This is a genomic window from Peribacillus butanolivorans (assembly GCF_001273755.1).
Lineage (GTDB): Bacteria > Bacillota > Bacilli > Bacillales > DSM-1321 > Peribacillus > Peribacillus butanolivorans.
Genome location: NZ_LGYA01000001.1, coordinates 555,406 through 613,076 on the forward strand (window position 1 = coordinate 555,406; position 57,671 = coordinate 613,076).

Here is a 57,671-nt window from a genome sequence, read left to right on the forward strand (position 1 = left end):
CCTCAATTTTACGAACCAAATGGTTCGCTGGCACCAGTTGATCCAAAGTAATCATTTCAAGTTGATCTCGCTGAATAGAATTATGTTTCGAAAGCATCGTCATCACCTCAAGTTTTAATACTCCTATATTAAAACAAAAAAGACTGTAGGCAAAAGTGTTTATTTCTAATTGTTAAAACAAAGTTGATTGGAACGGAAGGTGCGAGACTCCTGCGGGAAAAGCGTGTCCAAGGGAGACCCCACAGGCGCAAAGGCGCCGAGGAGGCTCCCTGACCGCCCGCGGAAAGCGAGTGCCTGGAGTGGAAATCAACGTTCGAATTTTTACAACCCCTCAAAAAAAACTGTAGACAAACTCGGTTTTCATCGAGTTTGTCTACAGTCTGAAATCATCAAACCTTTAGTTTGATGATTTTTTTACTTGTTCTGAAGTATTAGAAGCATTTAATAAAACTACCCCTCCAATTATTAATACTAAGCCACCTAATGTAATGATGCTAAATGGTTCTCGCCATAACAGTACACCAATTAACGCTGTTATAGCTGTGCCTATTCCTGACCAAATAGCATAAGCTAAACTTAACGGAATTGTTTTAAGACATAATGATAAGCAATAAAATGCTAATCCAAAACCAAGAATAACTCCAATTGAAGGGAATAAATTTGTGAATCCTTCCGACAATTTAAGCATTGTCGTGCCGAATATTTCGCTGATAATTGATATTCCTAAAGCGATATAACCTTTCATACTATTACCTCCGAATCTCTAAAGGTTAATGAGCACCACCACTTGAGAGTTTCAAAACAACAACTCCACCAATGATTAGGACTAAACCAAGAAATTTTTTCAGATTAAAACGTTCTTTATAAACGATAACACCCACTAATGCGGTTAAAGCTGTGCCTATACCTGACCATATAGCATAAGCCGTACCCAGTGGAATTGTATTAAGAGATAAAGACAAGCAATAAAAGGCTATTCCCATTCCAATTATTACTCCAATGGAAGGGAACAACTTTTTAAATCCGTTTGATACTTTTAACATTGAACTACCAAATACTTCACTAATGATGGCTATTCCCAAAATTACATATGGATTCAAGGTGAACTCCTCCTATTTTGTCATATTTATTAATTGCTGGATTACTTCCTTATTCATTTTGTCATCCTTCTTCTTTCCTTTCGATGAATTAGGCTAGTTCAAGTTTGTTTAACTGCTGTTCAGCAAATTCGCGATATAATGAGTGCGTATTATATAGTTCTTTATGTGTTCCGCTGCCTGTTATTTTCCCTTTTTCTAGGAAGATGATTTGATCTGAATTAATGACAGTCGATAGGCGGTGAGCAATAACTATTGTTGTTCTACCTTGCATTAAATCATTTAACGCCTGTTGAACAACATTTTCCGATTTGCTGTCTAGGCTTGAGGTAGCTTCATCAAGCATTAATATTTTTGGGTTTCTTAAAAATGCACGAGCGATCGCAATTCTTTGTCTTTGACCGCCTGATAATTTCATACCTCGTTCACCAACCTCAGTATCATATCCGTTTGGAAGTTCAGAAATAAACTGATCGGCATACGCCATTTTAGCTACTTGATTTAATTCTTCATCTGTTATATCCCGATCTATTCCATAACAAATATTATCTCTAATTGTACCTGATACAATAGGACTTTCTTGCGAAACATAACCAATCTGGCTTCTCCATGAAAGGAGTGTGAAATCAGTTATGGATTTCCCACCTATGGAAATAGAGCCTTGCTGTGGTTTATAGAAACGCTCAAATAATGAGAAAAGAGTCGTTTTTCCGCTGCCACTTGGACCGACAATTGCAGTAACTTTACCTGCTTCAACAGTAAAGCTTATATCTTTAAGTACCTGTTCTCCATTATTATAACTATAGTTTAGATGATCCACGGTGATTGATTGATTTATATTTTGAACTTGCTGCTTCGCGTCTTCTTCCTCTTCTGAATCCAAAATGGAAATTATACGCTCTGTTGCACCCGTAGCTTTTTGGAATTGTGTAAAGAAACCTGCTAATTGAGCCATTGGCATGATAATTTGGAAAAGGTACATAATGAATGCAACTAAAGCTCCAGCTGTCAGAGCTCCTGAAGAAACACGCATTCCCCCATAACCTAAAATTAGGACAAGTAATGCCATCATGACTAAACTCATTAGTGGGCCAATCAAAGCTTGTATTTTTGCTTCTTTTAATCCGAATTGAAATAATTTGGTAATCCCTTTCTTTCCATTTTGATATTCAAATGTTTCTGCATTGGATGCTTTAACTAGACGGATTTCGGTTAGCACCTGTTGGAGAATTGAGGTGAAACTTGCTGTCTCATCCTGCATCCCCTTTGATATTTGATGCATTTTTTTGCCAAGCGGCATTAATATTAAAACAGAGAGTGGGATTGCAATGAGCATCAACAATGTCATTTTCCAATCCAGTACAAATAACACAATCATGGATCCTACAATGGAAATGATTCCTGTAACGAAATTAGATAGGTGTTCCGAAATTAATCCTTTCACTACAGTTGTATCATTTGTCATTCGACTAACTGTTTCTCCTGATTGATGTTCATCAAAATAATTCACGGGTAATACAAGTAATTTTCTCCATAGTTGATCTCGAATACCCGCTACTACAGATTGCCCGATCCGATTTAATAAATAGATGGAAAATCCACTAGCCAATGCTTGAACAATAATTGCAAGAACGAGAAGTGTGATCCGTTCAGTGCTTAGTGAGCTAATTGAAAAATCATTAATAAGATTCTTTGTGAATAACGGGACTAATAATCCTACACCTGTTGTACTTAAGCTTAATACTAAAGCAATCCCTATCATTAGTTTAGAAGGCTTCGTTTGTTGAACTAATCGAATAAACTGGCGCCATCCTTTTTGCTTTTTTACTTCTGACATATTTATTTACATCCTTTCTTAATCCTTTTTACAAGAGGAAGTATACAAAGAAGTTATGAATTGAATATGAACTTCTAAGTTAATTATTCTATTTAGTGTTTTTTTCGAAATAACTGGTAACATGACTTTGTTTGGCTAGTTAACCTACTAATAAGAGCAAACATAGGGATGCTGTAGCTACAAAATCCGTGCATGAATGATTTGTTAAATAAGTGATACTTCATATTAGATGAAGCCGTTGAACAAATCATAAATCAACTTTAATGTTTACCAAAGCCTTTTGTATAAAATATACAGGTGTTTGCCTAATCCAGATGACCTTTATATGAATGAAATAGATAGGACATAATAGATATCATAGGATTTAGATATTTTAGTAAGGGTTACATATAAAATAGTATGGAATAATCAAGCAGGCATAATTTTTGACCAAGGATCTTTAACAGTGATACGCTTACTTTTAGATATTACGTATTCAAAACCAAGGAGGAACGTAAAATGACACAATCCAAACAACAAAAAATCACCCTGGCAAACCGACCAAAAGGAATGCCTTCGAAAGAAGATTTTAACTTTGTGGAGAGTGATGTTCCCACACCAAAAGAAGATCAAATATTAGTACGGACGCTTTATTTATCTGTCGATCCATACATGCGTGGAAGAATGCAAGATACTAAATCATATATAGCTCCATTTGAATTGAATAAGGTCATCACTGGAGGCGTTGTAGCCGAAGTGGTAGAATCCAATTCGAATTCATTCAAACAAGGTGATGTTGTTGTTGGGAATATCGACTGGGCAGAGTATACGGTGGTCAATGAAAAAGAAATCCGAGTGATTGATCCTAAAGTTGCCCCTGTCACAACCCATTTAGGGATTCTCGGGATGACTGGTTTAACAGCTTACTTTGGTTTGCTCGATATCGGAAAACCTCAAGAAGGTGAAACGGTCGTGGTTTCTGGAGCAGCTGGGGCTGTTGGTTCAGTAGTTGGACAAATTGCTAAAATTAAAGGTGCTAAGGTAGTAGGCATTGCTGGCTCAGATGAAAAACTTGAGTATTTAACAAAAGAGCTTGGCTTCGATGGAGCTGTTAATTATAAAAAAGATAGCTTTGCGACAGATTTAAAAAACGCTGTTCCTAACGGAGTCGATGTTTATTTCGATAATGTTGGCGGTGAGGTAACGGATGCTGTTTTCACACTTTTAAATACAAATGCTCGTATTCCATTATGCGGAGCGATTTCCTCTTATAATGCAGAAGGAAAAGATTTAGGGCCGCGTCTGCAATCGGCGATGATCAAAACGAGTGCACTTATGAAAGGTTTCACAGTTGGTAATTATGCCGAAAGATTCCAAGAAGGTGCGACAGATTTAGGGGAATGGCTACAGCAAGGAAAATTGAAGTATGAAGAAACCATTATTGAAGGGTTTGAAAATACCCCTGATGCATTTCTAGGATTATTTAAAGGAACGAATCTGGGTAAACAACTTGTAAAAGTTGCAGAACCTAAATACGCTACGCTCTAAGCATGGGAACCTAGTAGAGGGTAACATTGCTGTGACATAGTCTTTAAAACAGTATTGAAAAAAGAGTATATAATAAGCGGCCTTTTTTCGATATTCAATCGGGGGAAGGCCGTTTCCCTTTTCCTAGATACGAGAAAGATTAACGTATATTCCTCTTCCTTAAGGTATCTTTTGTTGTTAATGAAGGATATTAAAAGAAGCTCTAGATTAAGCCATCAAGATAACGGTTGAATAGCGTCAAAAGAGAAGATAGGGAGCGAATTATTTATTGAAAGGAAAAGTGAAATGGGCAAAAATAAACAAAGAGTATCTTCAAAGTCTCCGAAATTAGAAGCGATACATACGACATTTAAACAGGCTTTTGAAATAAAAAAGAATCCATTTCCGTGGATAAAGGCATTGAGTGCAGGAATTGCTGCTGCATTACCTGTATTCATAGGATTATTATTTGGGAATTTTGAGTACGGTTTACTGGCGGGAATTGGCGGATTCTCTTATTTATACGTGTTTAACCAACCGTATGAGCAAAGAGCTAAAAAGATTTTCTTAGTAATGTGGGGCCTTTCTTTATCTGTTGTCTTAGGAACCCTTTTGGCCCCATATCAGCTAGGGACAGCTATAGTGATGGGGATTATTGGAGCATGTGTGTTTTTCATTTTTGGTGCTTTAAATATCACTGGTCCTTCGGCAATATTTTTCGTTTTGAGTTTTGCGCTTGCTACAGGTATGCCTGTTGATCAATCACTTGCGCCGTTACGTGGAGGGCTTGTTTTATTAGGTGGGGCATTATCTTGGATAATCTGTATGTTAGGCTGGTTTTACAATCCCCATGGACCTGAAACTAATGCAGTGGAAAAAGTGTATAGAGAGTTGGCGGTATTCTTTGATTCAATAGGGACGGAGAAGTTTAATACAGCAAGACACAGAACGGTACTAGCAATGAAGCAAGCAGAAAATACGCTTTTAGCCGGGTATTCAGCCAAGAGAAGTACAGATATATTTAAGCGGTTGTTTCTTTTAAATGAACATGCGAACACGATATTCTTGAGAGTTCTTGAAATTTCTTTGAACAATAAGATCGTACTTCCTCCTGAATTAGGGAAATCCATTCAGGCACTAGCTGACTCTATTGGATCTAAAACGCAAAATAAATCAAAGATTCTTCAGCCAGAGCAGGTTGATAAAGAAGTAGAAGATTTATTCATAAAAATCTATAATGCAGATGCCATCATGAATGAACCGGTTCAAAAAATTCATCAAGAAGTCTTAATCTCAAAGCCTTCTCTAAAAACCATATTTCTGGGGGCATTTGATAAAAACTCCATAGTCTTTCTCACTTCTATACGATATGGGACAATCCTTACTATCGCCGCTATCATCGCCTATTCAGCCGGTTTTAATCGCTCGTATTGGGTGCCCTTATCCTGTGCTGCAGTAATGTCCGGTGCTACCATTATCGCCACATTTCATCGTGCTGTTCAAAGGACTTTCGGGACAATCATTGGGCTCCTATTAGCAAGTTTGATTCTTGCATCTGTTCATAACGAGTTTATTATTGTGCTAATCATCTTGTGTTTGACTTTCATTACAGAGCTTTTTATCGTTCGGAATTATGGGTTAGCTGCGATGTTCTTTACACCTTCAGCTTTAATCATGGCAGAATATTCAACTCAAAGTTACGACTTCAGTTTCTTTGCAACAGTAAGGATAACTGATATCGTTGTAGGGAGTATTATAGGCCTTGCTGGGTCATTGTTAGTCGGAAGTCGATCAGCGTCCAGTCTTCTGAGTCATTTTATCGCGAAAACGATTCGAAGTCAGGGCCAATTTTTATTAATGGCGTTCTCTGAAAATAATAGGACCCTTACATTTGATGAGAGCAGTGAACGAAGCAAAATGCAAACCAATATGGTCAATCTATTAACAGTATACAATACATCTCTAGGTGAGATATTCAAAAACAAGGCCAGATTAGAGTCTCTATGGCCCGTAATATTCTCAATAGAACAATTGGGGTATTATCTAAATGCCAGCTTGAAATACTCTGAACGTCCAGTTCTTTCAGAGAAGGATCTCGCTCAATTGCTTTATGTTTTTGAAACCATGGCAATAGCTGCAGATAAAGATCAATCTTCAACAAATAAAACCGTACCAGAAATTGAAGGGTTTTCAAAAATTCGTCACGAGATTTTGGACCTCCAAGAAGCCCTTCAGTTTAGGGGAGAAGTTTCAAGCTAACCTTAGAGCTTTGTTTTAAGGGAGTTCTTATTATTGGCTCCCTCAATTCAACTGAATGAATGTACTAGCTGAAAATAGAGGGTTTATTGAAAAAGTCTGTAAAAATGCCAATTTTCAGTATAAAATGTAAATACATACAGAAAGGTGATGGATCATGTCAAACGTTGCTAAATTTCGAGATTTTTTAACGCGCGAGAAAATCTATATGAATGAGGTGAAAGAAGATGACACCACCTTTTTTAGAGCAGAGCAAAAGTTAAAGGATGGCTGGAAGGTTCTTTTAGTTTTTGCTTTCAACCAAAATGAAAATGTGGCGGATTTATTTTGCTTTAATGTTGCCGAGTTGAAGAATCCTGATAAAAGGCGGGATGTACATACACTGTTAAATGAATATAATGCTAATTTTAGATATTCAAAGTTGTATGAAGAAAAAGGGACTATTTCAATTCGTTATTCTTATTCCCTTGAGGGAGAATTTTTACCAGATCTAGCTTTCAGGAAGTTAATCATGTTACTTGAAACAGCGGAGCAGGTATACCCGTCGTTAATGGAAGTCATCTGGTCTTAACAGTGGAGATGTAGGGAAAGTTCTCTGTTATTAGAGAACTTTTTAACATCTTTAATAGAGTGATGAATATACTATTATTACATTCATTAAATTTTTATTTTTTTTTAAAAAATAACTATTGCATTTATTTAATATAAACTATATAATTAATTTTGTTGATAGCGATTCGACAAATTTCTACAAGAATACGCGGGTGTAGTTTAGTGGTAAAACCTCAGCCTTCCAAGCTGATGGGTTCGATTCCCTTCACCCGCTCCAATACATACTCATAACGCAGGGTTTCGTTACCTGGAGAACGAAGCTTTGCGTTTAAATATTTTATAATGAGAATTCTACTGTTTACAGTAGGGTTTTTTTATTGTCTAGATTTGTATGTACCTATGATTTAAGGAAGTAGTATGAGATGAGGCTGATCATGGGTGACTAAGAAACTAGTTGATATGATGTCAGGAAGCGTATCAAGTGAATCCAAAACTGGGGAATGTGTTTGTAATAGAAGAAAAAACATTCACAGGTTGATATCCTATCCTATAAAAGACCCCTTCCGATTTTGGAGGGGGTTTAGTTCTGCTCGATTGTTATTATACTTCTAAAATGGAATAAGTTCCTTCTCCACCGTGGATTTCGAGGAACATTTTCATTAAGGACTCTGTTAGCTGATGGGCTTCTTTGATTGGAGTCTTTGGTTGTAAATAGATGATTTGGATTGCCTTTTTCGTTTCTTCCGTGACCTTTGTTCGTTCTGAATCAACGTAGGGGCTTCCAAATGCTCCATCACGATCGGCAGAAGTAATCATGTTTTCCATTGAATTCAAGCGGCCATTCAAGCCGTTATACTCGTCTGTACTCTCGCCAATTTTAATCGAGATATCTCCTGTTAATTTATCCGCATCATATATGCCAATAGGCACTTCATATAAAAGGGAGAAGAAGTTATTCAGGTCGATAGCGGAATGAATAGATGTTAAGTAATTTTGTTTTTTAACACGACGGTATAGAGCTTCCACGGAAGGACGGTAGCGTGACGGATTCGTTCCGGTCGTTTTGAAAATCTTTCGCCACTCTTTGATACCCGGGAAATCGGTTAATTCTTTTTCATCTAGATCGAAGAAAAGAGCTTCTTGAAATAACTGCAGTCTTCCTTTGACCATTTGCGGGGAGGGGCCAACTTCGATGTTTTCATATGTAATGATCCCAACTTTGAAATCAGGGATTTTACTGCTAAGATTAGCGGAAATGTTAATTTCCAAGCGTTACACCTCCAAAAATGATTGCAATTAGTTTATCATAGATAGCAATGGTTTGAAATGAATACAAGCTTCGATGGGAATAATGAATGAACGAAGGTGATAAATATGGATATGAATTCACTTAAGCAAGAAGTGATTATATATAGTAAAGAGATTGGCATTGATAAAATTGGGTTTACATCAGCCTCTAATTTCACGGAATTGAAAAGTCGACTGATCCGTCAGCAGGAACTAGATTATCAGTCAGGATTTGAAGAACCGGATATTGAAAAAAGGGTCAGGCCGGAATTGATTTTTGATAAACCGCAATCCATTATTTCGATTGCACTGGCCTATCCTTCTAAATTGAAGAATGCACCGCAAAGCACAAAAAGTGAGCGACGTGGGATTTTTTGCCGGGCCTCTTGGGGAACGGATTATCATACGGTTCTTCGTAATAAATTGCAGTTACTTGAGGATTTTATTAAAGATAAAGTGCCAGGAGCAATGGCAAAGTCTATGGTGGATACTGGTGAATTATCGGATCGTGCTGTTGCTGAGCGTGCAGGAATAGGCTGGAGTGCTAAAAATAGTATGATTATTACTCCTGAATTTGGTTCTTATGTATATTTAGGTGACATGATTACAAACTTGCCATTTATACCGGATCAACCGATGGAAGATCAATGCGGGACTTGCAATAAATGTGTGGATGTTTGTCCAACAGGTGCACTTGTGCAGGGTGGCCAGCTGAATTCTAAGCGCTGTATTGCTTTTTTAACGCAGACAAAAGGATTTCTCCCTGATGAATTCAGGACGAAAATAGGCAATCGTTTGTACGGATGTGATACGTGCCAGACTGTTTGTCCGAAAAACAAAGGAATGGATTTTCACTTTCATGAAGAGATGGAGCCTGACCCTGAGGTTGCGAAGCCTTTGTTGAAGCCTCTGCTTACGATCTCAAATCGGGATTTCAAAGAAACATACGGCTATGTATCTGGTTCGTGGCGAGGCAAAAAGCCAATCCAGCGAAATGCCATTTTAGCATTAGCCCACTTTAAAGATGAAACGTCACTACCCGAATTGATTCAGATCATGAAGGAAGATCCGCGTCCTGTATTACGGGGAACCGCGGCCTGGGCGATTGGGAAAATTGGACGGAAACAAGTAGTTTCTATTTTAGAGGAAGCTTTAATGAACGAAACCGATGAAGAGGTTCGTGCAGAAATTGAAAAAGGACTGCAGTTTACCTTGGAGCATCAATAATATTAAATATATCAGATATAGCCACCTCGTAAGAAATTTAACGGGGTGGCTTTTTTTATTTTTTGTAAAAATGTGAGGATGAGGGTTTAGTAGGTAGGTAAAAAAGAGTCCTCGATATGCCTGGACTAACTTTCTGTTTGCCGGCTAATTTTTTATATAGGGCGAGAGAGGTTCAAAACCTTTCAACCGGAATACAGGGGGAGTAGATTTTGTATTCTGCTATGATGATGGGCTAATAATACCTTTTATTTTTCAGATATTTTATTTAATCAAGTGGATACCTTGGCTCGTGATGTTCGAAGCGTTTCTGCTGGTTTCTTTTGTTAGTAAGAGTTTATTTCGAGGAAATGAACAAAAACAGGCCATTAATATATTCTTCTTTAATGAAGTTGTGTTTTTGTCCATGCCCTCATACATACACATTAGCATAGATGGTATGAAGGGGGGCATAATTTTGAGGGAACAATTGAAACAGCTTTTGCAAGAAAGAGTGGAGTGTTATACTTCCGATACTCAAGAACGTGATGAAAGAAAATTGTATCTGAAAAAGGAGTTAATGCGGAACCGCTCTACGGAAATTGTACGGGTAAATGCTGCAGGAAAGGTTCATTCAAAGAGAAAGGAAGAAAAGGATACGGTATTGACCTATAAAGTACATCTACAATATTTATTGAAGCAGGAAGATTCTTTTTATATAGAAGAGGAAATGGAAGAAAGGGAGGCGAGGTTTAGAGATGGATATTTAATAGATGAACGTGACCTTGTACCAAGCTTTGAACCAGAAGAGGTTCCTCCAAAATGGGAAGAAGGTTCGGAGCGGCTTTCTTATAAGTATGACAGGATGAAGGCTGTTCAGTATGCCGAGCGGTGGTGGAATGAATTTAATCCTGCTTACCACAAGTTCACTGATGATTGCACGAATTTCATTTCACAATGTTTGCATACAGGAGGAATCCCAATGTGGGGGGCGCCAAACAAAAATAAGGGCTGGTGGATAAGAGGGAAAAGCTGGAGCTATACCTGGACGACTGCACACTCCTTATATAATCTGCTCGCTAGCGGAAAGGGAATCCAGACAAAACGTTTAGAAACAGCTGAGGAGATGGATATAGGCGATATCATGTGTATTGACTTCGAAGGAAACGGACGCTTTGATCATAACTTGATTGTAACGGCGAAGGATCAGAACGGGATGCCGCTTGTGAATGCCCATACGATGAACAGTCGCCATCGATACTGGACGTACGAGGATTCGAGCAGATATACACCGAATATCGTTTATAAATTTTTCTCGATTTTGGATGGAGTGTGATTGGTTTTTAGTCTGTTTGTTTAATGCTATAATTAGATGAAGTTTAAACTAGAGGTGAAATGAAGTGGCAATACATGTAGTTTTATATCAACCACAGATTCCAGCAAATACAGGTAATATCGCAAGAACGTGTGCAGGAACAGACACGTCCCTGCACCTTATTCGTCCGCTCGGTTTTTCAACAGATGACAAACAGCTTAAGAGGGCCGGTCTCGATTATTGGGAGAATGTTAAAATCCATTATTATGATTCATTGGAAGAGTTTTATGAGAAGAATGCCGGCGGTGAATTTTATTACTTAACGAAATTTGGAGAGCAGCCGCATACAACCTTCGATTATAGTGATCAGGACAGTGAGATTTATTTCATGTTCGGTCGTGAAACGACGGGCCTTCCGAAAGACCTGATTCATGAAAATTTAGACCGTTGTCTGCGAATCCCGATGACGGATAAAGTTCGTTCTCTAAACCTGTCCAATACAGCAGCGATCTTAATTTATGAGGCCTTAAGGCAGCAAAATTATCGTGATTTGGATTTGAAAACAAAAGGTTGATGGATTAATGCTTTTGTTACCATACTATCAGTGGGGGATATAGCCCCCCTGGTGGATGTTTTACCTACATACTTTTTTAGGGGTGGAAGCTTTGAATAATATTATTGAGAAGATTTTAGATCACCGTTCCATTCGTTCTTTCGAGGACAAGCTATTGTCGGAAGAGCAAATTCAAACGATTGTTGAATGTGCTCAGGCTGCATCAACTTCAAGTTATATTCAAGCATATTCAATCATTGGGGTAACCGATCCAGAAAAGAAAGCCAAGCTAGCGGAACTTGCCGGACCACAATCTTATGTAGAGAACAATGGGCACCTATTCGTTTTCTGCGCTGATTTATATCGACATGATCGGATAGCTGAGATGGAAGATACAGACCTTTCCGAATCGATTGAAAGTACGGAAAAATTCATGGTTGCTTGCATTGACGCAGCTCTTGCAGCTCAAAATGCGGTATTGGCTGCAGAATCAATGGATCTTGGCATTTGCTATATCGGTGGAATCCGTAACAATCTTCCGGAAGTGTCAGAGATTTTGAATATTCCACATCGTGTTATTCCATTATTCGCCCTTGTAGTCGGCTATCCTAAAAATCGTTCCGATAAAAAGCCGCGTCTGCCACAATCTAATATATACCATGAAAATGGCTATCAGGCGGATAAGCAGGAGTTTATCGGTCAACTGAAAGAGTATAATGAAACGATTTCTAGTTATTATGAAAGCCGTACAAAAGGCAAACGAAAAGATACCTGGACACAGCAAATGGCTGGTATGCTTGGAAAGAAAAGCCGGATGTATATGAAAGATTATGTGGAAAAGCAAGGATTTAAAAAACATTAAATGATAAAAAAACTTTGTAGGGATATCTGAATTTTTATCCATAAATGGATTATTCTTAAAAGTATGCAATCCATAATTAACCTTAAGATGACCTCGGGTATTATCCCCGAGGTCATCTTATTCTTATTTCTAATTGGAATAATCAGGTATCCCTTTCTAGTAATTGGTTTTTTAGAATTGTTCCCCAAACATTTGACATGAATTATTCCTTAAATATCCATTGACAATATATTTATATAGAATTATAGTAATTAAGCAATAGATAATGATAATCATTTTCATTTGAGTTTTTACTTACCTATTTTTCAGTAAATGGAGGTTTAATAATGGTTCGCCTATATACAGAGAATTTAAATATTGGCTATGGTGAACGTTTAATTGTAAAAGATCTCAGTGTGGAAATTCCAGATAAAAAAATTACAACAATTATCGGATCAAATGGTTGTGGGAAATCTACACTGTTGAAAGCAATCACTCGCATTATTCCCAATCAATCTGGGTCAGTCGTTTTAGATGGAGTAAATATCTCAAAAGAAAGCACAAAGATACTCGCTAGAAAGATGGCGATTCTTCCGCAAACGCCAGAAAGTGCAAGTGGATTAACAGTCGGCGAACTCGTATCTTATGGTCGCTTTCCTTATCAAAAAGGCTTCGGACGCTTGACCAAAAAAGATTATGAAGTGATCGACTGGGCACTTGAAGTAACAGGAACAAAAGACTTTAAGTTCCGGCCTGTAGATGCACTATCAGGAGGTCAACGCCAGCGCGTTTGGATAGCAATGGCCCTTGCACAAGAAACAGAAATCATCTTCCTTGATGAGCCGACCACCTATTTGGACATGGCACATCAACTAGAGGTTTTGGAGCTTTTACAGAAGCTGAATGTAGAACAGGGACGTACGATTGTCATGGTCCTTCATGATTTAAACCAAGCTGCCCGCTTTGCGGACTATATCATCGCCTTAAAAGACGGGGAAGTAGTGAAAGCAGGAGATTGTGAAGAAGTCATCACTCATGATGTACTTAAGGAAGTATTCCATATTGATGCGGTAATCGGACGAGATCAACGAACAAACAAACCAATGTGCAGCACATACAATTTATTAAAAGGAGAAATGACAACAAATGAAAAAGATAATGATCCCGTTTATACTGCTGTTAGTGCTAATTATTAGTGCTTGTGGTAACGAGTCGACAGAAAAAGAAAAAAGCTCCACTTCGAAAAAAGAGAAATCGGGTACCATCACATACCAATCCGAGAATGGCCCTGTTGAAGTCCCTGCAGATCCAAAGCGTGTTGTAGTACTATCTACTTTCGCAGGTAACGTCATGTCATTGGATGTTAACCTCGTAGGGGTCGATTCCTGGTCAAAAATGAACCCGAATTTTAAAGAATTAAAAGATGTCGAAGAAGTAACTGACGAAAACTTGGAAAAAATCATCGAATTAAATCCGGATTTAATTATTGGATTATCAACGATTAAAAATGTTGATAAATTAAAGGAAATTGCTCCAACCGTAACGTATACATACGGAAAAGTTGATTATTTAACACAGCACATAGAAATTGGTAAACTTTTGAATAAAGAAAAAGAAGCTCAAGCATGGGTGGATGATTTTAAAAAACGTGCAAAAACCACTGGCGAAGATATTAAAGCTAAAATCGGTGAGGATGCTACAGTTTCTGTATTCGAAAAATTTGACAAACAGTTTTATGTATTCGGCGATAACTGGGGCCGTGGAACGGAAATCCTTTATCAAGAAATGAAATTGGCTATGCCTGAAAAAGTAAAAGAAGTGGCATTGAAAGATGGTTACTTTGCTTTATCATTAGAAGTTCTGTCAGACTATGCTGGTGATTATGTGATTTTAAGTAATAATAAAGATGAGGACAATTCATTCCAACAAACAGATACGTATAAAAACATTCCTGCTGTTAAAAACAATCAACTATTTGAAGCTAATGCGAAAGAATTCTACTTCAATGATCCAATAACATTAGATTATCAATTAGACTTCTTTTCTAAAAGTTTTCTTGGAAAATAATACAGCGAGGGAGAGGGATTCTTAAATAAAGAATTCCTCTCCTTTTATTCTATAAAAAAGAGATGAGAGAGACAGATGACTAATGAAAATCAACGTTTCATCCCATTTATATTTAAATTGATTATAGGGATTGCTGCATTTATCAGCATGTTTATTATTTCGATGGTATTTGGTGCGGCAGATGCTACCGTTAAAGATGTATGGTTAGCACTGACATCCAATGCTACAGGTGATAAGATTTCCATCATTCGGGAAATCCGGCTCCCTCGTGAAGTTGCTGCAATATTTGTTGGTGCGGCACTTGCTGTTTCTGGTGCCATCATGCAGGGAATGACAAGAAATCCACTTGCTGATCCAGGATTGCTTGGATTAACGGCAGGCGCCAATGCGGCTCTCGCAATTACTCTGGCATTTATCCCTTCAGCTAATAACTTAGGCATTATGAGCGCGTGTTTTATTGGTTCTGCTGTCGGAGCAATTATGGTCTTCGGTATCGGTGCGATGAAAAAGGGAGGATTTTCTCCATTAAGGATTGTTTTAGCTGGTGCTGCAGTTTCTGCATTCCTATTTGCCGTTTCAGAAGGGGTCGGTATTTATTTCAAAGTATCAAAAGATGTATCTATGTGGACGGCAGGGGGAAATATCGGAACATCATGGAGTCAACTTCAAGTAATCGTTCCGTTTATTTTAATAGGTATCCTGATCTCCTTTATCTTTTCTAGACAGCTCACTATACTCAGCTTAAGTGAAGAAGTTGCTGTAGGATTAGGTCAAAAGACAACACAAATAAAAGCGATTCTCTTCGTTGTCATTATTCTCCTTGCTGGGGCTTCCGTTGCGCTTGTAGGAAATATGGTATTCATCGGTTTGATGGTTCCCCATATGGTTCGAGCTATTGTTGGTACGGATTATCGTTTTATTCTACCTATGTCCGCAATTTTGGGGGCCACTTTCATGCTTCTTGCCGATACACTCGGCCGTACAATTAATTCTCCATATGAAACACCTGTGATAGCGGTTGTTGCGATGATAGGTTTACCTTTCTTCCTGCTAATCGTGCGTAAAGGAGGTAAAGCATTTTCATGATCCAGTCAGCTTTAATCAAAAAACAGCGATGGATACTAGGTGCATTATTCGCACTTATTATCATTACAATCATTATTGGGACCAGTTTGGGGTACTCTAATTTATCTTATGACCGACTGATTCCAACGCTTTTCGGGCAAGGGACGTTTAAAGAGGAATTCATTTTATTTTCCGTCCGATTACCAAGAATTATCATTACCCTTTTAGCAGGAATGGCCCTTGCACTATCAGGTGCGATTTTACAAGGAATAACACGTAATGACTTAGCTGATCCAGGTATTATCGGTATTAACTCTGGAGCTGGTGTTGCGATTGCGGTTTTCTTTTTGTTTTTCCCAATTGACACAGGTTCATTTGTTTATATGATTCCACTTGTCGCTTTTATCGGCGCGTTACTGACGGCATGCTTAATATATGTACTCTCATATAAAAGAAGGGTCGGTCTTGAACCTGTAAGGTTAGTGTTAATTGGTGTGGGGTTTTCAATGGCACTTTCCGGTATGACGATTGTACTCATTTCATCAGCCGAAAGATCAAAAGTTGATTTCATCTCGAAATGGTTAGCAGGGAATATTTGGGGTGCGGATTGGCCTTTCATATGGGCAATACTTCCATGGCTGGTTATACTCATTCCATTTACATTATATAAAGCAAATCGATTGAATCTTCTTGGATTAAGCGAACCTGTTGCAATCGGTGTGGGTGTATCGATTGAAAAGGAACGGATTGTCTTACTTATAACAGCTGTTGCCCTAGCCGCTGCTGCCGTTTCAGTTACAGGTGGAATTGCATTTATTGGACTTATGGCCCCACATATAGCAAAATCTTTAGTGGGACCTCGAAATCAATTATTTATTCCGGTTGCCATATTAATTGGTGGATGGCTACTATTGCTTGCCGATACAATCGGTCGTAATATAGTTGAACCCGAGGGTATTCCAGCAGGTATTATGGTCGCGTTGATCGGTGCACCTTATTTCATGTATTTGTTATTAAAAAAATAAGAATGATGTGTACAGACCCATGATTGTTGAAAGAATCCCTTGAAATATTTATTTCAGGGGTTTTTTTGCTTTGTGGAATTTAACAAATTTCCGTAGCAATCTTGTTTTTATTTATGATTATCTATATCTAATAATCTCCTCTGAATTTAAGCGCTTCGCTTCGAAAAAGAATACTTGAATAAACTTTTTTGTATTTACTCGGGTAGGAGTAAGAACTATTGTTGAATCATTTTGCAATTCTTTCATTTTTTGGCGAACGACTGTGAAATCAAAAAATTTAGAAGCATAATTTTCAAACTTTGGATTTGAAAAATCTGTTAAACCTAGCGAAGAAAAATGAATTAACGAATGATTAATCGCCCTACGTATCCGCTGTTCGGTAGCTTTTATTTCCCGATTAATATCAGCCTGTACAGCTGATGGTCCGAGCTTTTTTTTTGTAATTTCTACAAAAATATCTTTAAGAGTAGGGAAATGCTGTTCAAAAGTATAAGTACGTTCATACATGAATAAATATTGAAGCATTTCAATGAAATCTTTAGATCCATTTTCTCCCACAATTCCTAATTCCGATAAAAGAAATTCGCCCACTGCTATTATACTTTTTTCATTTAAAATATTTGATTTATCCACTTTTGGCTGTTCAAAATGCAATACACTATTTAATGAGGATTGGATATTAGTGATCGATCTTTCTAAATAAATACGTTCCATTACTTTTCGAATAACTGTTAATATTTCAATACGATTAATTGGTTTAGTAATATAATAATCGATTCCGAGAGAGTATGCCTCACCAATAAGTTCTTTTGATTCAACTTGCGAAATCATTATGATTTTCCCATTAAATGTATCTTTTATATGACGAAGTGTCTCAATGCCATCGCGGATAGGCATTAATAAATCAATAAATAATATATCAATTTTTTTTAAATTCAAAATGTGTCCTTCTAATAGACTACCATCTTCCGCTTCCTCCACCACTTCTCCTAAATCTTCGTTCTCAATAATTTGGCTTAAGATTGAACGTATCGCGCAATCATCATCTGTTATAAAAAAACGCATGAAATCACCCTTTCTGAATCAACTTATGAATTGGTAACTTTATTGAAAAAACGACGCCGTTAAGCTTATTCTCAAACAGGATATCTCCCCCAAGTTCTTTCACCACTTCTTTTACATATGAGAGTCCAATCCCTGTTGAAGGTGTCCCAAAATGATCATATTTCGAAGTGAATCCAGGTTTAAAAATCACCTCCTGATATTTTTGAGGGATCCCAGGGCCATTATCAGCAACTTTAAATTCTACATGGTCGCAAAATTCACACAAACTTAATCTAACGATTCCCTTATCAATAATTGCTTCCACTGCATTAGCTACTAAATTATTGATAAGAGATAATACGGTATATACATGATAATGTGAATCGTTGTTTCGATCTAATGAGTATTCAAATTGAATATCTTTTTCTAGTGATAAGGCATATTTTTCATTAATTCGGATAATTAATTGGAAAAGTTCAGCAGCATCCATATAATCTTTAAAACTCTCATTAGAAATCAATTTAGAGAGACCAGCAAAAATTCGTTGATTATCTTTTTTAACTTCATGCATTTCGCCTGCGATGCGTAATGCTTTTTGACTTAATTGCTGTGTGAGAACATGAGGTTGTTTTTCCCGCTTTTCCCGTTCATTTAAATCACGATACAAATCATACGATTGCTTTGTAATATTCTCTGCATTTTTTAATGTTTTTTTTAAATGAATCGTTTCCTCATATAAATTGGAAATGAGCATCAGCATGTGTTCATTTTGTTTTCTGATTTGCTTTTCTCTTGATTGTGCTTCATAAAGTTTCATCATATTAAAAAAGCTTAAAACGATAAAACTGTGGCCGAATGCGATTATAATCATCTCATTTAATGCACCTATCGTAATGGTTGTTTCTAATACAAAATATTGAAAGATTAATTCTACAGAGTCGGATAATATTTCGATAATGAGGCCAATAAATCCAATAATCAATGATCGGTTTTGAAAGCGGTTGATTTTCGCTAAATAAAAAAACAAGGAATAGGTGAAATAAAAGAAAAAACTAGGATAATGGGCTTGAAAAGTGGACGTCCAGTGAAAATTATCGTGCATAAAAAAGTCTATTAAAATACGAAATACCACAACCATTGTTCCTGTCAAGATGCCTGATAAAATGGCAGGTGTTTTCTGTAATAATAGTAAAAAGAAGAAAAGTACCGGCGGACCAAAACTTATTCGAAACGTTTCATTTAAAGGATAAAAACTCAATTCACCTGCTAATGGCACTGTGAACAACATCAGAACAAGAATATAGACCTCTTTTTTCATTAATGTACCGAGATTCAAGTCGATCACCTCCCAATTTGTTAGAAAATTAGTATACAGTTTCATCGGTTTCAATACAACGCTTACTTTGGTTCTTAAAAACGAATATAAAACGGATTTGTACCAAGTATGGCAAAAACAATCTTGTTTATCTATTCACAAAAATTGGTACTGGAACCTGTGAGACAATCACGCTTTTTTTTTGAAGATTTTATTTTTTTGATTTTGTAGGTTTTCGTAAGATTATGTAGTTCCCTCTTTAAAATTAAAAATAGGTTCCCTCTAGAGAAATATTGAAAGCGCTTAACAATATTTATAAGCTTAAGTTTTCAACGAATCTATTGTAAGTAGGCTTAATGCGATTCGGTAAAAATGCTTATAAAGAAAATATAATGATACAACAACTAAAGAGGTGGGGAAATATGGTTGAAAAATTAGCGGAAGAGTATAACATTCACGCAAGTAGTCAAAAGAAAGTCTGCTTAGATGAATGGGTTGCAAATTACAGATCCTATGCTACTAAAGGACAAACCGCCAATTATATACCTGCATTGAGAAATACACACTTATCGCAATTAGGTATTTGCATACTAGAGCCAGGTGGAACAATGATAACGTCAGGGGATTGGGAAGTCCCTTTCACGTTGCAAAGTATATCAAAAGTACTTAGTTTTATAGCCGCATGCTTGGGTCGTGGTATTTCTTATGTGTTAGAACGGGTCGATGTGGAACCAACTGGGGATGCTTTTAATTCAATCATTCGTTTAGAAATGCATAAGCCAGGAAAACCGTTTAATCCTATGATAAATGCTGGAGCAATTACTATAGCTTCGCTTCTCCCAGGCGAGTCTTCACAAAAAAAATTAGAATTTCTCTATGAATTAATCGAAAGTTTGTTAGGGAAACGCCCGACAATCAATGAGGAAGTGTTTCAATCTGAGTGGCTAACCTCTCATCGAAATAGAGCTCTAGCTCACTATTTAAAAGAGACGAATTATTTAGAATCGGATGTAGAGGAAGCTTTAGAGGTTTACCTGAAGCAATGTTCCATAGTAGTAACAACAGAAGACATAGCCCTGATTGGACTAATTCTCGCACAAGATGGGTACCACCCTATTCGTCAAGAACAAGTCCTTCCTAAAGAAGTAGCTAAACTGGCCAAAGCGTTAATGCTAACTTGTGGAATGTACAATGCTTCGGGTAAATTTGCGGCTTTTGTTGGGGTGCCAGCTAAAAGTGGAGTATCTGGCGGGATTATGGCACTAGTTCCTCCAAGTGCTAGAAGAGAAATGCCTTTTCAAGATGGATGTGGTATTGGTATATATGGACCAGCTATTGATGAATATGGGAATAGCGTAACAGGTGGTATGTTATTGAAACAAATGGCACAAGAATGGGATCTAAGTATTTTCTAAAAAGCCTAATGGTTAAAGGGGTTCTGGGTGCTAATAATAAAAGGGACATCCTTAAGATTTCCCTATCAATCTACTAAACTTTAACCAGAAGTGATGTACCCAACAATTACTTTAAGATGTAAATTGACGTATCAAATGTTTTTTTTGTCAAACTTATTAATTATTATGCTTGTTTCTTATTTCAAGCGTTTTGTATTAATATGGCTTCTAGTGTGGGGTCAGGTAACATTACAGGAATTTCCATTGTGATTATTTATTGAACGTACACTAGCACAAATCATTAATCCAGTTACTTTAAAAAGTTAATATTAAGGAATGAATTTTGGAAAGCATGGTGATAAACATATGAATAATTTGCAGAGAAAGATGGGAACATTTTCGTTAACGATGGTAGGACTCGGGTCAATTATTGGCTCAGGTTGGTTATTCGGGGCATGGAGAGCGGCACAAATCGCTGGACCAGCTGCCATTATCTCGTGGATTATCGGGATGGTTGTTATTTTGTTTATCGCACTTTCTTACAGTGAATTAGGGGCTATGTTTCCTGAAGCTGGGGGAATGGTAAAATATACGCAGTACTCTCATGGTTCGTTTATAGGGTTTCTTGCAGCTTGGGCAAACTGGATTGCAATCGTTTCTGTAATTCCTGTTGAAGCGATTGCTTCTGTTCAATATATGAGCTCATGGCCTTGGAAATGGGCGGAGTGGACACATGGTTTAGTAGTAAATGGAAGTCTTACTGGGGGAGGCTTAGTAATTGCCTCTGTATTACTGATCGTCTACTTTTTATTAAATTACTGGACCGTTAGTTTGTTTTCAAAAGCTAACTCATTTATTACTGTTTTTAAAGTTATTATACCAGGACTTACGATTGGGGCACTTTTATTTGCTGGTTTTCATGGATCCAATTTTACGTCAGCGGGCAGTATAGCACCTAATGGTTGGGCAAGTGTACTTACTGCTGTAGCAACTTCTGGTATTATCTTCGCATTTAACGGTTTTCAAAGTCCGATTAATATGGCTGGTGAGGCAAAGAATCCTGGACGTTCGATCCCAATTGCAGTAATCGGTTCAATTTTAATTGCAACAGTTATCTACGTTTTATTACAGATTGCATTTATCGGAGCCGTTGATCCGTCTATGATTGTGAACGGGTGGCAACATTTGAATTTCAATTCACCGTTTGCTGACCTAGCAATTGTTTTAGGCCTAAACTGGTTAGTTATTTTACTATACGCCGATGCTTTTATTTCTCCTTCTGGGACAGGGATAACATATACGGCGACAACGTCACGAATGCTTTACGGAATGGAAAAGAATAAATATTTACCAAGCGTATTTGGGAAACTACATCCTCTCTATGGCATTCCGCGTCAAGCTATGATTTTAAATCTAGGTGTATCTTTCTTATTTTTATTCATGTTTAGAGGCTGGGGAGTACTAGCAGAGGTTATTTCGGTTGCGACTTTAGTCTCTTATATTACAGGTCCAGTAACTGTTATGACATTAAGACGCACAGGTAAGAACTTGTACAGACCATTACGTCTAAAAGGATTAAGTATTATTGCACCACTTGGCTTTGTTTTTGCTTCTTTAGTTCTATATTGGGCAAGGTGGCCACTGACAGGACAAGTATTATTTATCATTATGATGGGTCTTCCCGTTTATTTCTATTATCAAGCAAAAATAAAATGGAGGGGGTTCCGTCAAAACTTTTCAGCAGGGCTGTGGATGGTTGTTTACTTACTATGTATGATGACCATTTCATACTTAGGAAGTGAAAAGTTTGGTGGACTAAACGTAATTCCATTTGGTTGGGATATGGTTTTAATTACATGTTTATCTCTTGTGTTTTATAGTTGGGCAATAAAGAGTGGATTCCAAACAGAATATTTGGAACAAGGACAGAAAGTAAACGATGACTTGAGATCAATAGAGGAGAACAACATGGCATCTCAATCGGAAAAAAAGAACGCTGTATAAAATATGAAAAACACTTCCTTGGTTGGCATACTCCAATATGTATGGAATCAATGGAGGTGTTTTTTATTATTTAATAAAAAAAGAAAAAAACGGCTTGCGAGGTGATCCAGCTTATTATTTGAAAAAAGGCTTAAAGAAGCGGTGGATTATTTGCAGTCTCGTGTTTAACGCTGTACAGTCAAATACAATTATTCTTGCCAGAGCCAATTCGTTAATGATACCAACTGTATAAAAATGGATAATTTAAATTAACGAAGCTCGCTAAAAAATTAAATCGCTTTTTCAGTTTTGTTTTTTTTGCCAAATAGTATGTGTAGTCACTGCCATTCTCATATATATAGTAGAACTTCGAAAGTGCTTTTATTTGCTTGTATTGATGAGGGGGCGCAAAAAAGGGGACGGCGAATTTAATTTGCTGTCCCCTTTTTTGGGAATTATAAGAAAGGATTTTTTATTCCTTTTATTTCACACCTGGTTTATCGTCATACCCAGCAGTGAAGATAGCGGCTAGAAATGCAATAGCAACTGCAATGATAATAACTGTGCCCATGTTGTGACCTCCCTTTACCCATATTGTCCCACTTAAGTATAGGCTTAGTATACCCTAATTTTTAGCAGGAGTGCACGCAATTTTTCTTGTCGGGTGATTTGTCATTAATTGTTCAAGTTTAAAGCCTTTCTTAAACAGAGAAAGTCTAGGGGTATCCGAGACAATTGCACAACCTCTTTTTAAAGTCTGACATGTTTGTCAGACTTGGCGCATAGATTTAAGTATTCTCTGAAAGTGACAGGGGGAGGTTCCTGAAATGGATATTTTAAAGAAAATCGAAAAATTTAGAGAAGATGAACAGAAGCTGAAGTGGGAAGGTACCTTCGCAGAGTACTTAGACATCTTGAAAGAAACACCATTGGTTGCACAATCTGCTCATTCACGTGTATACAACATGATTAAAGATGCAGGGATAGAGGAAGTAAATGGATCAAAGAAATACAATTTTTTCAGCGGCCAGTTGTTTGGTCTAGAGGATTCACTGGAAAGACTTATCGAGGAATATTTTCATCCGGCGGCTAAGCGATTGGATGTACGTAAACGGATCTTGCTTTTGATGGGTCCAGTCTCAGGTGGTAAGTCTACGCTTGTTTCTTTACTGAAGCGGGGACTTGAAAATTATTCGTTAAAAGATACTGGAGCAATTTATGCAATAAAGGGATGCCCGATGCATGAAGATCCACTGCATCTCATCCCACAGTACTTACGGCAAGATTTTTTTGAGGAATATGGCATTCGAATTGAAGGTAACCTATCGCCGCTGAATGTTATGAGGTTAGAACAGGAGTATGGAAGCAGGATTGAAGATGTGATGGTCGAGCGTATTTTCCTTTCAGAGGATAAGCGTGTTGGTATTGGAACATTCAGTCCATCTGATCCTAAGTCACAGGATATTGCTGATTTGACAGGCAGTATCGATTTTTCAACAATTGCCGAATATGGGTCCGAATCGGATCCTCGTGCCTACCGTTTTGATGGTGAGCTGAACAAAGCCAACCGTGGGATGATGGAGTTCCAGGAGATGCTGAAATGTGATGAGAAGTTTTTATGGCATTTGCTTTCATTGACTCAGGAAGGGAATTTTAAAGCTGGACGGTTTGCATTGATCAGTGCCGATGAACTTATCGTGGCTCATACGAATGAAACGGAGTATAAAGCTTTTATTTCCAACAAGAAAAATGAAGCACTGCATTCCCGAATCATTGTCATGCCGATTCCATATAATCTGAGGGTGACTGAGGAAGAAAAGATTTATGAAAAAATGATCCATGAAAGTGATGTTTCTGATGTTCATATTGCACCGCATACATTAAGGGTTGCGGCAATTTTCAGTATCATGACGCGTCTAAAGGACCCGAAAAAAGGCGATATCGATTTAGTGAAAAAGATGAGGTTATATGATGGAGAAAATGTGGAAGGCTTTAATTCTGCAGACATCAATGAATTGAAAAAAGAATATCAGGATGAAGGCATGAGTGGAATTGATCCGCGTTATGTGATTAACCGAATTTCGTCAACGATTATTAGAAAGGAAAATCCATCGATTAACGCACTGGATGTACTGATGTCGTTAAAAGCCGGTCTTGACCAGCATCCGTCGATTACGAATGAACTTCGAGAGCGGTATTTAAATTTCATTTCACTGGCACGTAAAGAATACGACTCCATTGCCAAAAATGAAGTGCAAAAGGCATTTGTGTATTCATATGAAGAGTCGGCGAAAATCCTGATGGATAATTACCTGGATAATGTCGAAGCATACTGCAATAAATCAAGGCTGCGTGATCCATTGACGGGGGAAGAAATTAACCCGGATGAAAAATTGATGCGGTCGATTGAAGAGCAAATCGGAATTTCTGAAAATGCAAAGAAGGCATTCCGCGAAGAAATTCTAATCCGTATTTCTGCCTATGCACGTAAAGGGAAGCGATTCGATTACAATTCACACGACCGTTTACGTGAAGCCATCCAGAAGAAGCTGTTTGCCGACCTGAAGGATGTTGTCAAAATCACTACTTCAACGAAGACACCAGACGAAAGACAGCTGAAGAAAGTGAACGAAGTCATCACGAGACTTGTTGATGAGCATGGTTACAATACCACTTCTGCCAATGATTTGCTGCGCTATGTGGGAAGCTTGTTAAATCGGTAAATCATAAAATTTTGCCCCTACCTCTAAAAGGGTGGGGGTTTTAATTATAAAAAATGAAAATAATGTCATTCATACTAGCTAATGTTATCTTTTAGCTGAAGTAGAATGAGACAACTTCATGAAGGGAAAACAAACACGTATAATGACAGTGATTTAGGAGTTTTTTGTGTAAATGCAATCATCTGAAACAGATTAATGGAGGGATTACAAATAGGTGTAATCACTGAGTTGAATGAATTAGCTGAGAAAATCAATGATAACCCAGAGCATATTCAAAACGAAAAAAATCGTGTGTATCAATTCAATATTGATGAAATTGGTCCCGTTCAACTGTTGATCAAAGATGGACAAGTTGAAGTGGTCAAAGGTACATCACATGATCCAGAAGTGACATTGAAATTATCAGAGGGAAAATTATCAAAGTTATTAAAGGATGATTTAAATACTGCCATGGCCTTCATGACAGGTGGCTTAAAGGTAGATGGAAACATCAGCCTTGCTCTGAAACTGCAGGAAATTGTAAAATGTTATAATTAAAAAATACCGAACTCTTCCAGCAGTAGAAGAGTTCGGTATTTTTATGATCAGAATTTATTTCTTACGGTAGCTAGGAAGTAACGGCTGCAAAGTAAGAAGCCAGTATAAGTTGTATAAGTGTAGCAACGCCTTAGGTCATCACCCTTACTGGATCGCAAATCAATTAGTTTTCTTTATTTGGTGACATTTAACCCATACTGTTCAATAAGTGTCACAAGTTGTCCGGGTGAAAGTTTGTCTTCACTATAATCAATTTTGATTTCCCCGTCATCAACATCGATGATCGCACGCTCTACCCCGTCCGTAGACAATAGAATGGACTCTAGATTTATTATTGGTCCTTCAGATGTTGCTTCCTTTACATAGAGTGTGGTTGTTTGCATACTCCTTTCACCTCCAAGAGATTTGTTCATATATCTTATCTATACCCTTTCTTTCCGATACATATGTAACGTTTTGGATTTGGAAATATTGGGTATCAATAAGTAGAGGTGATGGAAAATGAGTAAAGAAGAATTGAAACGAGATCATGTTCCTGAAAATAGCTCTATGGCTAAGGATTATGAGGAGATGAAAGAACTTGGCAAGCAGATGGAAAATCAAAGGACGAATGAAGAATTGAAAGAGTGGGATAAACGCCCAGGTACAGTCCAACATGAAATAGAGGGAGAAAAAGATTGAAAAAGTCCTCAACTAGAATAAATTTATCTGTGTAAAAAGGGTGTCCAGAAAGTTACTAGGGCACCCTTTTGTTGTTTAGTGAAAAACAGAAATTTTTAAGTTTGACCCTTGAAAAAATCGTACAAGATCTCATATATTATGCAATGCTTGTCTAATTTTATAGGCAATCGTCCATTATCGAATTTTTTTGTAAATTATCCTTTATCGCTGCATAAGATAGAGTAATACTTTTCTTTTAGTCCGTTGTTTCCGGACTGTATTTTAATTATGTGAAAAACCGGAATGATGTGGGCTTTCTCACACTAACTTATTATATGAAGGAATGATGAAAAGCGTGCAAACATTTATAAGGGGGGAAGAGAATGTCGGAAGAGAATAATCAACAATATGTGATTTCACAGGAAAATTGGTCCCTCCATCGAAAAGGCTATGATGATCAACAACGCCATCAGGAAAAGGTGCAGGAAGCAATTAAGAATAATCTACCTGAGTTAATTTCAGAAGAAAGCATTGTAATGTCTAATGGACGGGATGTTATTAAGATCCCTATTCGCTCCTTGGATGAATACAAAATTCGTTATAACTATGATAAAAACAAACATGTAGGTCAAGGCGATGGCGATAGTAAAGTAGGGGATGTGGTCGCAAGAGATGGCTCACCATCCGATGCCGGAGGAGGCAAAGGGCAGGGTGCAGGTGACAAGGCAGGCGAGGATTATTATGAAGCCGAAGTGTCAATGATGGAACTAGAAGAAGCACTGTTCAGCCAGTTAGAACTGCCTAATCTTCAGAAAAAAGAACAAGCGGAGCACACGCTTGAGCATATTGAATTCAACGATATTCGCAAGACAGGCTTAATGGGAAATATTGATAAAAAGAAAACCATGATATCCGCTTTCAAACGAAATGCCTTAAGCGGCGACCCAGGTTTTCATCCAATTTATAAGGAAGATTTTAAATTCAAAACGTGGAATGAAATACAAAAACCGGACTCCAAAGCAGTCGTATTGGCAATGATGGATACTTCCGGAAGTATGGGTCTATGGGAAAAGTACATGGCCCGAAGCTTCTTCTTTTGGATGAACCGATTCTTGCGGACAAAATATGAAACAGTTGAAATCGAGTTTATTGCCCACCATACAGAAGCGAAAGTGGTACCGGAAGAAGATTTCTTTTCGAAAGGGGAAAGCGGCGGTACAATTTGTTCTTCCGTATACCGAAAAGCATTAGAACTTATTGATCATAAATATGACCCTGTGAAGTTTAACATTTATCCATTTCATTTTTCCGATGGTGACAATCTCACGTCTGATAACGTTCGATGCGTAAAGCTTGTGGAAGAACTCATGAAGGTTTCCAATATGTTTGGCTATGGGGAAGTCAATCAATACAATCGCCATTCGACATTGATGACAGCTTATAAGAATATCGACAATGAAAAATTCCGGTATTATATTCTTAAGCAAAAAGCTGACGTTTTCCACGCGATGAAGAGCTTTTTTAAAGACGAAGAAACAAAGAAATTTGCATGACATAAGGAGAATCAGTTGATGCTGAACGATTCTCTAATCTGTACCCAAATAAAAATAAAGCTATATTAGAAGTCTAAAAGACATGCGAATCACATGGTGATTCGCATGTCTTTTTATTTTGCATTATTTTATTGATAGCTGAAGAAAAGTAGAAAGACATTTGAAATCGGAAGCTACAAAGAGTTTGAAGAAGTGTATAATCGATGGAAAGCAGGAGAGTTCACTCTGTAATTATACGCAACATATAGGCTTAAAGAAAAAAACTGTAGAAAGGATGAAGAGCTTGATTATATTATAGACAAATTGCAAAGCATTTGGCGCTGTAAAAGAGGTTTTTATAATGCATAAGCTAACACAACTGTAGATTCATTCTTTTTAAACTGTGATTAGATCTCAACTTCTTTATAAAGTTGTGAAAATTGAATTTTGAGTCAAAGAATAGAAAAATGTATTTCTGTTGAATCGAGGTGTCTAAATGGATCTGATGGATATTCAGCCTGTTGTTCAGCGGATAGCGGATGCAATTGCGGCTGTCTTGAAGATTGAAGTGGAGATTGCAAACCATCACTTTATAAGAGTTGCAGGTACCGGAGAGCAAAAAATAAGTATTCTCCATAAGATGGAAGGCGATTTAGTTTATCAATCTGCCATACGTACAGGACAGCCAGTAATTATCGAAAACCCAGGGTATGAGCAGGTTTGTGAAAGATGCAGGTTTTACGAGAATTGCTCGGAAACAGGAGAGATATGTGCACCTATTACCTATAAAGACCAAGCTTTAGGTGTAATAGGATTATTGGCTTTTGACCAGGAGCAGCGAAGGCGCTTGTTTGAAAATACTGAAGGAATCTTAACCTTTCTGAATAAAATGGCTGATCTTTTATCGAGTAAATTACATGAACATGATATGATTCGCCAGCTTACTAGAAGTTCAGAAAAGATGGATAAAATCATGAATCTCTTTAATCAAGGAATTATCGTAATAAATGAAAGGGGATGCCATCAAGAAATTAATTTTAAAGCAAAAATGTTATTAGGTATTGATGATAGATCTTCTCTTCCAATACAAGTGGAAAAGTTATTAAGAGATATAGTTCAGAAATCGGGAGAATTTAGCCAAACTATTTCTCTCACCATAAGGAAACAAGAGAAAACTTTGTTTATTATCAAACAAAAACTCGCTGGAGTTGAACCATATTCAGAATATCTAATAAGTATTCAAGACGTTAATGAAATTCGTAATCTTGCAGAAAAGGCTACAGAGGAACAAAAGAAACCGTTTGGTCAAATAATTGGTGTAAGTCCTTCGATATTAGAGGTTAAAGAATATGCATTTAAAGTTTCACAATCTAATTCTACAGTTTTAATTCAAGGAGAAAGCGGGACGGGTAAAGAGGAATTTGCTAAAGCCATACATAAAGCAAGTATGCGGAAAGAGGAACCATTTATAACGGTTAATTGTGGCGCTATTCCGGAGAATTTATTAGAGAGTGAGTTATTCGGGTATGAAAAAGGAGCATTTACTGGTGCTAATAACAAAGGGAAATTAGGAAAGTTTGAGTTGGCAAATAAGGGTTCTATTTTTCTGGATGAAATCGGGGAAATGCCGCAGCTTCTTCAAGTTAAATTACTGCGTGTTTTGCAAGAAAGAGAAATAGAACATCTTGGTGGAACGCACCCTATCCCGGTTGACGTCCGGATTATTGCAGCAACGAATAAAGACTTACAAGAAATGGTGAGTAAGGGGGATTTTAGAGAAGATTTATACTTTAGATTAAATGTTATTCCAATCATCATTCCTCCCCTGCGAAGCCGGAAAGAAGATATTCTTGCTCTCAGTGATCACTTTATTACTATATTCAATGAACTTTTTCAAGCGAATGTATTGGGGATGGAGATAGGTGTCAAAGAACTAATGATAAATTATCCATGGAAGGGAAATGTCCGGGAATTAAAAAACTTTATTGAGTACTTATTTAATTTCATAACAAATGGGTGGATTACAATGGAAAAAGCTGAGGCATTAATTCATCGTAAATTATCCATTAATAAGCAGAGTATTCCTAGAGCTACATCATCCTTCTCCCTTGTTGAGATGGAAAAGGAAATGATTAAAAAGGCTCTTAAATTTGTACATTATCATAATCTTAATATCGAGGATGCCAGTGATTTATTAGGAATCGGAAGAGCCACATTATTTCGGAAAATTAATAAGTATCAAATTGATACTTAATCTCAAATTGATACTTCTATCCTTATTTGTACAAAAAACTGAATCTTTAGTTAAAACGACAACCATGTGCGTCTCATTTTGATACGCACATGGTTGTCGTTTTTGTTTAATTCTCTAATTTTTAAGGCCTTACCAAATTGGCACGAATTTTGCTTTTTATACTATTGAACACACTAAAGGAGGATAAATTTATGATTCAGCAAGTTCACACAAAAAAAGCACCAACAGCAGTTGGTCCATATTCACAAGCAGTTACAGTTAATGGATTAGCCTATTTATCAGGCATGTTGCCATTGGATATTGAAAATGGAAATATTGTAGGAAATACAGCAGCTGAGCAAACAGAACAAATAATCAAAAACATTGCTGGCTTGTTATCGGAGTTGAATCTTACATTAGAAGATATTATAAAAACAACAATTTTTCTGGATTCAATCGAATCATTTCAAAGTGTTAATGAAGTATATGGTTCATATTTTTCTCTACATAAACCTGCAAGGAGTTGTGTAGAGGTTTCAGCTATTCCGAAAGGAGCATTAGTTGAAATAGAAGTAATCGCCACATTAAATTAGGAGGGGTATTCATGCAAAAAACAGTACAAACCGATATAAAGTGGACCAATAATAATTACTATTCAATTGAATATAACGATGAGGAATTATCGTTTTTTCAAGAAAAAGAAATAGAAAAAGTTCATGAGTTTCAAAAAACCCATAGCTCATACTCGGAAACTCCTTTATACAATTTGAAAAATTTAGCCGAGCATTTGAATGTTGCAGATATAAGAGTAAAAGATGAGTCATATAGATTTGGCCTCAATGCTTTTAAAGTAATGGGGGGCATTTACGCAGTTGCTAAGTACTTGGCTTATCGTCTAGGAGAAAATATTGAAAACCTTTCTTTTAAGGCATTACAATCGTCAACATACAGAGAAAAGCTTGGTGAATTGACATTTATTTCAGCAACGGATGGAAATCACGGCCGTGGGGTTGCATGGGCAGCAAGAGAACTTGGCCATAAATCTGTTATATATATGCCAAAAGGATCATCATTACACAGACTGAATGCGATTCGCAATGAAGGCGCTGTGGCAGATATTACAGAACTAAATTACGATGATTCTGTTAGGATGTGTGCAGACTTAGCAAATGATAATGGATGGATCATGATTCAGGATACTGCCTGGGAGGGATATGAACATATTCCACTGTGGATTATGCAGGGGTATGCATCCATGGCGAAGGAAGTAGTAGAACAAATAAAAGCGGAGGGTGGGCAACATCCGACACATATCTTTCTCCAAGCTGGTGTAGGGTCTTTCGCGGGGGCCATTGCTGCCTACATGAGACAGAATTACAAAAGTAATCCGCCAATCATCATTGTGGTCGAACCAGATAAAGCAGATTGCTATTATCAATCTTTTGCAAGTAAAGAGGGTAATAGAGAAATCGTGACTGGAGAAATGAACACAATCATGGCAGGCTTGGCTTGTGGGGAGCCGAATATAAGAGCTTTTCGTTTACTTCGCCAATACGCCAAGGGATCGTTTTCATGCAACGATAATATTACTGCACTTGGAATGCGAGTATACGGTAATCCATTAAAGAGTGACCCACGAGTGGTCTCAGGGGAATCAGGAGCAGTAACACTTGGATTGTTATATTATTTACGGAAAATGGCGAATGATCCTCAAATATGCCAAGACATATTATTAGACTCTAATTCGCGAGTTCTGCTTATAAGCACTGAAGGTGATACGGATCCTTTGCATTATCAAAAAGTAGTATGGGAAGGTTATTGTCCAAATTAATTTTTGAAAAACGAAGGGTGAATATGAAGGAGGAGATATGTATGTTATCTGAAAAAAGAAAACGAAATGTAATCGACCTTTGTCAGTCATTAGTAAGAATAGAAAGTTATTCTGGTCAGGAAGGTGTAATTGCGAACCAAATTCAATCATACGCAAAACAAAACGACTTTGATGATGTAATTGTAGATGAGTTAGGGAACGTCATGCTTGTCATGGTAGGGAATCAACCAGGTCCAACTGTATTGTTGGATGGCCATATTGATACAGTACCCGTGCAGTATGATCAGTGGACACATGATCCTTTTTCAGGACAAATAAAAGACGGGAAAATCTTCGGGAGAGGAACATCAGATATGAAAGGTGCAGTCAGCGCCATGATTTCCTCTAGTATACATTTTGCTGAAGATACTAGAAAATCCTTTCCAGGAAAAGTGGTAGTTTCCTGTAGTGTTCACGAAGAGTGTTTTGAAGGTGTAGCAACAAGACGTGTTAATGAATTAATGAACCCGGATTATGTTGTGATAGGGGAGGCCACAAATTTAAAACTTAACCGTGGGCAGAGAGGCCGTGCAGAAATAGTCATTGAAACGGTTGGAAAACCTGCTCACTCCTCTAATCCAGAAAAGGGGATAAATGCTGTATATCAAATGATGAAACTTATTTCATCCATTCGCCAATTGCCAGTCATGGAGCATAAAGCCATGGGACAAGGAATTCTTGAATTAACAGACATTAAATCATCCCCATATCCAGGAGCGTCAGTGGTTCCGTCGATATGTACGGCAACTTTTGACCGCCGTTTATTAGTTGGGGAAACAAAAGAATCTGTTTTGAATCCTATTGTTAAATTAATTGATAAGCTCAGTTCAGAAGATCAAGCATTTAAAGCAACAGTAAAATATGCAAAAGGAGAGGAAAGCTGTTATACAGGAGCTTTAATAAGTGATGAACGGTTTTTCCCAGGCTGGTTATTCGATGATGACGTAGATTTTGTACAAAAGACTTATAAAGAACTGGTTTCCATTGGACTATCAACAGAATTATCACATTATTCCTTTTGCACAAATGGAAGTCACTTTGCTGGGGAAGCAAATATTCCGACTATTGGCTTTGGACCCTCACTAGAATCTCTGGCTCATATTGATGACGAATATATAGAGATAGATCAATTGGTCAAAGCTACAGCAGGGTACACAGCCATAATAAAGGCACTAACATCAGTAAAATCTATAGAAAAGGAGAATGTAAAATATGTATGATCTTATTATTCGAAACGGGAAAATCATAGATGGTACAGGGTCACCATGGTATTACGGCGATATAGCTATAGACAAAGGGGAAATTATAAAGATAGGGAAATTGATGAATTGCCGATCGAATGAAGAGATTGATGCAAAACATCAAGTTGTAAGTCCTGGATTTATAGATATGCATACTCATTCAGACTTAGTTATTCTTGACGAACCTTTGATTGAAGCAAAAGTTCGACAAGGGATTACGACAGATCTCCTTGGACAGGATGGTATTGCTGCAGCTCCTTTACCCAAAAATTATGTGTCACCATGGAGAAAAAATTTAGCAGGATTAGATGGTACACCTCCGATTGACTGGGATTGGACAACAATCGAAGAGTATCTAAAGAAAATTGAAGCCAATAAACCCAGTTATAATTTAGCTGTTCTTGCTCCACATGGCAATATTCGAATGGAAGTTATGGGCCTTGATAACCGACCAGCAACAGATGAAGAAATAAAAAAGATGCAGGTAGTACTCCGTCGTTCATTAGATGAAGGAGCTGTTGGTTTATCAACTGGATTGATATATCCTCCTTGCTGTTTTGCAGAAATGAAAGAACTAGAAGCCTTATGTGAAGTGATTGCAGAATATGGAGTTCCCTTAGTAATCCATCAACGCAGTGAAGGCGATGAAATCTTAGAATCTATGCAAGAATTAATTGATATGATGAAGAGATGTGGAGCACATCTGCATTTTTCACATTTAAAGAATTGTGGGAAGGATAATTGGCATAAGACACCACAAGTGTTAAAGAAAATTGATAATGCTCGCGAAGATGGCCTGGAAGTAACGTTTGATCAGTATCCATATACCGCTGGAAGTACAATGTTAAGTGCGATCCTACCTCCTTGGGCTCATAATGGGGGAACTGAGGAGATGCTAAAAAGACTTAAAGATCCGGATATGCGCAAAGTTATGATTCAGGAAATGGCTACAGCATTCAAGGGCTGGGATAGTATGTCAAAGTGGGCAGGATGGGACGGGATTGTCATTACTTCCGTTGAATCAACTGAGAAGCAAAACTATGTTGGAAAGACAATTGAAGAAATCGCAGATATAGAAGGCCGTAAAGACTATGCGGGTGTTGCCTTAGATTTAATCTTATATGAAAGAAACGCGGTTGGGATGATAGATTTTGTAATGAATGAAGAGTCAGTGAAAATGATTCTTGCACATCCAGCCGGAACTATTGGAAGCGACGGTTTACTCGGGGGAGAACCACACCCAAGAGCATATGGTTCTTTTCCTAGAATCCTTGGGAAATATGTAAGAGATGAGAAAATTTTATCTTTAGAGAATATGATTCGCAGAATGACCTCGCAGCCAGCGAGAATCATCGGTCTGCAGGATAGAGGAATTATCAGAGAAGGGATGGCAGCGGATATTGTCATATTTGATCCAAATCAAATAATCGATCAGGCGACCTACGAAAATTCTAGGCAATACAACATAGGTATTGATACAGTTATCGTTAATGGCCAAATTATTATCCAGGGTCAGTGTGCCTATCAGAAGCCAGCCGGAAAAGTTTTCAAAAGAAGTTATCAGAATATTGGAATATAAATAATTGATGAGGCTCAAGATAAAAGCTTATATATTAAATGACTCATTCAGCAAGGCTAAAAAGTTGCTTAATCTGTAATCTGTATATGAGATGGGAGGATATTTGATGGGAATTATTTGGACAATTATTATCGTATACATGGCGGCCATGATTGGTATTGGGTTATATGCGAAAACAAAAATTAAAGATAGTAACGATTACCATCTTGCAGGTAGAAGGTTAGGTCCGATTATGCTTGCCGGCACGCTTGCAGCCACTGAGATTGGGGGAGGAAGTTCAATCGGTGTAGCTTCTAAAGCTTATGGTGAATGGGGACTTTCAGCTGGTTGGTATGTTGTTTCTGCAGGAATTGGAATTTTATTAGTATCATTTATTGCACCTCTCATGCGCAAAACTATGGCAACAACTGTACCAGAAATCATTGGAAGGAGGTATGGGAAAAGTAGTTATGCATTTTCCAGTATATTATCTGTGATTGCCTCGGTAGCCTTAGCAGCGGTTCAAATTACTGCAACGGCAACAATTGTCCATGTTTTAACAGGATTTAACTTAACTTGGGCAATATTAATATCGGGAATTGGTGTAGTTTTTTATACGTATCTTGGTGGGATGTGGAGTGTTACTCTCACAGACTTTGTTCAATTTTTCATCATTGTTTTTGGATTTGCAATCGCTGTTCCATTTGCATTATCTAGTGCAGGTGGCTTTGATACTGTGATTTCTAACATTCCGCCCGAACAGTTAGGGTTTACCAAAATCGGTTGGAAAACCATATTAGGACTGATTGTGTTGTATTTCATGACCTTCTCTACGGGTCAAGAAGCTGTCCAAAGATACTACTCTGCACGAAATGAAAAAACAGCTGTTATAGGTTCTCTCTTATGTGGAATCCTCATGTCTGTATATGCCTTTATACCAGCCTTACTAGGATTAATCGCTTTATCAGCTTTCCCTAATATTGATGCAAACAATGCATTAGCTACAGTTTCTGTTGAACTATTGCCACCTCTAATTGCAGGACTCCTCCTCTCAGGAGTAATTTCCGCTACATTGTCTAGTGCTTCAGGTAATTTGCTTGCTGTAGCTAGTGTATATGTAAAAGATATCCATGGACCGATCTTGAAAAAATCAGTGCAAAATGAGTTGAAGTTAAGTAAAAGTCTAGTAGTTTTATCAGGCCTCCTAGCTATAGGAATATCATTATTCAGTCAACAAATTATTCCTTTACTCGTGTTTGCTTTTACAATTCGCTCCACGGGACCATTCGCTGCATATATCCTTGGATTGATGTGGGATAAGGTAACTCCTAATGCTGGTTTTTACTCCATAATAACAGGAACAATCGTTGGGGTTGCATGGCAACTGGCAAAAGAGCCATTTGGTATTATGGCAGTTGTCGCTGGATGCTTAGTAAGTCTTCTTACATTTTTAATAGTCAACTGGATTGAGAGAAAAAGAGGAGTTTCTGCAGCACCTTCCGCATTTGATTCTAATGATAATAATATATCCGCTTAATAATTTCAAAATCGATTAATATAGAAATCACCCAATAATATATGTAGAAACTCATATATAATAGTAGCCTTTGCTCAAAAGGAGCAAAGGCTACATATACACCTACTATTACTTTTATCATTCGTTTCGTTACTTAAACAACACGTAGTGCTTTACGATACCATTCATCATTAGTGCTATCCTGATCTTTTAATAAAGTGATCATAGTTGCTTTAACAAAATTGCGTTGAAGGTGCTTTTACTATTTCTCCCGAAACTGGGGCACTGGCTTGAACTATTCGGATTGACAGTTCTTCTGTTTCCGCTGCACTAGCTTGCATTTCCAAAGGTGATGTTTCATTTGATGTAATCTTATCTTTTTTATACGATACGAGGGAGGGCAGAATTCATTTTAATAGGTTATCGAATATTGAATACAAAGTTTATTCATTTTAGACTCTGCGAATTATGGGAGCGGTAAATAAGAAATACTTAAGGCACTCGTACAAATCAGATTAATCAATATAAGAACAATGAGAGGTGATTTCGATAAAAAGAAGAAGTTAAAAAGCAGTCAATCAGTTATGAGTAAAATAAAACAACCTTACCCCTATAAAAAATAGAGATAAGGCTGTTCTATCAGAAAGTTCGTGCTTAAAATCATAAAAAATATTTGTGCACATATCAGAAACATTTATTAAAGCGATTAATGAGTTGTTACATATTCGTTTTTTCCTGCACGCATTCCAACAATGAAAATTAGAGCTGATACTACGATTAACATTAATAAGGGAATCGTCCAACTGTGTGTAATGTCATGTAGCCCTCCAAATAATACTGGTCCAACAGCAGCTAAAAGATAACCAAATGATTGAGCCATTCCGGATAGTTCCGTCGCCTCATGGGTACTTTGTGTACGAAGACTAAAGAACATCATGGATAAACTAAATATAGTTCCGACTCCAACCCCAATCAAAATCATGCATACTGGGATAAGCAGCGTGCTTCCGTACAAAATTCCGAATATCCCTACAAAAAGAAAAATAACAGGTGGGACTACTAACAAACGCTGACTTTGTAAGCGTCCAGCTAAAATTGGCACAATGAATGTTATAGGAATGACGGCAAGCTGCATGATGGATAGCATCCAGCCAGCTTCATCAGCATTTAGTCCTTTTTGCTCCAGAATTTCTGGCATCCAGGTAATTACTGTATAGAAGATAAACGATTGCAGTCCCATGAATAAAGTGATCTGCCATGCTAGACCCGAACGCCATAAGTTAATGTTTTTTACCTTTTGAGCCGTTTGTTCATCCTTATCGGACCTGAATGGCTTTTTTAATTGTGGCATCCAAAAGAAAACGGTAATAAGAGATAAAATTCCCCAACATCCAAGGGCACCAGCCCATCCTAACCCTGATAAAGAGGAAATGGGAATACTGATACCGGACCCTATTGCACCACATAAATTCATGGAAACTGCATAAATTCCTGTCATCAAACCGATATTCCGTGCAAAGTTATGTTTAATAAGACTGGGTAACAATACATTGCCAATAGCGATGGCTAACCCAATTAAAATGGTTCCTAAAAACAATGTCGTCACTCCGCCAATAGATCGTATCCCAATCCCGACCGTTAATAAGATTAAGGAAATGAATAGGGTAAGCTCCATTCCAAAACGTCGAGCTAACTTAGGTGCAAATGGAGATAAGAGTGCAAAAGCAAGCAAAGGCAATGTTGTTAATGAACCTGATAGTGTATTGGATATTCCCAAATTATCCCGAATCGAAGTGACCAGAGGTCCTACAGATGTTAAAGGAGCTCTTAGGTTTGCCCCAATCAGAATGATCCCGATAATAAGTAGTCCAATTCTAGGTTTAAGATCTATTTTTGTTTGTTCTAGTTGATTTGCCGCTTGATGAATACCCATAATTTGTCCTCCGTACTTAAACTAAAGATTTTTTGAATTGTGCAATGTATTCATTCACTGTTTCAATTGCCCGATTTACATCTTGTTCGATGATGGCATCTACAAGGTTACAATGAATGTTCAAATGAAAGTTCCCATCTGAACTCATCTCAGCTATCTGATGGATGGAAGCATGCAAAGAATCTTCCATATGTTCGTACAAATCAATCAATAAATCATTATGTGATGAACCCATAATTGATTTATGTAACTGAATATCAGCTTCTTCGTAAGCCTTTCTATCCTTTGCTTCAGCAGCCTTACGACATGCTTCAATATGAATACTCATTTGTTCTATATCTTCTTGGTTACGTCTTAGTGCAGCTAATTGTGCTCCTTCTCTTTCAAGTGCATGACGAACCTCTAACGTCTCTAATATACCTGACTGCTGGATCCTTCTTTGAAATGCAACCCCCAGGGCACTAGATGACTTGACGAACGTTCCCTTTCCTTGTTTTGTTACTAAAAGACCTGCATAAACAAGTGATCGTACAGCTTCTCTTAATGTATTTCTACTCACATCGAACTGTTTTATCAAATCCATTTCAGGAGGAATCTGATTTCCAATCTTCCATTCGCCAGATTCGATTAACGATTCAATTTGGGAAACAACTTGTTCTACAAGTGATAAACGATTTGTTTTAGATATGGTCAATATATACACCTCAAATTTGTAGGATGATTGGTTCATTGGTTATTTTAACATACGTATGTTGAAAATATAAACAAGAATAATGTTAAAGTACGGGTATTCAAAACTTCCTTCCCCATCCAATTTCTACTTTGGCTGTATAATGGACACAATTTCCTATAAGAAAAACAATTCCTATTTAATGTTCATAACTTATACGAGACATGGAGTGTTTTTTCTCTTGTCCCCCATTACTGGGCCAAGTTTGGTAGCACTCAATGAAGATGTCCGATTAATACAGTCTTGATTATCGCAGAACTTTCTCGATGTACATAAAGCCTTTAATATTGAAGAAAAAAGCCCTGAAATCAAAAATTTCAGGGCTTCATTCTTATAAGGTACCTTATGTTAAAACTAAATAAGGAATTATAAAAAAGTCTGGGAATTAAATTCCCAGACTTAATTGTAATTCAAAAGAAGTATGTCTATTTCTTAGCTAATTTTTTTTGTTTGACTATAAAAGAGAGCAGGATAAATACTGCTACAGTTACAAGACATACAGTGGTACCAATTATATTTTGTTTATTAAAGATAAAAGCAATAAAAATAAAGCTTAAAGCTATGATCGCAAATATAGTTGTATATGGGTACCATTTTACCCGGAAACCTGGTTCGTCAGTGTATTGTTTACGGAGCTTCAATTGCGCAGAACATATACTGATCCATAATAATAAAACGGTAAAGCCAGGGATAGCCATTAGATAGCTTAATATCAGATCGGGAGTCAAATAGGATAAAAACACACCAACTAATATACATAATGCAGTTAAAAATATTCCATTAAGTGGGATACCCTTTTTGGTTGTTTTTATAAATACCTTAGGGGCTTCTCCGTTCTGAGAAAGAGTAAACAATGTTCTTGATGTAGCGTATATACCTGAATTTGCAGCTGATAAGACAGCTGTTAATAGAACGAAATTCATAATATCAGCAGCTCCTGGAAGTCCTGTTAAGCTGAAAACCTGAACGAAAGGACTCTCTTCAGTACTTACTTGGTTCCAAGGTATTACTCCGCAAATAATAAGAATTGGCAAGACGTAAAAAAGGATTACCCGCCATACTGTTCCTTTAATAATTTTTGGTATAACTCGCTGACTATCTTTTGTTTCTGTGACAGCTACACCAATTAATTCAGCACCCCCATATGAAAACATTACAACTAAAAGTGCACTTAACATGCCTCCAATTCCTTGGGGGAAAAAGCCACCATGTTCCGTATAATTAGAAAATGAAGCAGAACTAGGGAAAATTCCTAGCAGGATCAAAGCTCCTAAAATAATAAAAGCAATTAAAGTTATTATTTTAATACCTGCAAACCAAAACTCGAGTTCTCCATAGTATTTTACTTGAAACAAATTTATTCCTATTACTACTGACGCGCAAAGTATACTTAGTAGCCATAATGGTAAAGAGGGAAACCAGTATTGTAAAAAGCTTCCGGCTGCTACTATTTCTACAATGATCACGATAATCCAGTTAAACCAATAGAGCCATCCCACAATAAAGGATAATTGAAACCCAAAAGCTTTATTTATAAGATGTTGTACGTTCAAATTGGGAAAAACGGTTGCCATTTCTCCTAAAGCTGCCATTACAATAAATAACAATAGGCCCCCTATTAAATAGGCTATCACAACACTTGGACCAGCCATATTTAATGTATCTGAGCTCCCCTTAAAGATCCCTGTTCCTATCATTCCTGCTAATGCAATAAACTGGACATGTCTTGGCAATAAGCCCCTTTGTAAATCATGATGAGTCTTTTCCATGATATTCATGCCTTTCTTCCGTTATTTTAATAAAATATTATTTTAATAAAAATCAAAGGATTCTTCTGTGATTAAACGCTTTTGTGTACTAAAGTAACTATATTAATATATCATAATTCAGAATAATGTCAATTTATGTAGGGGAACAGAAAAATTATATCTTTAACAGGAGAGAATGATTGTGGATATTATTTAAACATTTTTTGATACTTATTCTTATAAAATGTCATTTGTTAAAGTTAATTTATTTTTGTATTAGAATCCTTACTTTTGAAGAGCCTATTTTTCAGGAAATAAATGTTGTGAGGAACTAACTACTGAAAATACTTATATCTAGATTCCCGTTCATATAAGTACATCTTTGTAAACAAAGAACTCAAATTTCAATATGAGGAATTTGGGTTCTTTACTCTTTATAATTTCGATAAAGGAATTCTTCCTATTTTAATAACTGGTTGATTTCCTTTTTTTATAAAATCACAATTTTTCAATTACTTGTATCATAACCACACCTATACATTTCTTAATCGGATCTAAGCACTAAAAATAAAGAGAGTAATTTTCAATATTTTTCTCTGTAACCTTTTTATACATATTTCTAAAGTAGATACAAACAATAAAATCAATCATTGCTGAACGAACATATTCATCTAAATGGGGGGAGGGAAATGCGAAACAGGCGTTCTCTAATAAAGTCTAAAGAAAAACATTCAACAAATCGTATAACAGTAAGCACCTTATACGACGATGTGAATGAAAATGTAGTGAGAGTAATGAATGAACTTGGACACAGTTCAGATTTGACTGTTCGAGTGATTGAGTCTCCACACCAAAAAACGTTACGAGCAGCTATTATTCATCTTGATGGATTAGCTGATGATAGCATCATAAATGAAAACATAGTGGACCCGTTAATTCAGTGGTTAAAAGAAAATGATCAAGTGTTGACGTTCAAAGAAGAACAAACAAGCCACATTTTCACTGTATCTCAATTAACCGTAGTAGAAAATTGGCAGGAATTCGTGTCAGCGGTTTTGACAGGGGATACGGCAGTACTGCTGAATGGAAGTCCCAAAGCAATCATTGCCAGTACGAAAAAAATGCAATCCCGAGCGATTACAGAACCGTCAAGTCAAACGGTCATTAGAGGACCAAAAGATAGTTTTACGGAGAATTTAAGAACCAATACGTCTTTAATACGGGCAAGAATTCAGAATCCTAATGTACGCTTAGAAAGCATGAAAGTCGGAAAGTCACTCAAACCGATGTAGGGATTATTTACATTCAGGGAATTGCAGATGAGAGCATTTTACAGGAAGTTAAAGAACGATTAAAGGGTATTGATATAGATGGTGTTCTTGAATCAAATTACATTGAGGAATTTATTCAAGATGATGGAATGACTATTTTTCCGCTTCTTTAAATACGGAACGACCTGATGCCGTCGTAGGGAATTTATTGGAAGGACGAATTGCCATCATTATTCAAGGAACACCTTTTGTTTTAATCACCCCTGTAATATTTTCTCAATTTTTCCAATCTCCTGAGGACTACTATCAAAATCCTTATACTAGTTCCTTTTTAAGGTTGTTAAGATTTGGAGCCTTTATTCTTTCGATATATGCTTCTGCTATGTATTTGGCACTGATTACCCATCACCAGGGGCTTATTCCAACCACATTAATAGTTAGCTTAATGGCACAAAGAGAAATTGTTCCTTTTCCGGCGATTGTCGAAATATTAGTGATGGAACTGGCGTTTGAGATGTTGCGTGAGGCAGGAATTCGAATGCCAAGAGCGATCGGACCAGCTGTATCAATTGTAGGGGCACTTATTTTAGGGCAGGCAGCTGTTGAAGCGGGATTTGTGTCAGCAGCAGTGGTCATCATTGTCGCCGTTTCCGCTATCAGCAGTTTTACATTGCCCAATACTAGTATTGTTAATGTGACTCGCGGATTACGCTTTATCTTTATTATGATTTCAGCATTTATTGGCTTGTATGGAATTTTGCTTACCACCTTATGTATCTGGCTTCATATGAGCAGTCTGAGGTCTTTTGGTGTACCGTATTTTGCTCCTTTTGCTCCTTTTGCTCCTTTTCGTTTAAAGGAGCAAAAAGATGGTTTTTTTCGTTTCCCTTTACCATCACTTTTGAAAAAATCGTCAAACAAATAAAACTCGGCTAAAGACGAATGAGGACAAAAAAATGAAAATTAATAGTTCACTTTTATGGATCACAGCCATTTGTTTATTGATTTCAGGATGTTCGAATTATCGAGAATTAAACCAGCTAGGGGTCATTACAGGGATGGGAATTGATCAAAACGACGATCCAGAACAACCGTACAGAGTAACATATCAAGTCATTAATCCGAGTGGGATATCTCAAACCGGTTCTTCAGGAGGTCAGGGTCTCGCTATCATCAACTATACGATAACGGCAAGAACGATGCAGGAGGCTTTTGGAAAGGAATCCGCCGTTATTCCGAGAGAAAATATGATTTCACATCTTTCGCTCATTGTTATAGATGAAGAGTTAGCACGAAATGGTATTGATTTATTATTTGATGCTTTTGATAGAGGCAAAGGTGCACGGACAAGTATCCCCATTTTTATTGCGCGCGGGAAGACTGCTGAGGATGTGCTTAGTGTAATTGAACCACTTGAGATTACTCCGGGTAAAAATATCGTAAGCACAACTAAAAATAATCAACAAATGCATGGATCATCTAGTGAAGTGTTAGTATATGAAGCCATTTCAGCGCTTTTGAGTGAAGGTAAGGACGTATTACTTCCCGGAATTAGTATAAGGAATGATTCAAAGAAGGCGAAGCAAACAAGCAATTTTGAGACGACAACCCCAGCTATTTTAGAGGCAAAAGGATTAGCCATATTTAGAAAAGGAAATTTGGTGAGATGGTTAGATGGAGAAACCGCCCGAGCTGCTAATTTCGTTACATCGGAAATAAATAGGACCCCAGTTGTGTTACCTTGCGGTGATAAGGGGAATGTGACGATCAACGCTATCGGAGTAAAAAGCAAAATAAAAACAGATATCCATCATGAACAACCTGTCATTCACACAAGCTTGAACGTGATGGCTGAAACGGTAGATACATCATGTGAACTGGATTTAAGTAATACTAAGTTGTTAAAAGAGTTCGAAAAAAAATGGAAAATAAACTAAAAAAGCAAATTAAAAAGACCATTAGCATCGCTCAAAAAGAAAAGGCAGACATTTTCGGTTTTGGTGATGCCCTGTCTCGAACAAACCCGGATTATTGGCGTCAGCATAAAAAAAATTGGGATAACCTATTTTCAGATGCGAAGATATCGATGAAGGTCAACGTCAATGTAATAAATTCCGGAATGCGAATGGAACCTTATGAGCCGAAATAAATGAAATGAGGAGATGAGCAGTCATTGGTCAAAATAAAAATTGATGGATTTCAGTTATTTTGTATGATGGTAATTTTTATGTTTGGAAGTAATATACTGCTAGATATAGGGAAGGGTGCCAAGCAAGATGTCTGGATTGTGACTCTTTTATCAACCCTTATCGGATGTGTACTGTATTTAGTGTATATTTCTTTATATAAGAAATATCCTGACATACCAATGACCGGCTATGTCCGTAAAATCTGGGGCAAATATGTAGGTGGTGTCATCAGTTTTTGCTATATTATCTATTTTGTTTATCTTGCTTCAAGAGTATTACGGGATTTTGAAGAATTATTAATTAGCTCCACTTATAATCGTACATCCATTATAACGCTAGGGATATGCATGACACTTGTTTTAATTTATGGAGTTCACCTAGGGCTGGAAGCCTTCGCACGAGTAGCATGCTTATGTTTTGGCATTATTATTGTGACCCTTTTGATTCTGAATGTTGTGTTTGTATTGGGCGGATATATAAAGTTGGAAAATCTACAGCCTGTATTAGGCAACGGATGGAGAAAGGTATGGAAAGAGTTGTTTCCTACTGGTATCACCGTACCTTTTGGAGAATTGATTACGTTCACGATGATTCTTCCGTATTTGAATAAAAAGAGTCAGGCTGTAAAAGTTGGCCTATCAGCTATTATAATAGGTGGGGTTTCCTTAACCATTAATTCGATTATTCTTTTGTGCGTACTAGGCCCAGATGCCGTATTCCGATCTACTTCCCCTGCTCTTTCAGCAGTCAGTTATATTAATATCGTTGATTTTATTGAAAGATTGGATCCGTTCATCCTTATTCTACTAATCATTTTAGGTTTCATTATAATATCCATCTTTTTCTTTTGTGCCGTGATTGGAGCAACCGATTTATTTCAAATGAAACCTTCCTCTATATCCATTTATGTGATTGGCGGTGTTATTTTCTTCTCTTCGCTTATGATTGCCCCTAGCTATCAGGCTCATATAGATGAAGGACTCAAAATTGTTCCTTACTTGCTGCATCTACCTTTGTTTATAGGAGTCCCCATTCTATTATTGATTACAGCATATATAAAGCAAAAAATAAAACCAACAGTTTCATGAAGAGGGAGGCTGTTGGTTTTTTATGGCTGTGAAGATACTCAAAAATAGAAAGAAAAAAATGAATGAAAAGAGGAGAAAGTAATCTTCTCCACGAGCGACTGTGAAATATTGTTTAATGTTATAGAGAGATTGGAACATATTCAAACCCTGTAAGTTGTCAATGACCATAATAAGTAAATATGTACCTAATAAAATTAATAAAACTGGAAGCATTTTGGCCATCCTATCACCTTCAATCTTTTCTTAAAGTACGGTTAATCATCTGAAAATATACAATATATAAGTGAGACTTTAAAATATAAAGCTGATGCAATGTAATTTTCATCCTATTCAATATTCAGTGAAGATCATGAAATAACTAATTATAAGACCAAAAAAAGTTAAATTGTATTATTGCTGTCATTTTCCTGACTAGTGCATAAGATGAACTAACCCATTTAAGTTCTTCTATAAAAACAAATAAGGAGATGTTTCTATATGTCAGGTTGTGAGTCAAGTTGTGACGGCGGATTTGGATTTGGTGGAGGTTTCGCCTTTATAGTTGTTTTGTTTATATTGTTAATAATTGTTGGAGCTAGCTTTTGTGGTGGTGGATACGGTGGTGGATTTGACGGTGGATATGCCCCGGTTCAAGGATATGGCGGCTACTGCTAAGAAAATAAAAAAAGCCGACCTTAATAGGGTCGGTTTCTTCTATAATTATTAAAAAAAACTGTGAGGCTATTCTATTCACTCTCACATAATGTGGAGAAAGAAAGTGGATGTAGGTAATCGGTGTCCTGCACCTGTTCACTATCCTGTAGAAATTCTAAATAACCGGCAAATACCTGTGAAGCCATCCCTAGATAGTGCATTTCAGTGTGGATGGTACCCATCTTGTGTGAATGAAGCATATACATTTTCATCCCTCCTTTTGTAATTCAGATGTCCACCAAAATAGGTCCGGCTCTTAAAAAGTTAATAACAGGCCTTATCAGCAGGAGGAAAGTTTTGTTCATGTAATACATTTTATATTCATTTAAATGTCAGAAGCTCCAGGTTGGAACCCTTCTTCATTTCTTTCTTCTACTATCATGCGCAATCCACGCTTTGGTCTGAGTGTAAGGGTTGTAATTGGTTTTACTTCATGATGGTCCGGTGCTAGCCTAATACTATATCGTTGAGCAATACACGCTAGGACAAGCACAGCCTCCATCAATGCAAAATGATTACCAATACAAACTCTTGCCCCCCCGCTAAACGGAAAGTAAGCGTACGTAGGTAAAGTTTTCAAATAGTTGTTTTCAAATCTTTCAGGAATAAAAGAATCTGGATTATCAAAATACTCCGGCTTGTGCTGCATCACATATGGACTTAGCAAAAACATATCGCCTTTTTTAAAATGATGCCCACCTATTTCCACATCCTCCTCCGCTTCCCGTGAAATGATATAGACTGGCGGGTATATGCGAAGTGATTCCCTGATAATATTTTGTGTGTATGTTAATTTCATGAAATCGTCAGGCGTAGGAGTACGGTTGCCTATTACTCTATCTATTTCATTGAAAAGTTTAGTTTCCACTTCTGGATTCTGTGAAAGAAAGTATATGGCCCAGGAAAGCGCATTTGCCGTCGTTTCGTGACCGGCAATGAAGATGGTCATTAGTTCATCGCGTACCTGCTGGTTTGACATACCTAAGCCGTCCTCATCATCTCGAGCCTCCATTAAAATTCCAAGCATATCTTCATGTCTTTCTGCATCTTCCCTACGTTTTTCGATAATGCTATAAATCACTTTATCAAGTCTTTGTATCGCATTTTTATATTCACGGTTGCTTTTAGTTGGAACCCATAAGGGTAATTGAAGAAGTGTTCTCATCCTTTTGACGGAAAGTCTCAAGGCTGCTTCCATCGGTTCTCCGACCACATCATACCCATCTTTGAAATCCATGCTGAACATGGTCTTGCTTATTATCCCAAGGGCGATATTCATCATATCTTTCGTAATAATCCGTTCTTTCTCATTTTCCCAAGTTGAAATATAGTCCATTGTTATATCAATCATATCCTGGGCATAATTGCTAGGACCTTTTGAAGGAGGGTTGAATAAGCCTTCTCTGGCGCCTGTGAACGTCTTTTTCGCTTGTAAGAAGTCCTTCATCACCAACGAGTGGTTTTATAGCATTGCTGTCCTTAGATTTGACGAAGGATTTTTGTTTCGTTACAAGTATCTGCTTTATTAGTTCCGGGTTTGAAATGAGGTAAACATTTTGGAAAGGTCCAAAACGGAATTTTGCAACGTCTCCATATTCTTTTGATAAACGGGTAAGAAAGCCAAGTACATCTTTTTGAAACTCCTTTGTATGGCCAGAAATTAGTTTTCCATTTGGGACCATTGGAGAATCATATAAAACTTCATCAGTTTTACTCAATGTTGTTTTCTCCTTTCGGTAATAATAATTTCTTGTAATCATTCTATGAGAAAAAACTATATTGGTTTGGACAAGTTGTTAAAAGAAAGAGCACATAATTTTTAATTAGTTAATCATAATGAATGAATATACGAGTCCTAAAGGGGGAGGAGAGATTACTAGATTTCTATTCTTACTCAACTAAAAATAACGTTTTCTCTATAAGTTGAGTATAGAAAATAACAAATCGTGAGAGCGTATTTTGAGCTGATAAGAAACCACAAAGAGGAGAGAAGTACAAATGATAGTTCCTAATTTACTGGTAATAAACAGGTTAGGAATGAAAGGTGTCTAGTGTAAAAAACTCTGGGTGAGAGGAACCCAGAGTTTTTTTGGGGGATATTCAGAAAGGAAATTCCTTTTGTTAATAAATGAGAGAAATATTCAGCTTCGTTCGTCCCTATTTCTATTATGGTGCTGATCATTTTTTTCCTTTGCAGGACCACCATATTGTTCGTTAATTTCTTTAGCCACTTGATCTAAAAACTCATCAGATATGATTGGGTTATCAGTTTTTTGGGGCATGTATTCTGTTCTCTCCTTTCTTGGTACTAATGTGTCTTAATCACTAATGAAGTATTTGTTAACAACATAACCCCTCTAAGAAAAAATTATTCTTTTTGTTTGCAAAATTTTCATTTACTTTTCCGAATCACGGGAGTATGATAATCAACAGTTTCATATTTCTAAATCGCTGAAACCTTATGGTACGGGGGAACCGTTATTAGGATTGTTTTCAATCCAAGGGGTGAATCCTTTCTAGGTAGGGCTACTCAAAGGTCCGAATCCGACAGCTAACCTCGTAAGCGTTATATGAGAAGGAAGGTGGAGCTTGTGAGACAAAAAAATGATGTCTGCAGGTCTATTTAACTATGACTTGTGGGCATTTTTCTATTTTATTCTTGTTTTTTTCGTGAAGTTTTTTTCATATAACTGGGCAAAATAAACTTAATTTGAAAAATGGCGGTGATTCTAAGTGTTATCTTCTATAAAGAGGTTCTTAATAGGTCGGCCTCTAAAATCTACTGCATTAGGTGACCAAAAGCTTAACAAAACAAAAGCTTTGGCCATATTATCTTCTGATGCTTTGTCTTCCGTTGCATATGGCCCGGAACAAATTTTAATTGTTTTAATTACAGTGGGTTCCGCAGCATTTTGGTATTCCATTCCTATCGCCATTGGTGTATTGATTCTGTTAATGGCTTTAATCTTGTCCTATAGACAAATTATCTTTGCTTATCCTCATGGCGGGGGAGCATACGTGGTTTCAAAAAACAATTTGGGTGTGAATCCTGGGTTGATAGCTGGAGGATCTTTGTTAGTCGACTATATCCTAACTGTGGCTGTAAGTGTTTCTGCGGGTACAGATGCCATCACATCTGCTTTTCCCAGCCTACATTCATATAATGTGATTATTGCTATAATTTTTGTAATTCTTCTTACCATCCTTAACCTAAGAGGGGTAACAGAGTCGGCTTCCGTATTAGCCTATCCAGTGTATCTATTCGTTTTAGCGTTATTCATTCTGATTGGTGTAGGTGTATACAAAATTTTGACTGGTGAAGTTTCCCCTGACTTACATGCATCAATCGGAACACCAGTAGCAGGGATCAGTTTATTTATACTTCTAAGAGCTTTTGCATCAGGTAGCTCTGCATTAACAGGAGTTGAAGCGATTTCCAATGCGATTCCAAACTTTAAAAATCCAGCGCCTAATAATGCTGCAAAAACATTAATAGCTATGGGTTCCTTACTTGCTGTGTTATTTACGGGTATTGTATTCTTAGCCTATTATTTAAGCATTGTTCCTAGCGCAGAGGTAACTGTTGTTTCACAAATTGCTGAAGAGATATTTGGACGCAATTTTATGTATTACTTTATCCAAGGTACGACAGCATTAATATTAATCCTTGCTGCCAACACTGGCTATTCTGCTTTCCCTTTGCTTGCGGTAAATCTTGCAAAGGATAAATTCATACCTAGGGCGTTTACAATTAGAGGAGACCGATTAGGATATTCCAATGGAATTATCATACTAGGACTTGCATCAATCATCTTAATAATCGCATTTGGAGGACATACAGAAAATCTTATTCCCCTTTATGCGGTAGGGGTATTTATTCCATTTACGTTGTCCCAGACCGGGATGATTGTTAAATGGATTCGCGAGAAGCCAAAAGGATGGATGATGAAGTTAACCATTAATTCAATTGGTGCCCTTATTAGCTTTATCGTCACGATGATATTCTTTTTAACAAAATTCACTCAGGTTTGGCCTGTTTTGATTTTTTTACCTATCATCATTGTTATTTTTCATCGAATTAGAAAGCATTATGAAGCAGTTGGTGACCAACTTAGGATTACAACTTGTGAGCCTATCTTACCAATAGAAGGGAATATCATTATTGTACCTGTGGCTGGTATAACTCATGTGGTTGAGAACTCCTTAAATTATGCTAAATCTCTTTCAGCACATCAGGTTATTGCCGTTTATGTTTCTTTTGAAAGAGAAGATGAAAAAAAATTCGAAGAAAAATGGAAGAAGTGGCAACCAGATGTTAGACTTGTGACACTAAACTCTTATTATAGGAGTATCATACAGCCATTAACTAAATTTGTAGATACGGTTGAACATAAAGCGAGGGAATCCAACTATAAAGTTACGGTAATAATCCCTCAATTTATTCCGAAGAAAGGCTGGCACAATATTCTTCATAACCAATCAAGTTTACTGATTAAGGCCTACTTGCTTTATAGAAGGAATGTAGTTGTTACGACTGTACCTTATCATTTGAAGAAATAAAAATATATAAAAAGTGATTTCATAGACAGCCTTACTTTGCTGTATTCTCTACAGAAAGAGCAAACCTTAACTGGGTTTGCTCTTTCTTCAATTTACGCTCTATATTGAGAAAAAAGGGTTGCCGCTGGCAATCCTTTTTATGTTGGACAATGTTTCTGAAGTTGAATTTGTCTATCCTTTTGAGTTCATCATTATCATTCATTAGATTAAATGGTTATTAGATAATCAAAATCCAGTAACCCTCTAAGAAGTTTTCATTGATAAAATTACCATGGCTCAATTTCCTTAATGAGAACATATTAAAAAAAGACAAAATAAAATTTTCTGATTTTATGTTTTGAACATACATATGTGGGGGTTGAAGATGGATATATTATTAGCTCTCTTACCGGCACTATTCTGGGGAAGTATCGTTTTATTTAATGTGAAACTTGGTGGTGGTCCCTATAGTCAAACGCTCGGTACAACGATTGGGGCTTTGATTTTTTCTATTGGGGTTTATTTTTTCGCGGATATCAAGTTGTCACCTCTAGTTTTTGGTGTGGGGTTTGTTTCAGGACTTTTTTGGGCTGTTGGACAAGCTAATCAGCTCAAAAGCATTGATTTAATGGGTGTCTCTAAAACAATGCCGATTTCAACGGGATTACAGCTGATTTCTACTACTTTATTTGGAGTCATTGTTTTTCACGAATGGTCTACACTGAAAGCGGTTATTTTAGGCGTACTGGCTTTAGTATTTATTATCATTGGAATCATATTGACCTCACTGGAAGATAAAGAATCAAAAGAGAGTAAATCGGGAAACTTGAAAAAGGGAATCGTTATTCTACTTATCTCAACATTTGGTTATTTAGTTTATGTGGTTGTTGCACGTCTTTTTGATGTTAATGGCTGGTCAGCATTGTTTCCTCAAGCAATCGGGATGGTGGTAGGTGGCTTATTATTAACGTTTAAACATAAGCCGTTTAATAAGTATGCAATTCGCAATATCATTCCTGGATTAATATGGGCAGCAGGAAACATGTTTTTATTTATATCACAGCCTCGTGTGGGAGTCGCTACGAGTTTTTCCCTATCTCAAATGGGCATAGTCATTTCAACTCTCGGCGGGATCATCATTTTACGTGAGAAGAAAACAAAGCGCCAATTAATTGGAATCGTTTTTGGAATTATCTTGATTATTATAGCTGGGGTTATGCTCGGCTTCGCAAAAAGCTAATTGGAGGATGATAGAATGTATACAGATTTAGAAGGCAAGGTCGTTGTGATAACTGGTTCATCTACTGGTTTAGGAAAAGCAATGGCCATTCGCTTTGCTCAGGAAAAGGCAAAGGTCGTGGTTAATTACCGTACTAAATTAGAGGAAGCAGATAGTGTGTTAGAAGAAATCAAAAAAACTGATGGGGAGGCTATTGCAGTAAAAGGTGATGTCACCGTTGAAGAAGATGTAATTAATCTTGTGCAATCAGCCATAAAGGAATTTGGAAAACTAGACATTTTCATTAATAATGCAGGAATAGAAAATCCAGTTCCTTCTCATGAGATGCCCTTAAGCGACTGGAACCGGGTAATTGATACCAATTTAACCGGTAATTTTTTAGGTTGCCGTGAAGCCATCAAGTATTTTGTAGAAAACAACATTAAAGGAAATGTGATAAACATGTCCAGTGTACATGAGAAAATTCCTTGGCCTTTATTTGTTCACTACGCGGCAAGCAAGGGTGGTGTGAAGTTGCTTACGGAAACTTTGGCGTTAGAATATGCGCCAAAAGGGATTCGTGTAAATAGCATTGGTCCTGGTGCAATAGCCACACCAATAAATGCCGACAAGCTTGAAGATCCTGAAAAGAAAAAGGATCTTGAAAGTATGATTCCGATGGGGTACATTGGAAAGCCTGAAGAAATCGCTGCGGTTGCCGTATGGCTGGCATCTTCGGAGTCTAGTTATGTTACGGGCATCACCTTATTTGCTGATGGGGGCATGACGAAATACCCTTCATTTCAAGCAGGAAGAGGATGAAGGCATCTCTTGAATCATACATTTCTTAATAATGGTTTTAATAGGTTTTATCATGGACATGTTAGTCTGCTCTTCTTTAATAGGGTAGAGGATTTAGTAGGCAATTAGTTCAAAAAGAGTGAATCTGCCTCACAACTTATACTAGTCGAAGAAAAGTGTCGTTTAATGAATAGGTTAGACGCACAAAAAATCCTAGTAGGATCATTCCTACTAGGATTTTTTAGCTAAATTAACGATTATGATGATTAAACCAGGTAATGAAGTTATCAACGACCGTATCTAAAAACTGAACAGTCGGTTCATGAGTAAGAGTACCTTCTTTATCGATTTTTTCATGAACTGCTCCAACATACACTTCATTTCCAGGAAGCAGAGGAGAGGAGATACCTAGAGCAAATAGAATTTCACGCAAATGTAATTGGGCTTTAACTGTTCCTAAATGTCCCATGGACGCACCCATGATCCATGATGGTTTACCAATCATGACTTTATCTACACGTGATAACCAATCGATAACATTGCCTAATACGCCTGGAATCGTTCCATTGTATTCAGGAGTTACCCACAAGACTGCATCTGCATTGGCCACTTTGCTTTTAAATTCTTTTACCACTACAGGAGGGTCGTTTTCTATATCTTGGTCATAAAAAGGCAAATCTCGAACGTTTAAGATTTCAAGTTCAAACCGTTCTTGATATCGAGTTTGAATAAATTTAGCGAGCTTTAGGTTATAAGATTCTTTACGAATACTCCCTACAATTGCAACAACTTTCATCTTCATTACCTCCGAGTATTTATTTGTATTTTCCATTCGTGTTAATTTGTTCCACTTTGATATTATAATTGTTATTTTATTGAAAGGGAAAAAGGATGCTTATGAAAACTCAAATACTTGTACTACTTCGGAGTATTGTGACCACTTTAAACCAGTGTTGCATTCTTTGCTATTAGCTATGTAGTAGCAATTTCTTCTTTTACCTTTGCTTCCTTTTGCCTTACGAGAGGAATTATCTTCTCCCCGAAGACTTGTAAATCTTCTTCGTAGTGCAGGAATCCTGTTAAGATGATATCCACTCCGATTTTTTTCAATTCAATGATGCGGTCCGCAACTTGCTCGGCAGTCCCAATTAACCCGGTTTTAAATCCGTCGTTGTATTGAACGAGATCCTCGAATGTTGAGTTTTGCCACATTCCTTCACCTTGTGAAGAAGCTTGACCTGCAAATTTCACTTGGCTTTTAAATCCTTCGACAGCCTTTTGATCTGCATGTAAAACAATATCTGTTAAAACTTGTTTTGCTTTTTCTTCTGTATCACGGACAATCACAAAACCATTAACACCAATCTGAATCTCTCTTCCATTCGAGCGAGCTAGTGATCGTACATGGTCTATTTGTTCTTTTAATTTCTCTAGTGTGTTTCCATTTATAAAATAAACATCAGACACTCGTCCTGCCATTTCTCTTGCGGCAATAGAGTTGCCACCTTGAAATATTTTTGGAGGGTTAATCGGTTTGGGTTTTAGGGGTGCTTCATTTGTTCGGTAAAAATCACCCTTAAAAGTAGTCGCTTCCTTTGTCCATAAATTCCGTAGAACTTGTATAAACTCTTCAGAACGCCGATAACGTTCATCATGATCTAACCATGGTTCTCCATAACCAGTAAACTCGCCTTTAAACCATCCACTAACGATATTTATGGAAGCACGTCCATTGCTGATATGATCGATTGTTGAGATAATTTTGGCTACGACACCTGGGTGCCACAGTCCAGGAAGAACGGCTGTAATGATATTAATTTTATTAGTCACACTTGCCAATGCAGAAGCAAGCGTAGCAGCTTCTAATTGATTCTCAGCCCCATAGCTTGCAAAAAATCTAGTTTGTAGTAAAACATAATCAAATCCAAGATTTTCGGCCATTTGTGCATATCGTTTATTCGCGTCATACGTCCAACCTGTTCTTTGGGGAATATCCGAAATAACCAGACCTCCACTTACATTTGGTGCCCAATATGCAAATTGTAAACTCATTAATATTACCTCCTGTTTTTCGGGAATACTCTTATCTAAAAAGCAATTTTTCATAAAGAAAGGCTCTTGTCAGCCTTCAAAAAAGAAGAGTTCGACAAGAGCCTCTGGTAAACCAGTCAGCATTTTTTGTTTTTTTAAGTACGTACACCTTTGTGAGAAAGTTTAATATACATTAAGCCTACCTGTCAAGTGAGTAATGAGAGGCGGATTTGTACCCTTTATAAAAAACCATTCTTAACCATTACTTGACTAATGTGTTTAATAAGATTTAATATTAAAACGAAGATTCTGATAATTTAATAGCCGACTAGGTCACTAGAGGCTCCCAATTCAAGGTGGAATATATCTTGAGAGGGGAGTCTCTTTATTATTTTTGAGAAATAAAGACGAATTAAGGAGGACTCAATTAATGAAAATAGCGAAAGAAAATAAGGCTGATTATCTTGAGATAGCTTCCTCATTAGCGAAGGAATTTGCTAAAACAGCAATTGAGCGAGATAAACGAGGAGGAACGGCAAAATTTGAGCGTGACTTACTTCGTGAAAGTGGTTTGCTTTCGCTTATAATTCCAAAATCCCTAGGAGGGAAAGGGGAAGATTGGAAAACAGTTTTACAATTAACACGTGAACTGGCAAAAGTGGATGGATCGATCGCTCATTTATTCGGATATCATTTCTTATGTTTGACATCTGTCCACTTATTCGGATCTCCATTTCAGAAAGAGAAGTTATATAAGGAAACGGCCGAAAAAAATTTGTTCTGGGGAAATGCCTTTAATCCGCGGGATGAAAATTTGCTATTGAAGAAAGAAAACTCACAATGGATATTGAGTGGAAAAAAAAAGCTTTTGTTCAGGGGCAATGGATTCTGCCCGCTTATTGATTTCTGCTAAGAGCACAGGTTTTGATCGACCTGTTATTGCTGTAATTCCAACTAATCGAAAAGGAATTATTATACAGGATGATTGGGATAGTTTTGGACAGCGGCAAACAGACAGCGGGACTGTTATTTTTAATGAAGTGTTACTGAAAAATGAAGAGGTGCTTGATTATTATGAACAAGATCTCCAAGGTTTGTTTCCTACACTAAGGACACATATTGCCCAAACAATTTTGGTTCATGTGATACTAGGAGTAGCGGAAGGAGCCTTTGAGGAAGCAAAGAACTATACAAAAAATGTGACCCGTCCTTGGTTGACATCAAATGTAGAAGATGCAACCAGCGATCCCTATACCATTCGCCATTATGGAGAATTATTCGTTCAATTAAAAGCTTCAGCTGCACTAGCTCAAAATGCTGCAGATGCCCTGCAGTATGTATGGGGAAAAGAGTGGTCACTAACTGAGCAGGAACGGGGAGAGTGCGGGATCACGATTGCAACAGCGAAGGTTTCCGTAGCGAAAACGGCATTAGAGGTAACGAATCGTATGTTTGATGTAATGGGTGCAAGAGCTACCTCGGCTAGGTATCAGTATGATCGATTTTGGAGGAATATAAGAACCCATACATTGCATGATCCGATTGAATATAAAATTCGGGATATCGGCAATTGGGCCCTCAATTCTAAGGTGCCTGAAATTACACCTTATTCCTAACGAAGTAAACATGAATTATCTCAAGTTTTAAAAAAACCATCCGATTTAATCTTTGAAAAACGTCGATGGTAATACTTATCTAATGAATATCCGAAAAAGGAAGCGAGCATCTGTTGAAACAGCATTCCAAGTACTACAGGAACCGCAACGGCAGCCGGGAAATAGGTGGTCGCAAGAACAGCTCCAGCACTGATGTTCCGCATCCCGCCGGTAAAAGTTAAGGTAATGACGTCTTCCTTTTCCCATTTTAATAATTTACCAATTATCCAAGAAAGAGCATAGCCTGAAGCGGCTATAAATAAAACCAAGAAGGTCATGATTATTAATTTTTTGTCGAAATGAGTTAAATAGGGTGCAATTTTTGAACTGTTCAATATTACAACAATTCCTACGCTTAGTTTGGAAAAAGGAGCTAAGCGGGGGGATAGACTTGTTTTTATCTTGCCTTTCGTAGTCTGATTCAAGAACATTGCCAGCATGGACGGAAGAACGACCATTCCGATTAACCCTTTCACCATTGACCACATATCCATTTCGATTGAGCCGCCTCCGAAAAGGGCAACACTGTAAGGAACGATGAATGGAGAGAGCAGGGTGTCGATTAGGATAATGGTTAGAGCAAGTACGGCATTTCCTTTATAAATGGATACCCAAATCATACTGGTGACACCAGTTGGAATGACAACTGATAAGACTAAACCCGTAATCGTGAAGGCATCCCCACGAAAAACTAAATGGCCAAGGGCCCAGGCCCATATTGGCATAAGTACGTGCAGGATGATCAAAACGATGAAAACAGGTAAAGGGTGTGTGACTACCCGTTGTAGTGATTTAAAGTTTGAGCCTAAACTTCCTGCAAATGTGATGAAAGCCAATATCCATGGAACTAGAAATGTGTAGTCAGTTAAATGTTCGGCTAATAAGACGCCAATAACAACGCTTATTGGTGTAATAAGCGGCATAGCTTTATCCATTTGTTTATTAATTGTCTTCAGCATCATTCATCCATCCATTTCCTACGTGAAATTCTTCATAAGTAAGTTTACCATATTCAAAAATACGTATTTTAAAAGAATGAACTTTTGACTTAACGACTTCTACTATATACATAATAAATCCATTTAAGTAAAATATTAATATAAAGAGATTTTTATTTTAAAAATGTTAGCCGTTCAAAATAGAGGAGAGGGGAGTATCTATGCAGAAAGATATAAAAAGTGAAGTATTTTCATGGGTGAAATCTATCCTATTTGCTTTAATAATCGTGTTTATTTGCAACCAGTTTTTATTTACCCCAGTGATTGTTAAAGGTAAATCAATGGAGCCAACTTATGAAAACAATGACAGGATTGTAGTTACAAAAATCGGTAAGATCGAACATTTTGATATGGTCGTATTTCATGCTCCTGATGCAGATAAGAAGTATATCAAAAGGGTGATCGGCCTTCCAGGTGACAGTGTGGAAATGAAAAAAGACTTACTATATATCAATGGGAAAAAGTATACAGAACCATATTTGAAAACAAAAAAAGAGGAAATTCCACCTGAAGAAAATCTGACGGAGAATTTTACCCTGCAAAATCTATTAGGGAAATCCAAAGTA

At 37.2% G+C, this 57,671-nt stretch carries 48 protein-coding genes, 1 tRNA gene, 3 pseudogenes and 1 riboswitch (1 of these 53 running past the window's edge); of the genes and pseudogenes, 35 read left to right on the forward strand and 17 right to left on the reverse strand.

The window, feature by feature from the left end; genetic code table 11:
• Positions 1-397: 397 nt before the first annotated feature.
• The 3 genes from AKG34_RS02700 to AKG34_RS02710 form a co-directional block, all read right to left on the reverse strand.
• Complete coding sequence (locus AKG34_RS02700; RefSeq protein WP_053344663.1) at positions 398-745, reverse strand: DMT family transporter; 348 nt, start codon at positions 743-745, stop codon at positions 398-400.
• Positions 746-770: 25 nt separating this feature from the next.
• Positions 771-1,043, reverse strand: a complete 273-nt coding sequence (locus AKG34_RS02705; protein ID WP_236694991.1) for a DMT family transporter — start codon at positions 1,041-1,043, stop codon at positions 771-773.
• Between the two features lie 145 nt (positions 1,044-1,188).
• A complete protein-coding gene (locus tag AKG34_RS02710) occupies positions 1,189-2,940 on the reverse strand; it encodes an ABC transporter ATP-binding protein (RefSeq protein ID WP_407946272.1) in 1,752 nt (583 codons plus the stop codon).
• Between the two features lie 492 nt (positions 2,941-3,432).
• On the opposite strand from AKG34_RS02710, the gene AKG34_RS02715 reads away from it, so the two are divergent.
• The 4 genes from AKG34_RS02715 to AKG34_RS02730 all read left to right on the forward strand — a co-directional run bounded on the left by AKG34_RS02715 (position 3,433) and on the right by AKG34_RS02730 (position 7,525).
• Positions 3,433-4,461 carry an NADPH-dependent curcumin/dihydrocurcumin reductase gene (locus tag AKG34_RS02715; protein ID WP_053344666.1) on the forward strand — a complete coding sequence of 343 codons (1,029 nt, stop codon included), beginning with the start codon at positions 3,433-3,435 and terminating at the stop codon, positions 4,459-4,461.
• 285 nt (positions 4,462-4,746) lie between these two features.
• Positions 4,747-6,699 carry an FUSC family protein gene (locus AKG34_RS02720; RefSeq protein WP_053344667.1) on the forward strand — a complete coding sequence of 651 codons (1,953 nt, stop codon included), beginning with the start codon at positions 4,747-4,749 and terminating at the stop codon, positions 6,697-6,699.
• Between the two features lie 154 nt (positions 6,700-6,853).
• A complete protein-coding gene (locus AKG34_RS02725; RefSeq protein WP_053344668.1) occupies positions 6,854-7,267 on the forward strand; it encodes a YbjN domain-containing protein in 414 nt (137 codons plus the stop codon).
• 189 nt (positions 7,268-7,456) lie between these two features.
• Positions 7,457-7,525, forward strand: a tRNA-Gly gene (locus AKG34_RS02730).
• 323 nt (positions 7,526-7,848) lie between these two features.
• Here the strand turns inward: AKG34_RS02730 and AKG34_RS02735 are convergent.
• Positions 7,849-8,517, reverse strand: a complete 669-nt coding sequence (locus AKG34_RS02735; protein WP_053344669.1) for a B3/B4 domain-containing protein — start codon at positions 8,515-8,517, stop codon at positions 7,849-7,851.
• Positions 8,518-8,622: 105 nt separating this feature from the next.
• Between AKG34_RS02735 and queG the strand changes: the two genes are divergently transcribed.
• The 8 genes from queG to AKG34_RS02775 all read left to right on the forward strand — a co-directional run bounded on the left by queG (position 8,623) and on the right by AKG34_RS02775 (position 16,604).
• Positions 8,623-9,762: a tRNA epoxyqueuosine(34) reductase QueG gene (gene queG, locus AKG34_RS02740; RefSeq protein WP_053344670.1), complete on the forward strand. Its 1,140-nt coding sequence runs from the start codon at positions 8,623-8,625 to the stop codon at positions 9,760-9,762.
• A gap of 454 nt (positions 9,763-10,216) precedes the next feature.
• Positions 10,217-11,074, forward strand: coding sequence for an amidase domain-containing protein (locus AKG34_RS02745; RefSeq protein ID WP_053344671.1), 858 nt, complete (start codon positions 10,217-10,219; stop codon positions 11,072-11,074).
• Positions 11,075-11,138: 64 nt separating this feature from the next.
• Positions 11,139-11,627, forward strand: a complete 489-nt coding sequence (trmL, locus tag AKG34_RS02750) for a tRNA (uridine(34)/cytosine(34)/5-carboxymethylaminomethyluridine(34)-2'-O)-methyltransferase TrmL (RefSeq protein ID WP_053344672.1) — start codon at positions 11,139-11,141, stop codon at positions 11,625-11,627.
• A gap of 91 nt (positions 11,628-11,718) precedes the next feature.
• On the forward strand, positions 11,719-12,468 hold the full coding sequence (nfsA, locus tag AKG34_RS02755; RefSeq protein WP_053347959.1) for an oxygen-insensitive NADPH nitroreductase: 750 nt from the start codon (positions 11,719-11,721) through the stop codon (positions 12,466-12,468).
• Positions 12,469-12,794: 326 nt separating this feature from the next.
• Positions 12,795-13,643, forward strand: a complete 849-nt coding sequence (locus AKG34_RS02760) for an ABC transporter ATP-binding protein (protein ID WP_053344673.1) — start codon at positions 12,795-12,797, stop codon at positions 13,641-13,643.
• Positions 13,594-14,514 (forward strand): iron-hydroxamate ABC transporter substrate-binding protein, encoded by a 921-nt coding sequence (locus tag AKG34_RS02765; protein ID WP_053344674.1) that lies wholly within the window; start codon positions 13,594-13,596, stop codon positions 14,512-14,514. The genes AKG34_RS02760 and AKG34_RS02765 overlap by 50 nt, the downstream gene beginning before the upstream one ends.
• Before the next feature lie 75 nt (positions 14,515-14,589).
• Positions 14,590-15,600 carry a FecCD family ABC transporter permease gene (locus AKG34_RS02770; protein WP_053344675.1) on the forward strand — a complete coding sequence of 337 codons (1,011 nt, stop codon included), beginning with the start codon at positions 14,590-14,592 and terminating at the stop codon, positions 15,598-15,600.
• Complete coding sequence (locus tag AKG34_RS02775; RefSeq protein ID WP_053344676.1) at positions 15,597-16,604, forward strand: FecCD family ABC transporter permease; 1,008 nt, start codon at positions 15,597-15,599, stop codon at positions 16,602-16,604. Before AKG34_RS02770 ends, AKG34_RS02775 begins: the two co-directional genes overlap by 4 nt.
• Before the next feature lie 117 nt (positions 16,605-16,721).
• On the opposite strand, the gene AKG34_RS02780 is transcribed toward AKG34_RS02775, so the two are convergent.
• Positions 16,722-17,669: a response regulator gene (locus AKG34_RS02780; protein ID WP_053344677.1), complete on the reverse strand. Its 948-nt coding sequence runs from the start codon at positions 17,667-17,669 to the stop codon at positions 16,722-16,724.
• Positions 17,670-17,673: 4 nt separating this feature from the next.
• Positions 17,674-18,993 carry a sensor histidine kinase gene (locus AKG34_RS02785; protein ID WP_053347960.1) on the reverse strand — a complete coding sequence of 440 codons (1,320 nt, stop codon included), beginning with the start codon at positions 18,991-18,993 and terminating at the stop codon, positions 17,674-17,676.
• A 392-nt stretch (positions 18,994-19,385) separates the two neighbouring features.
• Here AKG34_RS02785 and AKG34_RS02790 point away from each other — a divergent pair, with 392 nt between their 5' ends.
• The 5 genes from AKG34_RS02790 to AKG34_RS02805 all read left to right on the forward strand — a co-directional run bounded on the left by AKG34_RS02790 (position 19,386) and on the right by AKG34_RS02805 (position 25,600).
• Positions 19,386-20,378: a glutaminase gene (locus AKG34_RS02790; RefSeq protein ID WP_053344678.1), complete on the forward strand. Its 993-nt coding sequence runs from the start codon at positions 19,386-19,388 to the stop codon at positions 20,376-20,378.
• A gap of 155 nt (positions 20,379-20,533) precedes the next feature.
• On the forward strand, positions 20,534-20,638 hold the full coding sequence (locus tag AKG34_RS29545) for an alanine:cation symporter family protein (protein ID WP_407946273.1): 105 nt from the start codon (positions 20,534-20,536) through the stop codon (positions 20,636-20,638).
• A gap of 85 nt (positions 20,639-20,723) precedes the next feature.
• The gene (locus tag AKG34_RS02795) at positions 20,724-22,361 is read left to right on the forward strand and encodes a glutamate/serine transporter AimA (RefSeq protein WP_053344679.1); all 1,638 of its coding nucleotides are present in this window, start codon (positions 20,724-20,726) and stop codon (positions 22,359-22,361) included.
• A gap of 806 nt (positions 22,362-23,167) precedes the next feature.
• The gene (locus AKG34_RS02800) at positions 23,168-25,063 is read left to right on the forward strand and encodes a PrkA family serine protein kinase (RefSeq protein WP_053344680.1); all 1,896 of its coding nucleotides are present in this window, start codon (positions 23,168-23,170) and stop codon (positions 25,061-25,063) included.
• Between the two features lie 228 nt (positions 25,064-25,291).
• The gene (locus AKG34_RS02805; protein ID WP_236694862.1) at positions 25,292-25,600 is read left to right on the forward strand and encodes an SCP2 sterol-binding domain-containing protein; all 309 of its coding nucleotides are present in this window, start codon (positions 25,292-25,294) and stop codon (positions 25,598-25,600) included.
• Positions 25,601-25,773: 173 nt separating this feature from the next.
• Here AKG34_RS02805 and AKG34_RS02810 read toward each other — a convergent pair whose 3' ends face one another.
• The gene (locus tag AKG34_RS02810; protein ID WP_053344681.1) at positions 25,774-25,983 is read right to left on the reverse strand and encodes a heavy-metal-associated domain-containing protein; all 210 of its coding nucleotides are present in this window, start codon (positions 25,981-25,983) and stop codon (positions 25,774-25,776) included.
• Positions 25,984-26,101: 118 nt separating this feature from the next.
• Between AKG34_RS02810 and AKG34_RS02815 the strand changes: the two genes are divergently transcribed.
• The 8 genes from AKG34_RS02815 (at position 26,102) to AKG34_RS02850 (ending at position 36,231) form a co-directional block, all read left to right on the forward strand.
• Positions 26,102-26,281 carry a hypothetical protein gene (locus tag AKG34_RS02815; RefSeq protein WP_053344682.1) on the forward strand — a complete coding sequence of 60 codons (180 nt, stop codon included), beginning with the start codon at positions 26,102-26,104 and terminating at the stop codon, positions 26,279-26,281.
• 362 nt (positions 26,282-26,643) lie between these two features.
• A complete protein-coding gene (gene yhbH / locus AKG34_RS02820) occupies positions 26,644-27,813 on the forward strand; it encodes a sporulation protein YhbH (protein ID WP_053344683.1) in 1,170 nt (389 codons plus the stop codon).
• 475 nt (positions 27,814-28,288) lie between these two features.
• Positions 28,289-30,046, forward strand: coding sequence for a sigma-54-dependent Fis family transcriptional regulator (locus AKG34_RS02825; RefSeq protein WP_053344684.1), 1,758 nt, complete (start codon positions 28,289-28,291; stop codon positions 30,044-30,046).
• Positions 30,047-30,237: 191 nt separating this feature from the next.
• On the forward strand, positions 30,238-30,618 hold the full coding sequence (locus AKG34_RS02830) for a Rid family detoxifying hydrolase (RefSeq protein ID WP_053344685.1): 381 nt from the start codon (positions 30,238-30,240) through the stop codon (positions 30,616-30,618).
• 11 nt (positions 30,619-30,629) lie between these two features.
• The gene (gene dpaL / locus AKG34_RS02835; protein ID WP_053344686.1) at positions 30,630-31,856 is read left to right on the forward strand and encodes a diaminopropionate ammonia-lyase; all 1,227 of its coding nucleotides are present in this window, start codon (positions 30,630-30,632) and stop codon (positions 31,854-31,856) included.
• A gap of 23 nt (positions 31,857-31,879) precedes the next feature.
• A complete protein-coding gene (locus tag AKG34_RS02840; RefSeq protein WP_269083717.1) occupies positions 31,880-33,115 on the forward strand; it encodes a YgeY family selenium metabolism-linked hydrolase in 1,236 nt (411 codons plus the stop codon).
• Positions 33,108-34,715, forward strand: coding sequence for an N-acyl-D-amino-acid deacylase family protein (locus tag AKG34_RS02845; RefSeq protein WP_053344688.1), 1,608 nt, complete (start codon positions 33,108-33,110; stop codon positions 34,713-34,715). Before AKG34_RS02840 ends, AKG34_RS02845 begins: the two co-directional genes overlap by 8 nt.
• 106 nt (positions 34,716-34,821) lie before the next feature.
• Positions 34,822-36,231, forward strand: a complete 1,410-nt coding sequence (locus AKG34_RS02850) for a sodium:solute symporter family protein (RefSeq protein WP_053344689.1) — start codon at positions 34,822-34,824, stop codon at positions 36,229-36,231.
• Positions 36,232-36,916: 685 nt separating this feature from the next.
• Here AKG34_RS02850 and AKG34_RS02855 read toward each other — a convergent pair.
• The 3 genes from AKG34_RS02855 to AKG34_RS02865 all read right to left on the reverse strand — a co-directional run bounded on the left by AKG34_RS02855 (position 36,917) and on the right by AKG34_RS02865 (position 40,642).
• A complete protein-coding gene (locus AKG34_RS02855; protein WP_053344690.1) occupies positions 36,917-38,143 on the reverse strand; it encodes a CynX/NimT family MFS transporter in 1,227 nt (408 codons plus the stop codon).
• A gap of 16 nt (positions 38,144-38,159) precedes the next feature.
• Positions 38,160-38,837, reverse strand: a complete 678-nt coding sequence (locus tag AKG34_RS02860) for a FadR/GntR family transcriptional regulator (RefSeq protein WP_053344691.1) — start codon at positions 38,835-38,837, stop codon at positions 38,160-38,162.
• Between the two features lie 461 nt (positions 38,838-39,298).
• Entirely contained in the window at positions 39,299-40,642 is a 1,344-nt protein-coding gene (locus AKG34_RS02865; RefSeq protein WP_053347962.1) for an amino acid permease, read from the reverse strand.
• A 773-nt stretch (positions 40,643-41,415) separates the two neighbouring features.
• Here AKG34_RS02865 and AKG34_RS02870 point away from each other — a divergent pair.
• The 4 genes and pseudogenes from AKG34_RS02870 to AKG34_RS29550 all read left to right on the forward strand — a co-directional run.
• Positions 41,416-42,817, forward strand: a pseudogene (locus AKG34_RS02870) (spore germination protein).
• A 31-nt stretch (positions 42,818-42,848) separates the two neighbouring features.
• A pseudogene (locus AKG34_RS02875) lies at positions 42,849-44,041 on the forward strand (Ger(x)C family spore germination protein).
• Between the two features lie 24 nt (positions 44,042-44,065).
• Positions 44,066-45,169 carry a GerAB/ArcD/ProY family transporter gene (locus tag AKG34_RS02880; protein ID WP_053344692.1) on the forward strand — a complete coding sequence of 368 codons (1,104 nt, stop codon included), beginning with the start codon at positions 44,066-44,068 and terminating at the stop codon, positions 45,167-45,169.
• A gap of 477 nt (positions 45,170-45,646) precedes the next feature.
• Positions 45,647-45,760 (forward strand): annotated as a pseudogene (locus AKG34_RS29550) (YjcZ family sporulation protein); the annotation flags it as partial.
• A gap of 134 nt (positions 45,761-45,894) precedes the next feature.
• Here AKG34_RS29550 and AKG34_RS27825 read toward each other — a convergent pair.
• The 4 genes from AKG34_RS27825 to AKG34_RS27370 form a co-directional block, all read right to left on the reverse strand.
• Positions 45,895-46,068: a hypothetical protein gene (locus AKG34_RS27825; protein WP_157444081.1), complete on the reverse strand. Its 174-nt coding sequence runs from the start codon at positions 46,066-46,068 to the stop codon at positions 45,895-45,897.
• Positions 46,069-46,187: 119 nt separating this feature from the next.
• Positions 46,188-47,213 carry a cytochrome P450 gene (locus AKG34_RS02890; RefSeq protein ID WP_269083718.1) on the reverse strand — a complete coding sequence of 342 codons (1,026 nt, stop codon included), beginning with the start codon at positions 47,211-47,213 and terminating at the stop codon, positions 46,188-46,190.
• A 16-nt stretch (positions 47,214-47,229) separates the two neighbouring features.
• A complete protein-coding gene (locus AKG34_RS29215; RefSeq protein ID WP_269083719.1) occupies positions 47,230-47,580 on the reverse strand; it encodes a cytochrome P450 in 351 nt (116 codons plus the stop codon).
• Between the two features lie 423 nt (positions 47,581-48,003).
• Entirely contained in the window at positions 48,004-48,144 is a 141-nt protein-coding gene (locus AKG34_RS27370; protein WP_152952234.1) for a hypothetical protein, read from the reverse strand.
• Positions 48,145-48,301: 157 nt separating this feature from the next.
• Positions 48,302-48,444: riboswitch (cyclic di-AMP (ydaO/yuaA leader) on the forward strand.
• Positions 48,445-48,595: 151 nt separating this feature from the next.
• Between AKG34_RS27370 and AKG34_RS02895 the strand changes: the two genes are divergently transcribed.
• The 3 genes from AKG34_RS02895 to AKG34_RS02905 all read left to right on the forward strand — a co-directional run bounded on the left by AKG34_RS02895 (position 48,596) and on the right by AKG34_RS02905 (position 52,442).
• Positions 48,596-50,422 carry a potassium transporter KimA gene (locus AKG34_RS02895; protein WP_053344694.1) on the forward strand — a complete coding sequence of 609 codons (1,827 nt, stop codon included), beginning with the start codon at positions 48,596-48,598 and terminating at the stop codon, positions 50,420-50,422.
• A 364-nt stretch (positions 50,423-50,786) separates the two neighbouring features.
• Positions 50,787-51,641 carry a RhaT/GlcU family sugar-proton symporter gene (locus AKG34_RS02900; RefSeq protein WP_053344695.1) on the forward strand — a complete coding sequence of 285 codons (855 nt, stop codon included), beginning with the start codon at positions 50,787-50,789 and terminating at the stop codon, positions 51,639-51,641.
• Between the two features lie 15 nt (positions 51,642-51,656).
• The gene (locus tag AKG34_RS02905) at positions 51,657-52,442 is read left to right on the forward strand and encodes a glucose 1-dehydrogenase (protein ID WP_053344696.1); all 786 of its coding nucleotides are present in this window, start codon (positions 51,657-51,659) and stop codon (positions 52,440-52,442) included.
• A 229-nt stretch (positions 52,443-52,671) separates the two neighbouring features.
• On the opposite strand, the gene AKG34_RS02910 is transcribed toward AKG34_RS02905, so the two are convergent.
• Entirely contained in the window at positions 52,672-53,217 is a 546-nt protein-coding gene (locus AKG34_RS02910; protein WP_053344697.1) for an NADPH-dependent FMN reductase, read from the reverse strand.
• Positions 53,218-53,393: 176 nt separating this feature from the next.
• On the reverse strand, positions 53,394-54,473 hold the full coding sequence (gene sfnG / locus AKG34_RS02915) for a dimethylsulfone monooxygenase SfnG (protein WP_053344698.1): 1,080 nt from the start codon (positions 54,471-54,473) through the stop codon (positions 53,394-53,396).
• 409 nt (positions 54,474-54,882) lie between these two features.
• Between sfnG and AKG34_RS28580 the strand changes: the two genes are divergently transcribed.
• Together AKG34_RS28580 and AKG34_RS28585 are read left to right on the forward strand one after the other, a co-directional pair.
• A complete protein-coding gene (locus tag AKG34_RS28580; RefSeq protein WP_236694863.1) occupies positions 54,883-55,365 on the forward strand; it encodes an acyl-CoA dehydrogenase family protein in 483 nt (160 codons plus the stop codon).
• Positions 55,334-56,068, forward strand: coding sequence for an acyl-CoA dehydrogenase family protein (locus AKG34_RS28585; RefSeq protein ID WP_236694864.1), 735 nt, complete (start codon positions 55,334-55,336; stop codon positions 56,066-56,068). Before AKG34_RS28580 ends, AKG34_RS28585 begins: the two co-directional genes overlap by 32 nt.
• 20 nt (positions 56,069-56,088) lie before the next feature.
• Here the strand turns inward: AKG34_RS28585 and AKG34_RS02925 are convergent, their stop codons facing one another.
• Positions 56,089-57,069 carry a bile acid:sodium symporter family protein gene (locus tag AKG34_RS02925; RefSeq protein ID WP_083450650.1) on the reverse strand — a complete coding sequence of 327 codons (981 nt, stop codon included), beginning with the start codon at positions 57,067-57,069 and terminating at the stop codon, positions 56,089-56,091.
• 197 nt (positions 57,070-57,266) lie between these two features.
• On the opposite strand from AKG34_RS02925, the gene lepB reads away from it, so the two are divergent.
• Positions 57,267-57,671: the 5' portion of a signal peptidase I gene (gene lepB / locus AKG34_RS02930; RefSeq protein WP_053344700.1), read on the forward strand. The gene runs 144 nt beyond the window's last position; only the first 405 of its 549 coding nucleotides appear in the window; its start codon is at positions 57,267-57,269; its stop codon lies beyond the right edge, outside the window.

Coding starts and splice junctions, on each gene's coding strand:
- AKG34_RS02700 (WP_053344663.1), bottom strand. CDS start 745: ATGAAAGGTTATATCGCTTTAGGAATATCAATTATCAGCGAAATATTC.
- AKG34_RS02705 (WP_236694991.1), bottom strand. CDS start 1,043: ATGTTAAAAGTATCAAACGGATTTAAAAAGTTGTTCCCTTCCATTGGA.
- AKG34_RS02715 (WP_053344666.1), top strand. CDS start 3,433: ATGACACAATCCAAACAACAAAAAATCACCCTGGCAAACCGACCAAAA.
- AKG34_RS02720 (WP_053344667.1), top strand. CDS start 4,747: ATGGGCAAAAATAAACAAAGAGTATCTTCAAAGTCTCCGAAATTAGAA.
- AKG34_RS02725 (WP_053344668.1), top strand. CDS start 6,854: ATGTCAAACGTTGCTAAATTTCGAGATTTTTTAACGCGCGAGAAAATC.
- queG (WP_053344670.1), top strand. CDS start 8,623: ATGGATATGAATTCACTTAAGCAAGAAGTGATTATATATAGTAAAGAG.
- AKG34_RS02760 (WP_053344673.1), top strand. CDS start 12,795: ATGGTTCGCCTATATACAGAGAATTTAAATATTGGCTATGGTGAACGT.
- AKG34_RS02765 (WP_053344674.1), top strand. CDS start 13,594: ATGAAAAAGATAATGATCCCGTTTATACTGCTGTTAGTGCTAATTATT.
- AKG34_RS02770 (WP_053344675.1), top strand. CDS start 14,590: ATGACTAATGAAAATCAACGTTTCATCCCATTTATATTTAAATTGATT.
- AKG34_RS02775 (WP_053344676.1), top strand. CDS start 15,597: ATGATCCAGTCAGCTTTAATCAAAAAACAGCGATGGATACTAGGTGCA.
- AKG34_RS02780 (WP_053344677.1), bottom strand. CDS start 17,669: ATGCGTTTTTTTATAACAGATGATGATTGCGCGATACGTTCAATCTTA.
- AKG34_RS02790 (WP_053344678.1), top strand. CDS start 19,386: ATGGTTGAAAAATTAGCGGAAGAGTATAACATTCACGCAAGTAGTCAA.
- AKG34_RS02795 (WP_053344679.1), top strand. CDS start 20,724: ATGAATAATTTGCAGAGAAAGATGGGAACATTTTCGTTAACGATGGTA.
- AKG34_RS02800 (WP_053344680.1), top strand. CDS start 23,168: ATGGATATTTTAAAGAAAATCGAAAAATTTAGAGAAGATGAACAGAAG.
- AKG34_RS02810 (WP_053344681.1), bottom strand. CDS start 25,983: ATGCAAACAACCACACTCTATGTAAAGGAAGCAACATCTGAAGGACCA.
- AKG34_RS02815 (WP_053344682.1), top strand. CDS start 26,102: ATGAGTAAAGAAGAATTGAAACGAGATCATGTTCCTGAAAATAGCTCT.
- yhbH (WP_053344683.1), top strand. CDS start 26,644: ATGTCGGAAGAGAATAATCAACAATATGTGATTTCACAGGAAAATTGG.
- AKG34_RS02825 (WP_053344684.1), top strand. CDS start 28,289: ATGGATCTGATGGATATTCAGCCTGTTGTTCAGCGGATAGCGGATGCA.
- AKG34_RS02830 (WP_053344685.1), top strand. CDS start 30,238: ATGATTCAGCAAGTTCACACAAAAAAAGCACCAACAGCAGTTGGTCCA.
- dpaL (WP_053344686.1), top strand. CDS start 30,630: ATGCAAAAAACAGTACAAACCGATATAAAGTGGACCAATAATAATTAC.
- AKG34_RS02840 (WP_269083717.1), top strand. CDS start 31,880: ATGAAGGAGGAGATATGTATGTTATCTGAAAAAAGAAAACGAAATGTA.
- AKG34_RS02845 (WP_053344688.1), top strand. CDS start 33,108: ATGTATGATCTTATTATTCGAAACGGGAAAATCATAGATGGTACAGGG.
- AKG34_RS02850 (WP_053344689.1), top strand. CDS start 34,822: ATGGGAATTATTTGGACAATTATTATCGTATACATGGCGGCCATGATT.
- AKG34_RS02855 (WP_053344690.1), bottom strand. CDS start 38,143: ATGGGTATTCATCAAGCGGCAAATCAACTAGAACAAACAAAAATAGAT.
- AKG34_RS02865 (WP_053347962.1), bottom strand. CDS start 40,642: ATGGAAAAGACTCATCATGATTTACAAAGGGGCTTATTGCCAAGACAT.
- AKG34_RS27825 (WP_157444081.1), bottom strand. CDS start 46,068: ATGTATATGCTTCATTCACACAAGATGGGTACCATCCACACTGAAATG.
- AKG34_RS02890 (WP_269083718.1), bottom strand. CDS start 47,213: ATGATTGATATAACAATGGACTATATTTCAACTTGGGAAAATGAGAAA.
- AKG34_RS27370 (WP_152952234.1), bottom strand. CDS start 48,144: ATGCCCCAAAAAACTGATAACCCAATCATATCTGATGAGTTTTTAGAT.
- AKG34_RS02900 (WP_053344695.1), top strand. CDS start 50,787: ATGGATATATTATTAGCTCTCTTACCGGCACTATTCTGGGGAAGTATC.
- AKG34_RS02905 (WP_053344696.1), top strand. CDS start 51,657: ATGTATACAGATTTAGAAGGCAAGGTCGTTGTGATAACTGGTTCATCT.
- AKG34_RS02910 (WP_053344697.1), bottom strand. CDS start 53,217: ATGAAAGTTGTTGCAATTGTAGGGAGTATTCGTAAAGAATCTTATAAC.
- sfnG (WP_053344698.1), bottom strand. CDS start 54,473: ATGAGTTTACAATTTGCATATTGGGCACCAAATGTAAGTGGAGGTCTG.
- AKG34_RS28580 (WP_236694863.1), top strand. CDS start 54,883: ATGAAAATAGCGAAAGAAAATAAGGCTGATTATCTTGAGATAGCTTCC.
- AKG34_RS28585 (WP_236694864.1), top strand. CDS start 55,334: ATGGATTCTGCCCGCTTATTGATTTCTGCTAAGAGCACAGGTTTTGAT.
- AKG34_RS02925 (WP_083450650.1), bottom strand. CDS start 57,069: ATGATGCTGAAGACAATTAATAAACAAATGGATAAAGCTATGCCGCTT.